This is a genomic window from Streptomyces sp. NPDC055962 (assembly GCF_042270185.1).
GTDB lineage: Bacteria > Actinomycetota > Actinomycetes > Streptomycetales > Streptomycetaceae > Streptomyces.
The window spans coordinates 1-55,897 of record NZ_JBHJYN010000007.1 but is presented as its reverse complement, the minus strand read 5'-3'; the positions used below and the strand labels follow the sequence as shown (position 1 = coordinate 55,897).

General features: G+C 71.7%; 54 protein-coding genes (1 of these 54 cut by a window edge). 30 read left to right on the top strand and 24 right to left on the bottom strand.

What is annotated here, in order from left to right; genetic code table 11:
* Positions 1-338 carry the 5' portion of a YbjQ family protein gene (locus tag ACFC51_RS20935; RefSeq protein WP_376368654.1) on the bottom strand. The gene continues 28 nt to the left of window position 1, outside the view, so 338 of the gene's 366 nt are visible here — the first part of the coding sequence; it begins with the start codon at positions 336-338; its stop codon lies off the left edge, out of view.
* Positions 339-488: 150 nt separating this feature from the next.
* On the opposite strand from ACFC51_RS20935, the gene ACFC51_RS20930 reads away from it, so the two are divergent.
* Entirely contained in the window at positions 489-1,952 is a 1,464-nt protein-coding gene (locus ACFC51_RS20930; RefSeq protein ID WP_376530139.1) for a DedA family protein, read from the top strand.
* A gap of 61 nt (positions 1,953-2,013) precedes the next feature.
* On the opposite strand, the gene ACFC51_RS20925 is transcribed toward ACFC51_RS20930, so the two are convergent.
* Positions 2,014-3,726, bottom strand: a complete 1,713-nt coding sequence (locus tag ACFC51_RS20925; RefSeq protein ID WP_376368652.1) for a threonine/serine exporter ThrE family protein — start codon at positions 3,724-3,726, stop codon at positions 2,014-2,016.
* 195 nt (positions 3,727-3,921) lie between these two features.
* On the bottom strand, positions 3,922-4,416 hold the full coding sequence (locus ACFC51_RS20920; RefSeq protein ID WP_018514302.1) for an inorganic diphosphatase: 495 nt from the start codon (positions 4,414-4,416) through the stop codon (positions 3,922-3,924).
* 86 nt (positions 4,417-4,502) lie between these two features.
* Here ACFC51_RS20920 and dacB point away from each other — a divergent pair, with 86 nt between their 5' ends.
* The 7 genes from dacB to ACFC51_RS20885 all read left to right on the top strand — a co-directional run bounded on the left by dacB (position 4,503) and on the right by ACFC51_RS20885 (position 12,639).
* Positions 4,503-5,987: a D-alanyl-D-alanine carboxypeptidase/D-alanyl-D-alanine-endopeptidase gene (gene dacB, locus ACFC51_RS20915; protein WP_376530137.1), complete on the top strand. Its 1,485-nt coding sequence runs from the start codon at positions 4,503-4,505 to the stop codon at positions 5,985-5,987.
* A gap of 48 nt (positions 5,988-6,035) precedes the next feature.
* The gene (locus ACFC51_RS20910; protein ID WP_376368650.1) at positions 6,036-7,181 is read left to right on the top strand and encodes a zinc-dependent metalloprotease; all 1,146 of its coding nucleotides are present in this window, start codon (positions 6,036-6,038) and stop codon (positions 7,179-7,181) included.
* Positions 7,182-7,369: 188 nt separating this feature from the next.
* Positions 7,370-8,443 carry a tRNA lysidine(34) synthetase TilS gene (tilS, locus tag ACFC51_RS20905; protein ID WP_376368649.1) on the top strand — a complete coding sequence of 358 codons (1,074 nt, stop codon included), beginning with the start codon at positions 7,370-7,372 and terminating at the stop codon, positions 8,441-8,443.
* Positions 8,444-8,541: 98 nt separating this feature from the next.
* The gene (hpt, locus tag ACFC51_RS20900) at positions 8,542-9,081 is read left to right on the top strand and encodes a hypoxanthine phosphoribosyltransferase (RefSeq protein ID WP_376530134.1); all 540 of its coding nucleotides are present in this window, start codon (positions 8,542-8,544) and stop codon (positions 9,079-9,081) included.
* 222 nt (positions 9,082-9,303) lie between these two features.
* Positions 9,304-11,355, top strand: coding sequence for an ATP-dependent zinc metalloprotease FtsH (ftsH, locus tag ACFC51_RS20895; RefSeq protein ID WP_376368648.1), 2,052 nt, complete (start codon positions 9,304-9,306; stop codon positions 11,353-11,355).
* A 185-nt stretch (positions 11,356-11,540) separates the two neighbouring features.
* On the top strand, positions 11,541-12,146 hold the full coding sequence (folE, locus tag ACFC51_RS20890; RefSeq protein ID WP_376368647.1) for a GTP cyclohydrolase I FolE: 606 nt from the start codon (positions 11,541-11,543) through the stop codon (positions 12,144-12,146).
* 142 nt (positions 12,147-12,288) lie between these two features.
* Positions 12,289-12,639 (top strand): VOC family protein, encoded by a 351-nt coding sequence (locus tag ACFC51_RS20885; protein WP_329230175.1) that lies wholly within the window; start codon positions 12,289-12,291, stop codon positions 12,637-12,639.
* A 16-nt stretch (positions 12,640-12,655) separates the two neighbouring features.
* Here the strand turns inward: ACFC51_RS20885 and ACFC51_RS20880 are convergent, their stop codons facing one another.
* From ACFC51_RS20880 to ACFC51_RS20855, 6 genes are all read right to left on the bottom strand, one after another.
* Positions 12,656-13,141 carry a DUF3180 domain-containing protein gene (locus ACFC51_RS20880; RefSeq protein ID WP_376368646.1) on the bottom strand — a complete coding sequence of 162 codons (486 nt, stop codon included), beginning with the start codon at positions 13,139-13,141 and terminating at the stop codon, positions 12,656-12,658.
* Positions 13,142-13,211: 70 nt separating this feature from the next.
* On the bottom strand, positions 13,212-13,823 hold the full coding sequence (folK, locus tag ACFC51_RS20875; protein WP_376368645.1) for a 2-amino-4-hydroxy-6-hydroxymethyldihydropteridine diphosphokinase: 612 nt from the start codon (positions 13,821-13,823) through the stop codon (positions 13,212-13,214).
* A complete protein-coding gene (gene folB / locus ACFC51_RS20870) occupies positions 13,820-14,179 on the bottom strand; it encodes a dihydroneopterin aldolase (RefSeq protein WP_376368644.1) in 360 nt (119 codons plus the stop codon). Before folB ends, folK begins: the two co-directional genes overlap by 4 nt.
* A gap of 190 nt (positions 14,180-14,369) precedes the next feature.
* Positions 14,370-14,852 carry a nuclear transport factor 2 family protein gene (locus ACFC51_RS20865; RefSeq protein ID WP_376368643.1) on the bottom strand — a complete coding sequence of 161 codons (483 nt, stop codon included), beginning with the start codon at positions 14,850-14,852 and terminating at the stop codon, positions 14,370-14,372.
* Positions 14,849-15,709 carry a dihydropteroate synthase gene (gene folP, locus ACFC51_RS20860; RefSeq protein ID WP_376530131.1) on the bottom strand — a complete coding sequence of 287 codons (861 nt, stop codon included), beginning with the start codon at positions 15,707-15,709 and terminating at the stop codon, positions 14,849-14,851. Before folP ends, ACFC51_RS20865 begins: the two co-directional genes overlap by 4 nt.
* 189 nt (positions 15,710-15,898) lie before the next feature.
* Positions 15,899-17,074 carry an ABC transporter ATP-binding protein gene (locus ACFC51_RS20855; protein ID WP_376530128.1) on the bottom strand — a complete coding sequence of 392 codons (1,176 nt, stop codon included), beginning with the start codon at positions 17,072-17,074 and terminating at the stop codon, positions 15,899-15,901.
* Positions 17,075-17,215: 141 nt separating this feature from the next.
* Between ACFC51_RS20855 and ACFC51_RS20850 the strand changes: the two genes are divergently transcribed.
* The 4 genes from ACFC51_RS20850 to ACFC51_RS20835 all read left to right on the top strand — a co-directional run bounded on the left by ACFC51_RS20850 (position 17,216) and on the right by ACFC51_RS20835 (position 20,791).
* Entirely contained in the window at positions 17,216-17,923 is a 708-nt protein-coding gene (locus tag ACFC51_RS20850) for an ABC transporter permease (protein WP_376368640.1), read from the top strand.
* Positions 17,924-17,926: 3 nt separating this feature from the next.
* Entirely contained in the window at positions 17,927-18,601 is a 675-nt protein-coding gene (locus ACFC51_RS20845; protein WP_376530125.1) for an ABC transporter permease, read from the top strand.
* A 68-nt stretch (positions 18,602-18,669) separates the two neighbouring features.
* Complete coding sequence (locus ACFC51_RS20840) at positions 18,670-19,647, top strand: glycine betaine ABC transporter substrate-binding protein (protein ID WP_376368638.1); 978 nt, start codon at positions 18,670-18,672, stop codon at positions 19,645-19,647.
* A 115-nt stretch (positions 19,648-19,762) separates the two neighbouring features.
* Positions 19,763-20,791 carry a hypothetical protein gene (locus ACFC51_RS20835; RefSeq protein WP_376368637.1) on the top strand — a complete coding sequence of 343 codons (1,029 nt, stop codon included), beginning with the start codon at positions 19,763-19,765 and terminating at the stop codon, positions 20,789-20,791.
* A 46-nt stretch (positions 20,792-20,837) separates the two neighbouring features.
* Here ACFC51_RS20835 and ACFC51_RS20830 read toward each other — a convergent pair whose 3' ends face one another.
* Both ACFC51_RS20830 and ACFC51_RS20825 read right to left on the bottom strand, forming a co-directional pair.
* Complete coding sequence (locus tag ACFC51_RS20830; protein ID WP_376530123.1) at positions 20,838-21,980, bottom strand: NADH-quinone oxidoreductase subunit D; 1,143 nt, start codon at positions 21,978-21,980, stop codon at positions 20,838-20,840.
* Positions 21,977-22,978: an SAM-dependent methyltransferase gene (locus tag ACFC51_RS20825; RefSeq protein ID WP_376530120.1), complete on the bottom strand. Its 1,002-nt coding sequence runs from the start codon at positions 22,976-22,978 to the stop codon at positions 21,977-21,979. Before ACFC51_RS20825 ends, ACFC51_RS20830 begins: the two co-directional genes overlap by 4 nt.
* A 96-nt stretch (positions 22,979-23,074) precedes the next feature.
* Here ACFC51_RS20825 and ACFC51_RS20820 point away from each other — a divergent pair, with 96 nt between their 5' ends.
* Both ACFC51_RS20820 and ACFC51_RS20815 read left to right on the top strand, forming a co-directional pair.
* Entirely contained in the window at positions 23,075-24,283 is a 1,209-nt protein-coding gene (locus ACFC51_RS20820) for a sensor histidine kinase (protein WP_376530118.1), read from the top strand.
* Positions 24,284-24,303: 20 nt separating this feature from the next.
* The gene (locus ACFC51_RS20815; RefSeq protein WP_376368633.1) at positions 24,304-24,978 is read left to right on the top strand and encodes a response regulator; all 675 of its coding nucleotides are present in this window, start codon (positions 24,304-24,306) and stop codon (positions 24,976-24,978) included.
* A gap of 42 nt (positions 24,979-25,020) precedes the next feature.
* Here ACFC51_RS20815 and ACFC51_RS20810 read toward each other — a convergent pair whose 3' ends face one another.
* Positions 25,021-26,133 (bottom strand): DUF5937 family protein, encoded by a 1,113-nt coding sequence (locus tag ACFC51_RS20810; RefSeq protein ID WP_376530404.1) that lies wholly within the window; start codon positions 26,131-26,133, stop codon positions 25,021-25,023.
* 98 nt (positions 26,134-26,231) lie between these two features.
* Here ACFC51_RS20810 and ACFC51_RS20805 point away from each other — a divergent pair, with 98 nt between their 5' ends.
* Entirely contained in the window at positions 26,232-26,390 is a 159-nt protein-coding gene (locus ACFC51_RS20805; RefSeq protein WP_376368632.1) for a hypothetical protein, read from the top strand.
* A gap of 160 nt (positions 26,391-26,550) precedes the next feature.
* Here ACFC51_RS20805 and ACFC51_RS20800 read toward each other — a convergent pair whose 3' ends face one another.
* Positions 26,551-27,696, bottom strand: coding sequence for a threonine aldolase family protein (locus tag ACFC51_RS20800; RefSeq protein WP_376530115.1), 1,146 nt, complete (start codon positions 27,694-27,696; stop codon positions 26,551-26,553).
* Positions 27,697-27,862: 166 nt separating this feature from the next.
* Here ACFC51_RS20800 and ACFC51_RS20795 point away from each other — a divergent pair, with 166 nt between their 5' ends.
* From ACFC51_RS20795 to ACFC51_RS20750, 10 genes are all read left to right on the top strand, one after another.
* The gene (locus tag ACFC51_RS20795) at positions 27,863-28,837 is read left to right on the top strand and encodes a Rossmann-like and DUF2520 domain-containing protein (RefSeq protein WP_376368630.1); all 975 of its coding nucleotides are present in this window, start codon (positions 27,863-27,865) and stop codon (positions 28,835-28,837) included.
* Positions 28,834-29,847: a pantoate--beta-alanine ligase gene (panC, locus tag ACFC51_RS20790; RefSeq protein ID WP_376530112.1), complete on the top strand. Its 1,014-nt coding sequence runs from the start codon at positions 28,834-28,836 to the stop codon at positions 29,845-29,847. The genes ACFC51_RS20795 and panC overlap by 4 nt, the downstream gene beginning before the upstream one ends.
* Positions 29,844-31,643, top strand: a complete 1,800-nt coding sequence (locus ACFC51_RS20785) for an L-aspartate oxidase (RefSeq protein WP_376368628.1) — start codon at positions 29,844-29,846, stop codon at positions 31,641-31,643. The genes panC and ACFC51_RS20785 overlap by 4 nt, the downstream gene beginning before the upstream one ends.
* Positions 31,640-32,686, top strand: coding sequence for a carboxylating nicotinate-nucleotide diphosphorylase (gene nadC, locus ACFC51_RS20780; protein WP_376530110.1), 1,047 nt, complete (start codon positions 31,640-31,642; stop codon positions 32,684-32,686). Before ACFC51_RS20785 ends, nadC begins: the two co-directional genes overlap by 4 nt.
* Positions 32,686-33,483: a type III pantothenate kinase gene (locus ACFC51_RS20775; protein ID WP_376368626.1), complete on the top strand. Its 798-nt coding sequence runs from the start codon at positions 32,686-32,688 to the stop codon at positions 33,481-33,483. Before nadC ends, ACFC51_RS20775 begins: the two co-directional genes overlap by 1 nt.
* A 140-nt stretch (positions 33,484-33,623) precedes the next feature.
* A complete protein-coding gene (locus ACFC51_RS20770; protein ID WP_376368730.1) occupies positions 33,624-34,220 on the top strand; it encodes a hypothetical protein in 597 nt (198 codons plus the stop codon).
* 66 nt (positions 34,221-34,286) lie between these two features.
* A complete protein-coding gene (locus ACFC51_RS20765; protein ID WP_329230137.1) occupies positions 34,287-34,466 on the top strand; it encodes a hypothetical protein in 180 nt (59 codons plus the stop codon).
* Positions 34,467-34,567: 101 nt separating this feature from the next.
* A complete protein-coding gene (locus tag ACFC51_RS20760; RefSeq protein WP_376368625.1) occupies positions 34,568-35,002 on the top strand; it encodes a BlaI/MecI/CopY family transcriptional regulator in 435 nt (144 codons plus the stop codon).
* Positions 35,003-35,011: 9 nt separating this feature from the next.
* Complete coding sequence (locus ACFC51_RS20755; RefSeq protein ID WP_376530108.1) at positions 35,012-35,629, top strand: amino-acid N-acetyltransferase; 618 nt, start codon at positions 35,012-35,014, stop codon at positions 35,627-35,629.
* Between the two features lie 145 nt (positions 35,630-35,774).
* Complete coding sequence (locus ACFC51_RS20750; RefSeq protein WP_073750230.1) at positions 35,775-36,110, top strand: Lsr2 family protein; 336 nt, start codon at positions 35,775-35,777, stop codon at positions 36,108-36,110.
* Here ACFC51_RS20750 and ACFC51_RS20745 read toward each other — a convergent pair.
* Positions 36,089-36,673 (bottom strand): SCO3374 family protein, encoded by a 585-nt coding sequence (locus ACFC51_RS20745; protein WP_376368624.1) that lies wholly within the window; start codon positions 36,671-36,673, stop codon positions 36,089-36,091. The two genes, ACFC51_RS20750 and ACFC51_RS20745, sit on opposite strands and share 22 nt — an antisense overlap.
* 442 nt (positions 36,674-37,115) lie before the next feature.
* Between ACFC51_RS20745 and ACFC51_RS20740 the strand changes: the two genes are divergently transcribed.
* Positions 37,116-39,641 carry an ATP-dependent Clp protease ATP-binding subunit gene (locus ACFC51_RS20740; protein WP_376368623.1) on the top strand — a complete coding sequence of 842 codons (2,526 nt, stop codon included), beginning with the start codon at positions 37,116-37,118 and terminating at the stop codon, positions 39,639-39,641.
* A gap of 296 nt (positions 39,642-39,937) precedes the next feature.
* On the opposite strand, the gene ACFC51_RS20735 is transcribed toward ACFC51_RS20740, so the two are convergent.
* Positions 39,938-41,191 carry an RNA polymerase sigma factor gene (locus ACFC51_RS20735; RefSeq protein ID WP_376530105.1) on the bottom strand — a complete coding sequence of 418 codons (1,254 nt, stop codon included), beginning with the start codon at positions 41,189-41,191 and terminating at the stop codon, positions 39,938-39,940.
* Positions 41,188-41,550: a YciI family protein gene (locus tag ACFC51_RS20730; RefSeq protein ID WP_376368728.1), complete on the bottom strand. Its 363-nt coding sequence runs from the start codon at positions 41,548-41,550 to the stop codon at positions 41,188-41,190. The genes ACFC51_RS20735 and ACFC51_RS20730 overlap by 4 nt, the downstream gene beginning before the upstream one ends.
* A 633-nt stretch (positions 41,551-42,183) precedes the next feature.
* Here ACFC51_RS20730 and ACFC51_RS20725 point away from each other — a divergent pair.
* Positions 42,184-42,906, top strand: a complete 723-nt coding sequence (locus ACFC51_RS20725; protein ID WP_376368621.1) for a M23 family metallopeptidase — start codon at positions 42,184-42,186, stop codon at positions 42,904-42,906.
* Between the two features lie 22 nt (positions 42,907-42,928).
* On the opposite strand, the gene ACFC51_RS20720 is transcribed toward ACFC51_RS20725, so the two are convergent.
* The gene (locus ACFC51_RS20720) at positions 42,929-43,516 is read right to left on the bottom strand and encodes a TetR/AcrR family transcriptional regulator (RefSeq protein ID WP_376530103.1); all 588 of its coding nucleotides are present in this window, start codon (positions 43,514-43,516) and stop codon (positions 42,929-42,931) included.
* Between the two features lie 151 nt (positions 43,517-43,667).
* Between ACFC51_RS20720 and ACFC51_RS20715 the strand changes: the two genes are divergently transcribed.
* A complete protein-coding gene (locus ACFC51_RS20715) occupies positions 43,668-45,263 on the top strand; it encodes an MDR family MFS transporter (protein WP_376368619.1) in 1,596 nt (531 codons plus the stop codon).
* Positions 45,264-45,397: 134 nt separating this feature from the next.
* Here ACFC51_RS20715 and cseC read toward each other — a convergent pair whose 3' ends face one another.
* The 5 genes from cseC to ACFC51_RS20690 all read right to left on the bottom strand — a co-directional run bounded on the left by cseC (position 45,398) and on the right by ACFC51_RS20690 (position 49,795).
* Complete coding sequence (cseC, locus tag ACFC51_RS20710) at positions 45,398-46,723, bottom strand: two-component system sensor histidine kinase CseC (RefSeq protein WP_376368618.1); 1,326 nt, start codon at positions 46,721-46,723, stop codon at positions 45,398-45,400.
* Entirely contained in the window at positions 46,720-47,430 is a 711-nt protein-coding gene (cseB, locus tag ACFC51_RS20705; protein WP_376368617.1) for a two-component system response regulator CseB, read from the bottom strand. Before cseB ends, cseC begins: the two co-directional genes overlap by 4 nt.
* 11 nt (positions 47,431-47,441) lie before the next feature.
* Positions 47,442-48,083, bottom strand: coding sequence for a hypothetical protein (locus tag ACFC51_RS20700; protein ID WP_376530101.1), 642 nt, complete (start codon positions 48,081-48,083; stop codon positions 47,442-47,444).
* Between the two features lie 41 nt (positions 48,084-48,124).
* Positions 48,125-48,709 (bottom strand): SigE family RNA polymerase sigma factor, encoded by a 585-nt coding sequence (locus ACFC51_RS20695; RefSeq protein WP_376368615.1) that lies wholly within the window; start codon positions 48,707-48,709, stop codon positions 48,125-48,127.
* 183 nt (positions 48,710-48,892) lie between these two features.
* On the bottom strand, positions 48,893-49,795 hold the full coding sequence (locus ACFC51_RS20690; protein ID WP_376530098.1) for an A/G-specific adenine glycosylase: 903 nt from the start codon (positions 49,793-49,795) through the stop codon (positions 48,893-48,895).
* Positions 49,796-50,056: 261 nt separating this feature from the next.
* Between ACFC51_RS20690 and ACFC51_RS20685 the strand changes: the two genes are divergently transcribed.
* Entirely contained in the window at positions 50,057-50,902 is an 846-nt protein-coding gene (locus tag ACFC51_RS20685; protein ID WP_376530401.1) for a hypothetical protein, read from the top strand.
* 300 nt (positions 50,903-51,202) lie between these two features.
* Here the strand turns inward: ACFC51_RS20685 and disA are convergent, their stop codons facing one another.
* Positions 51,203-52,327 (bottom strand): DNA integrity scanning diadenylate cyclase DisA, encoded by a 1,125-nt coding sequence (gene disA / locus ACFC51_RS20680; protein ID WP_376368613.1) that lies wholly within the window; start codon positions 52,325-52,327, stop codon positions 51,203-51,205.
* 80 nt (positions 52,328-52,407) lie between these two features.
* Positions 52,408-53,820 (bottom strand): DNA repair protein RadA, encoded by a 1,413-nt coding sequence (gene radA, locus ACFC51_RS20675; RefSeq protein ID WP_376368612.1) that lies wholly within the window; start codon positions 53,818-53,820, stop codon positions 52,408-52,410.
* A 135-nt stretch (positions 53,821-53,955) separates the two neighbouring features.
* On the opposite strand from radA, the gene ACFC51_RS20670 reads away from it, so the two are divergent.
* Positions 53,956-55,800: a hypothetical protein gene (locus ACFC51_RS20670; protein WP_376530095.1), complete on the top strand. Its 1,845-nt coding sequence runs from the start codon at positions 53,956-53,958 to the stop codon at positions 55,798-55,800.
* Positions 55,801-55,897: the final 97 nt, after the last annotated feature.

Sequence of the window (55,897 nt, the reverse complement as noted above, 5' to 3'; positions counted from 1 at the left end):
CCGTAGGCGCACACCTCGGTGCCCACGTCGGCGGCCTCGCTCACGTCGAACCGCATCATCAGCACCGCGTTCGCGCCCCGCGCCCGGGCCTGGTCGACGAGTCGTTCCATCGCCTGGTTGCGGGTCTCGACGAGCGTCTTGGTCAGCCCCTTCAGCTCACCGCCGACGATCGACTTCAGACCGGCGCCGATCTGACTGCCGAGATGGCGGGAGCGGACCGTGAGCCCGAACACCTCACCGATGACCTGCGTCACCTGGTGACCGGGTACGTCGTTCGTGGTGACGACCAGGACGTCCGCCTGGGCTGTCTGTCCACCGCCGAAGTCCTCAATGCCCATGATGTGGCACCTCCTGCGGACAGCTTTGCCCCGGTCCGGGCCGTGCGCATCCGCGCTTACGCCAGTGGAACCCTGGCGTCCTCCCCGGCGTTGATAGCTTGGGACGGCCACGCAGCCGCCGTACATCGACCCACCCTGGAGCCCGGACCCTTGAATACGCTTGCGCTCGGCCCGAGCTGGCTGGACCCGGATTACCTGCTCAACACCTTCGGGCTCCCCGGCCTCCTGCTCATCGTGTTCGCCGAGTCGGGGCTGCTGATCGGCTTCTTCCTCCCCGGTGACTCCCTGCTGTTCACCACGGGCCTCCTGGTCACGACCGGCGACCTGAAGTACCCCCTGTGGCTCGTCTGCCTCCTGGTCGCACTGGCGGCGGTCATCGGTGACCAGGTCGGTTATCTCTTCGGACGGAAGGTGGGCCCGTCCCTCTTCAAGCGCCCGGACTCCCGGCTCTTCAAGCAGGAGAACGTCGAGAAGGCGCACGACTTCTTCGAGAAGTACGGTCCGAAGTCGCTGGTGCTGGCGCGCTTCGTGCCCGTCGTCCGGACGTTCACGCCGATCATCGCCGGTGTGAGCCGGATGGATTACCGCTCGTTCATCACGTACAACATCATCGGCGGCGTGCTCTGGGGCGTCGGGGTGACGCTGCTCGGAGCGGCCCTCGGCAACGTCGCCTTCGTGCACGAGAACATCGAGATGATCCTCATCCTGATCGTGCTGGTCTCCGTGGTGCCGATCCTGATCGAGTTCCTGCGGGCGCGCGGCAAGTCGAAGAAGGAAGGCGCCACGCAGCAGGGCGACGGCCAGGGCCACTCCGACGGCGGCCCGGGCGGGACCGGGCACGGCGGAGCGGGCGACGGCGGCCAGGGGCCCGCAGCCCACCGGTACGCCGAAGACCAGGCCGCCCCGTACGCCGGCGGCGGTCAGTACGGCGGCCAGGCGGGACAGTACGGCCAGGCGGGCGGCCAGCACGGCCAGGCGGGTGGCCAGTACGACCAGGGCGGTCCGTACGGCAACGGCCAGTACGGCGCGCCCCAGGGAGGCCCGTACGGCAACGGCCAGGGCGGCCAGCAGTACGGCGGCCAGCAGTACGGCGCGCCCCAGGGCGGCGGCCAGTACGGCGGGGGCCAAGGTCAGTACGGCGGGGGCCAAGACCAGGGCCAAGGTCAGTACGGCGGGGGCCAAGGCCAGGGCCAGGGCCAGGGCCAGTACGGCGGCGGTCAGGGCGGCGGCCCGTACGGCGGAGCCCCGTACGGCGACGGTCAGTACGCCGCCGGTGGCCCGTACGACGGCGGCCAGTACGGCGGCGGCCCGTACGCCGCCGACACGAACGCGCAGTACGACAGCGGTCAGGGCGGTCAGCAGTACGGCGGTGGACAGCCCGCTCAGCAGTACGGCCGGCCCGGTCCGTACGGCCAGGACGCCCAGCAGTACGGCGGCCCGTACGGCGGCGGGCAGGGTGCCCCCTACGCCACCGGACACGACGGTGGGTACGGCGCGGCCCAGCAGCCCGGTCCGTACGCCGACGGCGGTGCCCGGGGCGACGGGTCCGCGGCGGGCCACGGGGAGGACGAGGACGGCGACCCGGGTCGCTACGGATGGCGGAACGGGCGCTGACGCCTCCCGCGCACGCACGACGACGGCGCCCGGTCCTCCGAGGACCGGGCGACGTCGTACGTCAGAAGCCCCTGGTCCGCTTGGCGGCCCGGCGGGCACCGCCCTCGACCGCCCCCGGCACCCGCATGAAGAGCCGGGAGATCTCGCTCCCGAGGTTGACCCCGATGGCGATGGCCAGCGCCGTGGCCACAGCCGTGGAGAGGGAGGTGAGCCCCGCCTCCACCTCGTTCTGCGCGACGCCCAGCAGACCGAAGTAGGTCGCCGAACCGGGCAGCAGCGGGCCGATCGCAGCCGTGATGTAGGGCAGCGACGAGCTGTAGTGGTAGCGCGAGAAGAGCTGGCCGAACAGCCCCACCAGACCGGCCGCGACCGCTGTGGCGGCCACCGGTGAGATACCGCCCTCGCGGGCCATCGCCCCGAAGATGATCCAGGCCACGCCCCCGTTGAGGGTCACGGCGAGCACCGTGGACCGTTCCTGCTGGAGCAGGATGGCGAACGCCAGCGTCAGGCTCATCGAGACCAGGATCTGGAGGACCGGCCGGTCGTTCGCCACGAACCGCGCCTCCGGGTTCAGCTCGGCACCGAGCTGGACCCCCAGGTAGAGCATCAGCAGCACACCCGCCACGATGCCGATGAAGAAGTACATGACCTCCAGGAGCCGGGCTCCCGCGGTGATGTAGTAGCCGGTCAGACCGTCCTGCACCCCGGCGACGAGAGCCCGTCCCGGCAGCAGCGCGAAGAGCCCACCGGTGATCACCGCGGAGGGCCGCACATCCGTCGAATGGGTGAGGGTCAGAGCGATGCCCATCGCCGCGGGGGGCATGGCCGCCACCGTGAACTGGTAGAACTCGGGCAGCCCGCGTCCGGCGCAGAGCCAGGCCAGCCGGTCGCCGAGCATCGCGCCCGCGGCGGCCACGAGGAAGACCAGTACGCCACCGCCGACCAGCACCGACGCGGAGCCGGCGAGCAGTCCTGCGGCGGCCGTCAGCACCCAGCCCGGGTAGGGGTGGCGGTTACGGCGGATCTCGGCGAGGCGCCGGTAGGCCTCCTCCAGCGAGACCTCGACGTGCTCCGCCGTGGTGATGTCGTCGATCAGCCGGAACACGGCGGCCAGCCGTGTGTAGTCGGTGCCCCGGCGGCGCACGGTCCGGCTCGCCGTCACGGGGTCGTCGACCAGGGACGGCTGGTAGGAGATGGACAGCAGGGTGAAGGTGACCGTCGGCTCGCTGCGGTCGAGCCCGTACGAACGCGACACCGCGAACATGGCGGCCTCGACGTCCTCGGCGCCCTCACCGCCCGCGAGCAGCAGCTCCCCGATACGCAGTGTCAGGTCGAGGACGCGCGGCACCGCGGGACCCGAGTCGTCGGTCTTCTGCACGCTCTCGGGCGCGGGACGCTCGAACACGGGCATCCGCAGCATCGTGCGCATCCGGTCCTGCCAAGGGGCCTCCTTGGTGAGCCGGACCATCGGGATGCCGTGCGCGGGGGTGAAGGCGGGCGGCTGGTGCTGCGCGGTGTACCCGGACGGCGGAACGAAGGCGGACGACAGCGTGTCGGAGCCCGGACCGCCGCCCGGCCCGGAAGCGGAACCCGGCCCGGAGCCGGACGACGCCGACGGATCGGGGTGCAGCCCGGGCGGAAGGGCGAATTCCGATGTCGGATGATCGTCCTCGGACGGAGCTGTCGGCTCCATACCGGCCGGCGGGACGAAGGCGCTGCGCGCCTCGTCGGACTGGGGCTTCTGGTCCTCGGGACCGCCCTGCTCCGCCACCACTCGACCTCGTTCCTCCTCGACCGCTCGTTCCGGGAGCGCTTCTGCCCAGTATGAGCACGCTCATGGGCCGTCACACGCAACGGGCGGCGCACCGGTGAAGGTGCGCCGCCCGTCGTCCGTACATCGCGCCGGGCCGCTCGGCCCGTGCGCCGCGATCCGCGGCTCCCGCCCTAAGCGGAAGCCGGAAGGATCACGTCAGTGCTTGCCGCCCTGCGCCTCGAGGCGCTTGTAGGAAGCCTCGATCTCGGCCTCGGCCTCGGTGCGGCCGACCCAGTCGGCGCCCTCGACGGACTTGCCGGGCTCCAGGTCCTTGTAGACCTCGAAGAAGTGCTGGATCTCCAGACGGTCGAACTCCGACACGTGGTGGATGTCGCGCAGGTGCTCCACCCGGGGGTCGGACGCCGGGACGCACAGCAGCTTGTCGTCGCCGCCGGCCTCGTCGGTCATCCGGAACATGCCGATGGCGCGGCACTTGATGAGGCAGCCCGGGAAGGTCGGCTCGTCCAGGATGACCAGCGCGTCCAGCGGGTCGCCGTCCTCGCCGAGGGTGTTCTCGACGAAGCCGTAGTCGGCCGGGTAGCTGGTCGAGGTGAAGAGTCGACGGTCCAGGCGGATCCGACCGGTCTCGTGGTCCACCTCGTACTTGTTCCGCGAACCCTTCGGGATCTCGATGGTGACGTCGAACTCCACGGGTGGCTCCTCCATGATCAACACATACGACTGGTGGTTAAGTGTCCCTCACGCAGACGAGTGCTCGCGAAAGGGGCTGGTCGACGGTGGCCGAGCCGGTGCAGAGACCGACGGACGAACCGCTGACCGGGTGGGGCAAGTGGAAAGCCCCGAAGTACTTGAAGCGCGGGAGCGGACCGGACGACATCCGGCTCGTCGCAGGCTCCGCGGTGCTCGGCCTGGTGGTCGCCGCCGGTGCCGTCCTGGCCGCCGGTCCCTGGGACTCCGGTCAGCGTAAGGCCGAGCGGGACCGGGTGGCCGTCCAGCAGAGCGCAGGTGGCGCACATCACGAAGGGACCGCGCCCGGCGGGCCGAAGCCCGCTCCGAGCGCGCCCGCCGTCCTGAAGGCCCTCGACGCCGGAGCCGGTCTCACGTCCCCCGTGGGCGCGAGCGGCCTGGAGAGCGTCCTCACGCCCCTGCTGGACGTACCGGCCCTCGGCTCCGTGCGCACCGCCGTGGTCGTCGACACCGCCACCGGCAAGCAGCTGTACGCACGGGGCGCCGCGACCCCCATGACCCCCGCGTCCACGGTGAAGATCGCGACCACCGTCGCCGCCCTCTCGGCGCTCGGCCCCACGCACCGCATCGCGACGACCGTCAGGCTGTCCCCGGACTCCCGCACGCTCACCCTCGTCGGCGGCGGGGACCCCACCCTGGACGAGAGGGCGCTGCGCTCCCTCGCCGCCGACACGGCACGCTCCCTGCGTGACGGCGGCGCAGGGCCGGTGCGGCTGACGTACGACACCTCGCGCTACTCGGGTCCGGCCCTCCACCCCATCGGCCCCAACGAGAACATCGCTCCCGTCAGTGCCCTGATGGTCGACGAGGGCCGCCTCGACGCGAGCTACAAGGGGCCGGCTCCCCGGACCACCGACCCGGCGGGCGACGCCGCGCGCACCTTCGCCGGCCTCCTCGGCCGGGCGGGGGTGGACACCCGGTCAGGTCCCTCGTCCGGGCGGGCCCCCTCGGGGTCACGCACGGTGGCGACGCACCTGTCGAAGCCGCTCTCCGCCCTGGTCGAGCGGGCCCTGACCAACAGCGACAACGACCTCTCCGAGGCCCTGGCCCGGCAGACCGCGCTGAAGGGGGGCGAGCCCGCCTCCTTCGCCGGGAGCCGCCGCGCCGTCACCGCCCGGCTGAAGACCCTCGGCCTGCCGCTGAACGGCGCCCGGCTCTCCGACGGCAGCGGCCTCGACCGCGCGGACAAGGTGACGGCGGGGCTCCTGGCCCGGCTGCTCGCGCTGGCCGCGGGACCGGACCACCCCGAGCTCCGCCCCGTCCTCACCGGGCTGCCGATCGCCGGATTCAGCGGCACCCTCGGCGACCGCTACTCCGCCACGTCGCCCGCCACCGGCCTGATCAGGGCCAAGACCGGCACCCTCACCGGGGTGAACAGCCTCGCCGGGACCGCCGTCGACGCGCGGGGGCGGCTGCTCGCCTTCGCCTTCCTGGCCTCGGGCACCACCGCACCGGAGGAAGCGGAGGCCTCACTGGACACCCTGGCCACCACCCTCACCCAAGGCACCCGTTGAGAGGCTGACACCCCACCACGGAGCGACCACCTCACGTACGGTTGACGCATGACGAGCATCGGTGGTGCCGAGATGGTCGACTGGAATCTCGCGGTCGCGACCGCGACCCGGTTCGTGCGGCCGGGTCCCGAGATCAGCCGCGAGGAGGCCCGTGCCGTCGTCGCGGAGCTCCGCCGGCATGCCAAGGCCTCCGAGGAGCACGTCCGTTCGTTCACCCGGATGATCCCGGAGGGCCACGAACCCGAGGACACCCCCGTCCTGGTCGTCGACCGGGCGGGCTGGATCCGGGCCAACGTCGCAGGCTTCCGTGAGCTGCTGCGTCCGCTCCTGGAGAAGATGCAGGACCGGCGGGGCAGCGGCCCGGGCAACGCGGTGCTCGGCGCGGTCGGCGGCAAGGTGACCGGCGTGGAGCTGGGCATGCTCCTGTCGTTCCTGGCGTCCCGTGTCCTGGGGCAGTACGAGACCTTCGCCCCCGCGACGCGGGAGTTCCCCGCGTCGTCGAAGGGGGGCGGCAGGCTGCTGCTGGTCGCGCCCAACATCGTCCACGTCGAACGCGAACTCGAGGTCGACCCGCACGACTTCAGGCTCTGGGTGGCGCTCCACGAGGAGACGCACCGCACCCAGTTCACCGGAGTCCCCTGGCTCCGCGACCACCTCCAGGGCGAAATCCAGTCGTTCCTCGACGAGACCGACGTCGATCCGATGACCGTGCTCGAACGCCTCCGCGAGGCCGCGCAGGCCTTCTCCGGGGGCAGTCGCCCCGAGGGGGAGCGCGGTGAGGAGGGCGACGACGGCGGGCGCAGCCTCGTCGAGATCGTCCAGACGCCCGCCCAGCGCGAGATCCTGGGACGTCTCACGGCCGTGATGTCCCTCCTCGAAGGCCACGCGGACTTCGTGATGGACGGGGTCGGCCCCGACGTGGTGGCCTCCGTCGCCGAGATCCGGGAGAAGTTCCAGCGGCGCAGGGCGCGTGGCGCGAGCCGGCTGGACCTGGCCCTGCGCAAGCTGCTGGGCCTCGACGCGAAGCTGCGGCAGTACCGCGACGGCGAGAAATTCGTCCGGGCCGTGGTCGACGAGGTCGGGATGGACGGGTTCAACCGGGTGTGGACCTCCCCCAACACCCTCCCCACCAAGGCCGAGATCGCCGCCCCGGCGGAGTGGGTGGCGCGGGTGCACCGTAAGGCAGATTCGTGATCTTGGCGGGTCCGGCGGCAGAACATTGCCTCTCTAATCACCCATCCGAGGGACCATAGAGGCATGGGAAGGCGTGCAATGCTCGGTGGACAGCTTGTCTCTGTCACCATCGACGCACTCTGAGTGACGGGACTCCGTCCCGCCCACCCCGAGGCGCCCCCCGAACCTCACCCCGAAGGGCACCGGACATGGGTCCCCATCCTGCGGTCGCGGCGATACGCCTGGCGGTCCGCCGCGTACTCCACGACGTCGTCACCGAACACCACCGTCACACCGAACAGGCCGGACGCGCCGAGTTCGCCGAAGCAGGGGCGGGCGGGCGGTGTTCGACGCTTCCCGAACGGCCGGACACCCCGCTGGTGCTCGTCGCGTGCTCCGGGGGTGCCGACTCCATGGCCCTCGCCTCCGCCCTCGCGTTCGAGTCGCGGAAGCTCCCCGTCCGCGCCGGCGGCATCACCGTCGACCACAATCTCCAGCCCGGCTCCGGGCTCCGTGCCGACGAGGTCGTCGCCCGTCTGGCCGAGATGCGGCTCGACCCGGTCGAGGCCGTCGCCGTGCACGTCGGCCGGGACGGCGGGCCCGAGGCCGCCGCCCGTGACGCCCGCTACGCCGCCCTGGACGCCGCCGCCGAGCGCCACGGCGCCGCCGCCGTCCTCCTCGGCCACACCCGTGACGACCAGGCCGAGACCGTCCTGCTGGGCCTCGCCCGGGGTTCGGGCATCCGCTCCCTGTCCGGGATGGCCGCGGCCTCCGGCCCCGCGGGCCGCTACCGCCGCCCCTTCCTCCAGCTCGACCGGCAGACCGCCCGCAAGGCGTGCCTGGTCCAGTCGATCCCCGTCTGGGACGACCCCCACAACGTCGACCCCGCCTACACGCGCTCCCGGCTCCGCCACGAGGGCCTGCCCGCGCTGGAGAAGGCGCTCGGCAAAGGGGTCGTGGAAGCCCTCGCGCGCACCGCGCAGCTGTCCCGCGACGACGCCGACGCCCTCGATACCTGGGCAGCCGAGGCCGCCCGCTCGGTCCGCGACGACGACGGACGGCTGGAGTGCTCCAAGCTCTCCGTCCTGCCACCCGCGGTGCGCCGCCGGGTGCTGCGCCGCGCCGTGATCGACGCCGGATCCCCCGCAGGTTCGCTCTTCGCCCGGCACATCGAGGAAGTCGACCGGCTCATCACCGGATGGCGGGGCCAGGGCGCCATCAACCTCCCCGGCCGCGTCGAGGTCCGGCGCCAGGGTGGCAGACTGGTGATTCGGCAGAGCTGAAGCGCAAGCGGCTGAAGTGCAGGCGAAACGCCGGTCCGGCCCGGGAAGCACTCCGGTACGGCAGGGCAGAGAAAGAGACGCGGGTGAACGAGAAGGACATGAGCACCGACCTTCAGTCGGTGCTCATCACCAAGGAAGAGATCGACGCGAAGCTCGTCGAGCTGGCAGCGAAGATCGACGCGGAGTACGCGGGCAAGGACCTGCTCATCGTCGGCGTGCTCAAGGGTGCGGTGATGGTCATGGCGGACCTGGCCCGCGCCCTGTCCACCCCCGTCACCATGGACTGGATGGCCGTCTCGTCGTACGGCGCCGGCACCCAGTCCTCGGGTGTCGTACGGATCCTCAAGGACCTCGACACCGACATCAAGGGCAAGCACGTCCTGATCGTCGAGGACATCATCGACTCCGGACTGACGCTGTCCTGGCTGCTGACCAACCTCGGTTCGCGTGAGCCCGCCAGCCTGGAGGTCTGCACGCTGCTCCGCAAGCCGGACGCCGCGAAGGTCGCGATCGACGTGAAGTGGGTCGGCTTCGACATCCCCAACGAGTTCGTCGTCGGCTACGGGCTGGACTACGCGGAGAAGTACCGCAACCTCCCCTTCGTCGGTACGCTCGCCCCCCACGTCTACGGAGGCTGAGACAACCGGCCCCCGGCCGAACCCGGTCGGAAGCGGCCGAACCCGGCCGGACTCCCGGGAACCCTCGTGGCGTTCGGGCCGTTGGAGCCTTCGAAGACGGGTTTGCCGGACCTCCCCTGCGGTCACGGGTGACAATGCTGGGGTACCGTCCGAAGAACAGTCTTTTCTCACAGCAGCATTTACCTACGGGCAGGAGGGACGGGGCGACTTCGCTCCGTATGGATGGACGTGAAGCGATACTTCCGTGGGCCGGTCATGTGGATCGTGCTGGCCGTCCTCGCCGTGGTCGTGTTGATGCAGGTCGTCGGCTCGTCCGGCGGCTACAAGACGGTGGACACCGGCAAGGTGATCCAGGCGATCAGCAAGAACCAGGTGGAGCAGGCCAAGCTGACCACCGGTGACGAACAGATCCTGAAGATCGAGCTGAAGGACAAGCAGAAGCTCGAGGGCGAGTCCGGCAGCAAGTTCCAGGCGAGTTACATCGGCAACCAGGGTGTCGAGCTCGCCGACACGCTGCAGAAGAAGTTCGAGAGCGGTGACATCGAGAAGGGTTACACCGTCTCGCCGTCGAAGCAGTCCCCGTTCGTCTCGATCCTTCTCTCGCTGCTGCCCTTCGTCCTGATCGTGGTCGTGTTCCTGTTTCTGATGAATCAGATGCAGGGCGGCGGCTCCAAGGTCATGCAGTTCGGCAAGTCCAAGGCCAAGCTCATCACCAAGGACACGCCGAAGACGACGTTCGCCGATGTGGCGGGGTCGGACGAGGCCGTCGAGGAACTGTACGAGATCAAGGAATTCCTCCAGGAGCCGGCGAAGTTCCAGGCCGTCGGCGCCAAGATCCCCAAGGGCGTCCTGCTGTACGGGCCGCCCGGTACGGGCAAGACCCTGCTCGCGCGCGCCGTCGCCGGCGAGGCGGGCGTCCCGTTCTACTCGATCTCCGGTTCCGACTTCGTCGAGATGTTCGTCGGTGTCGGTGCCTCCCGTGTCCGTGACCTCTTCGAGCAGGCCAAGGCGAACGCTCCGGCGATCGTCTTCGTCGACGAGATCGACGCCGTGGGCCGGCACCGTGGTGCCGGTATGGGCGGCGGCCACGACGAGCGCGAGCAGACGCTCAACCAGCTGCTCGTCGAGATGGACGGCTTCGACGTGAAGGGCGGCGTCATCCTGATCGCCGCCACGAACCGGCCGGACATCCTGGACCCCGCGCTGCTGCGTCCCGGGCGTTTCGACCGGCAGATCGCCGTCGACCGGCCGGACATGCAGGGCCGCCTCGAGATCCTCAAGGTGCACCAGAAGGGCAAGCCGGTCGCGGAGGACGTCGACCTCAACGCGGTCGCGCGCCGTACGCCCGGCTTCACCGGTGCCGACCTGTCGAACGTGCTGAACGAAGCCGCGCTCCTCACGGCGCGCAGCAACAAGAAGCTGATCGACAACCACATGCTCGACGAGGCCATCGACCGCGTCGTGGCGGGACCGCAGAAGCGGACCCGGATCATGTCCGAGAAGGAAAAGAAGATCACCGCGTACCACGAGGGCGGACACGCCCTGGTCGCGGCGGCCTCACCTCAGTCGGACCCGGTCCACAAGATCACGATCCTCTCCCGCGGCCGCGCCCTCGGTTACACGATGGTGCTCCCGGAAGAGGACAAGTACTCCACGACGCGCAATGAGATGCTCGACCAGCTCGCGTACATGCTGGGCGGGCGCGCGGCCGAGGAGCTGGTCTTCCACGACCCGACGACCGGCGCTGCGAACGACATCGAGAAGGCCACCGCAACGGCCCGCGCGATGGTCACGCAGTACGGCATGACCGAGCGGCTCGGCGCGATCAAGTTCGGTGGAGACAACACCGAGCCGTTCGTGGGCCGGGAGATGGGCCATCAGCGCGACTACTCGGAAGAGGTCGCGGCGCTCGTCGACGAAGAGGTCAAGAAGCTCATCGAGACCGCGCACAACGACGCGTGGGAAATTCTCGTGGAGAACCGCGACATCCTCGACGCCCTGGTCCTCGAGCTCCTCGAGAAGGAGACGCTCGGCAAGGAGCAGATCGCCGAGATCTTCGCCCCGATCGTGAAGCGCCCGGCTCGCCCGGCGTGGACCGGTTCCGCCCGGCGTACTCCGTCGACGCGTCCGCCCGTGCTCTCTCCCAAGGAGCTGGCCCTCACCAACGGCACCGCCAACGGTTCGGGTACTCCGGAGATCGCCCCGACGGACATCACGTCGAAGAACACCGGCACCTCCACGGAGGCGCTCCCCGAGGATCGCCCCGAGAGCTGACCTCCCGGCCCGACCCGGTGTGGCCCCTGTCACGGGGTCTCCACCAGGCCCGGAATGGAAGCCGCGCCCCCCAGGTTCTAGCCTGTGGGGGCGCGGCTTTTCCGTATGCCCGCGGGTGCCCGCTCTGTACGTGACGGCCTGGCGGGCCCGCCGCAGGGCGACTGCACAGAGGAACGAGGCACAGGATGACGGACCCGGTGACGCTGGACGGGCAGGGCTCGATCGGCGTGTTCGACGAGAAGCGGGCCGAGGCCGCCGTACGGGAGCTCCTCATCGCGGTCGGTGAGGACCCTGACCGTGAGGGGCTGCGCGAGACTCCGGGCCGTGTGGCGCGCGCGTACAAGGAGATATTCGCGGGCCTCCACCAGGAGCCGGAGGACGTCCTGACGACGACGTTCGACCTGGGCCACGACGAGATGGTGCTGGTCAAGGACATCGAGGTGTTCAGCACCTGTGAGCACCACCTGGTGCCGTTCCGCGGTGTCGCGCACGTCGGGTACATCCCCGCGACCTCGGGCAAGATCACGGGGCTCTCGAAGCTGGCCCGGCTGGTCGACGTCTACGCCCGCCGCCCCCAAGTCCAGGAGAGGCTCACGACGCAGATCGCCGAGTCCCTGATGGCGATCCTGGAGCCGCGCGGGGTCATCGTGGTCGTCGAGTGCGAGCACATGTGCATGTCAATGCGGGGGATCCGCAAGCCCGGGGCGAAGACGATCACGTCCGCGGTCCGTGGGCAACTGCGCGACCCGGCCACGCGGGCCGAGGCCATGAGCCTCATCATGGCGCGCTGAGCACGCCAGGGGCCCGGGCCCGCGCTGGACCCGCGCGGGCCCGGGCGGGCCGGCGCGGTAGCGATGAGTCCGTGAGACGGGGAGAGTCGACCTCGGTGGGAGAGGCCGGACGGCCGGATCCACGAGGAGAAGGAGCTTCCTGATGTCATTCACCCATGTGCTCGCCGTAGCGCCCGTGATGGCCATCGAACCGGCGGTGGAGTGGTACGAGCGGCTTCTCGGCCGCCCCGCCGACGTGCGGCCCATGGACGGGCTGGCCGACTGGCACATCTCCCCGTACGCCTGGCTCCAGGTGTTCCAGTCGCCCGAGCAGGCCGGGGGGTCGCTGGTGAACCTGGTGGTCGACGACCTGGACCGGACCCTCTCGGACCTCGCCGGGAGGGGGATCACGGCCGGGGAGACCCAGCCGGGCTCGCGTGGGGTGAGGTTCGCCGCCGTGCACGACCCCGACGGCAACCGGGTCACGCTGATCGAGAACCCGATCGCCGACTGAGGCGGTACCGGACGGGTCAGGCGGCCTGCGCCGTGTTCCTGTCGTCCTCGCCGTCCTCCGGGAGCCGGCACACGCGCTCCAGGAAGAAGGCGGCCGCGATGACGCCGATGCCCGCCAGGACCGCCGCGCCCGCGTAGATCGCCTGGTCGCGGCGGGGCGGGATGTCGAGGAAGCCGAGCAGGAAGACACCCGTGCCGCCGTACATCCCGGCGACGAGAGCGGCCACCAGGGCGCTCGCCTGGCCGAAGACCACGGCACGCGCCGCCATCATCGGCTCCACGCCCTTCGCCCCGGGACGCCGCTCCCGCTGGGCGCGCAGCCGTGCACGGATCGAGAGGGCCGTGGCCAGAAGGACGACGGCGATCACGGCGAGGACGACGGAGGCGGCGAGCGGCACGCTCGGCAGTGTCCCCAGGGAGTCCCAGAGGCGGGCTGCCCCCCAGGACAGCACGCCGGCTCCGGCGAAGAGTCCGGCAAGGAGCCCGAGCCGTAGTTGCTTCACCGAGAGTGCCGCCCTTCGTCGCCGTTGCCCGTGTCGTTCGCCCGTGACCTGTGGTCCTTGAGCCTAACGACTACTCGGGGAGGCGGAGTTCCAGGTCGGGCCGGGGAAGCACTCCGTCGCGGCCCACACCGGCCAGCAGGTCGGCGACGGAACCGGCGCCGGGCAGCTGGGCCTCCGGGTCCACGTCGTGCCAGGGGGCGAGCACGAAGGCGCGGTCCCTGGCGCGCGGGTGCGGAAGGGTCAGCAGCGGGTCGTCGGAGACCACGTCGGCGTACGACACGATGTCGACGTCGATGGTGCGCGGGCCCCAGCGCTCCTCGCGGACCCGGTCGAACGCCTCCTCGATGGCCTGGCCGCGCTCCAGCAGGGAGGACGGGGGCAGGGTCGTCTTCACGACGATCACCGCGTTGAAGTACGACGGCTGGGTGCCCGGGTCGACGCCCCAGGGCTCCGTCTCGTAGACCGGGGAGACCGCCTTGACCCGGAGGCCGGGGGTGTCCTCCAGGGCGTCGATGGCGCCCTGGAGCGTCTCCAGGCGGTTGCCGAGGTTCGAGCCGAGGGAGATCACGGCGCGTTTGGGGTTGGAGAGGGTGACGTCCGCGGCGTCGACCTGCTCGACCACTGCTGCGGGAACCGGCTGTACGGTCGGGTCGCTCTGCCCCTCGGTGGAAAATGCAGTCATGCTCGGCTCCGGGTGATGGTGATGGTCACGTCGTCGAAGGGGACGGTGATCGGGGCATCCGGCTTGTGGACGACGACCTCGACCTCCTGGACCCCGTCGTGCTTGAGGCACTGCTGCGCGATGCGTTCCGCGAGGGTCTCGATCAGGTCCACCGGCTCACCCTCGACGACATCGACGACCTCCTCCGCGACCACGCCGTAGTGAACGGTCTTCGACAGGTCGTCGTCGGCTGCCGCGGGGCGGGTGTCGAGGCCGAGCACCAGGTCCACGATGAAGGTCTGGCCCTCTTCCCGTTCCTTGGGGAAGACACCGTGGTGCCCACGGGCCTTGAGGCCGCGCAGCGCGACACGATCCACGCGAATCACTCCTGCTGTTCGTCGTCCGGTGGCACCCGGCCGCGTGCGGGCGGCGAGGTGCCGTCTTTCGAATCTACCCGCGAGCACCGACAGCTTCCGCCCGCGGGGGCGCGGACCGACCCGGCGGGGGGTTGGTAGCCGCGTATACCCCGTGATCGGGGGGCCCAATCCCCGTGACCGTGCGGTCCGCTCAGGCGGACGGTTCTTCGTCCTCTTCCTCACCGGTTTCGGCCAGTACGGGGGAACCGTGGTGGGACCAGAGCTTCCAGCCCTCCGGTGTGCGCCGGAACACATTGGTGGCGACGACGAGCTGGCCGACGAGCGGGCCGAGCGCGTTCCCGTCCTCGGCCGGGCCGCCGCTGAGGATGTTCTCGGTGCAGGTCACCAGGGCGGTGTCACCGGTCATCGCGACCCCGACGTCGGTCAGGAAGAACTGGATGTACTCGGTGTTGGCCATGATCAGCGCATAGCTCCGCAGGACCTCGCCGCGGCCGGTGAGGACCGGCCAGCCGGGGTGGACGCAGGAGACGGTGAGGTCCTCGCCGGGCAGCCACAGGCCGGAGAGCTCGTCGAGGTCGCCGCGTTCCATCGCCTCGTAGAAGGCGGTGTTCGCCTGCTCGACCGCCGCGATGTCGGCGGCGGCCTCCTCGTGCTCGTCCCGTGCGGCGCTCATGCGGCTCCCTCGACGGCGCGGGCGACGCGCACGGCGTCCGCCGTGGGCCGTACCGCGTGCACCCGGACCGCCCAGGCGCCCGCGGCGGCCGAGAGGGCGGAGACCGCGGCCGTCGCGGCGTCCCGTTCGCGGGCGGGCGGCGGGGTCGCGGCCCCGCCCGCCAGGACGTGGCCGAGGAACCGCTTGCGGGAGGCGGCGACGAGCAGCGGCCGGCCCAGCTCGCGCAGCCGGTCGAGGTGGGCGACGAGCGCGAGGTCCTGGGCGGCGTCCTTGGCGAAGCCGAGGCCCGGGTCGATCACCAGCTTCTCCGGGGCCACCCCGCCCTCGATCACGGCCTCCATGCGTTCCCGGAGCTCGGCGACGACCTCGCCGACGACGTCGGCGTAGACCGCGCGGCTGTTCATCGACTCGCTGAAGCCGCGCCAGTGCATGACGACGAACGGCACCCCCGCGTCGGCGACGACCGGGATCATGGCGGGGTCGGCGAGGCCGCCGCTCACGTCGTTGACCAGGGTGGCGCCCGCGGCGACGGACTGTGCGGCGACACCGGCCCGCATCGTGTCCACGGAGACGGTGACGCCCTCCGAGGCCAGGCCCCGCACGACGGGGATCACCCGGCGCAGCTCCTCGGCCTCGTCCACCCGGCTCGCGCCCGGGCGGGTCGACTCGCCGCCGACGTCGATCAGATCCGCCCCTTCGGCCACCAGTTCGAGGCCGTGCTTGATCGCCGCCGTGGTGTCGAACCAGTGACCCCCGTCGGAGAAGGAGTCGGGCGTCACATTGACGACGCCCATGACCGCACAGCGGTCCCACTCCGGCAGACCCCGTACCGTGTCCCGTCCTCGCAACGTACTCATGCGACCAGCCTAGGCCCGGGACGGGGCAGGCCGGGCCGCGCCGGTGCGGTGGCCACCGCACCGGCGCGGAGTCCGGGAGGCGGTCAGGCCCCGGAGGGGCCGCCGTGCCGGTACCACGGCCGGGGGATCCGCCGCCCCCTGATCCCCGGCGTCGCGTTCAGCCGGACGGACGGTGAGGGCCCGAGCCCCTCACGGGGAGCCGACGCCCGCCACGGTCTCCACGGCCACCTCGGCGCGCGGTACGTCCTGCGCGTCCGCGTCGATCGAGCGCCGCAACGCCTCGTGGAGCCGGGCCGGGGTGAGCACGCCGAGGAAGCGGCCGGTGCCCTCCTCGTCGGTGACGGCGATCCAGCCCGCGTCGTGCTGGAGCATCGTGGCGAAGGCCTGCTTGAGCGGTGCGCCGAGCGGGAGCCAGGCCTCCATGCGCCGCGCGTGTTCACGGACCGTGCCCTCGGTGGTGATGCCGCTGCCCGCCGGGATCCAGCCGTGCAGCTTGTCCTGGCCGTCGAGGACGACCGCCCAGCGCGCGCCGCCGGCCCTCAACCGCTCGGTGGCTCCCGCCAGCGGATCGTCGAGGTGGACGACCGGCGGCTGGTCCAGGTCGCTCTCCTCGATGGGGGTCACCGAGAGCCGCTTCAGGCCGCGGTCCGCCCCGACGAAGTCGGCGACGTACGGCGTGGCCGGAGCACCGAGCACCGTGGCGGGACTGTCGAACTGCTCGATGCGGCCCTGGCCGTACACGGCGATCCGGTCGCCGAGCCGTACGGCTTCCTCGATGTCGTGGGTGACGAAAAGGACGGTCTTGCGCACCTGCGCCTGCAGTTTGAGGAATTCGTTCTGCAGCCTTTCCCGTACGACCGGGTCCACCGCGCCGAAAGGCTCGTCCATCAGCAGGACAGGAGGATCGGCGGCCAGGGCGCGGGCCACGCCGACCCGTTGGCGCTGGCCGCCGGAGAGCTGCTCGGGATAGCGGCCGCCGTGGACGGAAGGATCGAGTCCGACGAGATCGAGCAGTTCGGCCGCCCGCTTCCTGCCCTTTTCCCGTCCCCAGCCGAGGAGATGGGGAACGGTCGCCGTGTTCTCCAGGACCGTTTTGTGGGGGAAGAGTCCGACCTGCTGGATCACATAGCCGATACGGCGCCGGAGCCGGACCGGGTCGATGGACGATATGTCGTCCCCGTCGAGGAATATCCGGCCGTCGGTCGGTTCGATGAGGCGGTTCACCATTTTCATGGTGGTCGTCTTGCCGCATCCCGAAGGCCCTACGAGCGTGACCAGTTCGCCCTCGGCGACCTCGAACGAAAGGTCGTCGACGGCAGTGGTGCCGTCCGCGTACCGCTTGGTGACGTGCTCGAAACGGATCATGATTCCCCATTGTGACGCGGGTTCTGTGAAGGCCATGTTGCCGGAATACGACAGCCTCGGCGATTGTCGGTGGTCGAGGATAGGGTCACCCAGGACCGGACCCGGGGCGGCATCGCGAGGGCGAACAGGAGGTGGGGGCGGGTGGCCGAGCAGAACTGCCTGGTGGCGAACGACTGGATCTGCGGAGAGTATCTGCGCTCCCGCAGTCATGAGTTGACCGAAGCGACCGTCCAGCACATCTGGATCACGGCGGTCTCCGTGCTGATAGGGCTGGCGGTCGCCTTTCCGCTCGCCCTGCTCGCGCGCCGCGGCCGGCATTTCGCGGGCCCGGTGCTGGGCCTGACCACCGTGCTCTACACCGTGCCGTCGCTCGCGATGTTCTCGCTGCTGCTGCCCCTCTTCGGGCTGTCGGCGGCACTCGTCGTGACCGGCCTCGTGCTGTACTCGCTGACCATCCTCGTACGGAACATCCTGGCCGGCCTGGAAGCGGTCCCGCAGGAGGCCACGGAGGCCGCCCGGGGCATGGGGTACGGACCCCTCCGGCTGCTCTGGGAGGTCGAACTGCCCCTGGCGCTGCCCGCGCTGATGGCCGGACTCCGTATCGCGACGGTGTCGACGGTCGCGCTGACCACGGTCGGCTCCCTCGTCGGCAAGGGCGGGCTCGGCAACCTCATCGAGGACGCCCTGCCCAGCTTCTTCAAGGCGCAGGTGCTCACCGCGTCCGTGCTCTGCGTGCTCCTCGCGGTGGCCGCGGACCTGCTGCTGCTCGGTGTGCAACGCCTGCTCACGCCCTGGACCCGGATACGGACGCCCGCCGGGGCGGGCATCGCGAAGACGGAGGCGGGCTGATCCATGGGAGTCGTCGAAGAGGCGTGGGTCTGGCTCACCACCGGCGCCAACTGGTCGGGGGACGCCGGGGCGGCGCACCGGCTGGCCGAGCACCTGTACGTCAGCGGGATCGCCCTGGCGGTGGCCTGCGTGATCGCCCTGCCCGTGGCGCTGTACCTCGGTCACGTGGGGAAGGGCGGCGGGCTCGCCGTCAACATCTCCAACGTGGGGCGCGCGGTCCCGGTGTTCGCCGTGCTGGCCCTCTTCATGATGACGCCCCTGCGCAACTCCGGCTATCTGCCCACGGTGATCGCGCTGGTGCTGTTCGCCGTGCCGCCGCTGCTGACCAACGCCTACGTCGGGATGACGGAGGTGGACCGGTCCGTGCGGGAGGCGGCGCGGGGCATGGGCATGTCCGGCGCGCAGCTCTTCGTCCGGGTCGAGCTCCCGCTCGCCTACCCGATGATCATGACCGGCCTCCGGTCCGCCGCCGTCCAGGTGATCGCCACCGCCTCGATCGCGGCCATGGTCGGTCTCGGCGGCCTGGGCCGGATCATCACCGCCGGATTCAACACCTACGACACCGCGCAGGTCTTCGCGGGCGCCGTGCTGGTCGCCCTGCTGGCCCTGGTGGTGGAGGGCGTCCTCGTGGCCCTGGACCGGCTGCTGTCACCGCTGCGCCGCCGCCGGACCGTATGAGCGGGCGGACCTCTCGGACTGTGGATCTTTCGGACTGTGCACACCATTTTTCGCGGACGGAGAACAACATGAGCAGGACCTCGCGCATAGCGGGTGCGGTCATCGGCGCGGTCGCGCTGGCAGGGTCGCTGGCCGCCTGCGGTGGCGACAGCCTGGAGAAGGAGGGCGGCTCGGACAAGGGTGCCGCTGCCGGCTCCGGGAAGGGCTCGCTCGTCGTGGGCGCCGCCGGATTCACCGAGTCCAAGGTGCTCGCCGAGCTGTACGCCCAGATCCTGGGGGACGCCGGGTACGACACCTCGGTCACCACGGTGAAGAACCGCGAACTGTACGAGCCCTCCCTCGAGAAGGGGGAGATCGACATCGTCCCGGAATACGCGGCGACGCTCGCGGAATTCCTCAACGCCAAGGTCAACGGCGCGGCGGCGGCGGAGAAGAAGCCCGTCGCCTCGGGCGATGTGGCGGCCACCGTCACCGCTCTGGAGAAGCTCGCCGGCCCGCTCGGGCTGAAGGTCCTCCCGGCGGGCGGAGCGGTCGACCAGAACGCCTTCGCGGTGTCGAAGGAATTCGCCGAGAAGAACGACCTCACCACGCTTTCCGATCTCGGCAGCTCGAAGATCAAGGTGAAGATCGCCGCGGGCGACGAGTGTGAGGTGCGGCCCTTCTGCGCGCCCGGACTGAAGAAGACGTACGGCATCGACGTCACGGGAATCGACCCCAAGGGTGTCGGGACCCCGCAGTCCAAGCAGGCCGTCAAGGACGGCAAGGACCAGCTCGTCCTCACGACCACCACGGACGCGGTGCTCGACACCTACGGGCTGGTGTTCCTGGAGGACGACAAGAAGCTCCAGAATGCGGACAACGTCCTTCCGGTTCTGAATGCCGAGGACGCGGGTGCCCCGGAGATCGCCGAGGCGCTCGGGAAGCTCACCGAAGCGCTCACCACCGAGGATCTCGCGGAACTGAACCGCAAGGTCGACGCGGAGCGTGCCAAGCCCGCGGACGCGGCCGGGGACTATCTCCGGTCGAAGGGGCTGATCAAGAAGTAAAAAGGCGTTCGGAAGGGGCACTTGAGAGGTTTCCCGGACCCGGCCAGGTAACCGGCGGGGAACAGATTGCCGGGCAGCCTCCCAAGTGTCCCGTGCGCACGGTAAATTTCGGGCCATGCCACGAGGACGCCACCGCCATTCGCCGCCCCTCCACAGAATCCTGCCTCCCGCCGTGGTGGCCGGAGCGCCGGTCCTCTGTGCCGCCGGAGCCTGGTTCCTGGCGGAACCTCTCGCCCTGCGCGCCCTGGTGGCCGTGACGGCGGCCGCCGCCGTCACCGGCGCCTGCATGATGCGGAGCTGGGACCGGGCCGCGGGCCTGCGCGTGGCGGAGCTGACCCGTGCCCGGGCCAGTGACGAGTGGAGGACCGAGGAGCGCATAGCCGAACTCGAGGCGGACCTCGAGGAATCACGGGAACTGCGCACCCGGCTGGAGACCAAGGTGCGCCGCAAGCGCGTGGAACTCGCCGGCCTGCGGGGCGAACACGCCTCGCTGCTGCGCCGCTACGCCAACGCCGAGACGGAACGGGCCGGTGCGCTGGAGGGCCGCAGGCAGCTCGCCATCGAGGCGTCCGCGCCGCGCGAACTCCTGCCCGCCCGGTCCACCCCGACCCCGGGCGCCTATCTGCGGGCCGCACAGGCCCTGAAGGACCTCCCGCGCAACGCCGCGCTCCAGGAGGCCCGCCGCACGGCCGAGCTGGCCAGGCGGCGTGACATCGCCGAGGGATCGGCGGAGCGGGACACCGAGAGCGACGGCTCCAGGGGGAAGCACGCGGCGGTCGGCGGAGCGGGTGACCCCCAGCACCGCCGTACGCAGGCAGCCCTCCCCGCGCCGAGGCTGTCCCCCGCTCCGGTACGCCCGCCCCGTGCGGTGCCCGCCGCCTCCGCGGTCGTCCCCTACGCCGCGGCGCGCCGCCACCTCGTGCCGCAGGGAAGCTTCGACTTCTTCGGCACGCAGAAGGCGGACGCCGCGATCGAGTCCGTGCAGAACGAGGACCTCGCGGACGTGGTGGGCGAGGAGGCGCTGGCGGCGCACCGTACGGGCACGGCCGAGAACCGCGCCGTCGGCAAGGTGATCGACCTGACGGCGCACGACGAGACCGAGCAGCTGGACGTCGTGGAGCTGCGGAGCGCGATCTCCTCGTAGCGTCGGGCCCGGCAGGCAGGACGTCCCGCGGGATGTCCCCGGCCGGTTACTTGTCGATGTCCCCGACGACGAAGAAGAGCGAGCCCAGGATCGCCACCATGTCGGCGACGAGCGTCCCCGGCAGCAGCTCGGTGAGCGCCTGGATGTTGTTGAACGACGCGGAGCGCAGCTTCAGCCGGTACGGGGTCTTCTCCCCCGTGGACACCAGGTAGTAGCCGTTGATGCCCAGCGGGTTCTCGGTCCACGCGTAGGTGTGGCCCTCCGGTGCCTTCAGCACCTTGGGCAGCCGCTGGTTGATCGGACCGGGCGGCAGGTCCGCCATGCGGTCCAGGCACGCGTCCGCGAGGTCCAGGGCGTTGTGGGTCTGCTCCAGGAGGCATTCGAAGCGGGCCAGGCAGTCGCCCTCGGTCCGGGTCACGACTTCGAGCGTGTCCGCGAGCTCCCCGTAGGCGAGGTACGGCTCGTCGCGCCGCAGGTCGAAGTCGACGCCGGAGGCGCGGGCGATCGGCCCGGACACCCCGTACGCGTGCACGGCCTCGGGGGAGAGCACGCCCACCCCGCGGGTGCGGCCCCGGAAGATCTCGTTGCCGAGGACCAGCCGGTCGTAGACGTCCATCCGCGACCGTACGGACGCCACGGCGTCCCTGGCCCGGCCGAGCCAGCCCGCGGGCAGGTCCTCCTTGAGGCCGCCGACCCGGTTGAACATGTAGTGCATCCGGCCGCCGGAGACCTCCTCCATCACGGTCTGGAGCTCCTCGCGCTCCCGGAAGGCGTGGAACACCGGGGTGATCCCGCCGAGTTCGAGGGGATAGGAGCCGAGGAACATCAGGTGGTTGAGGACCCGGTTCAGCTCCGCCAGCAGCGTCCTCGTCCAGACGGCGCGCTCCGGGACCTCCATGCCGAGCATCCGCTCGACGGCCATGACGACCCCGAGCTCGTTGGAGAAGGCCGAGAGCCAGTCGTGGCGGTTGGCGAGCATGATGATCTGCCGGTAGTCCCGCGCCTCGAAGAGCTTCTCCGCGCCCCGGTGCATGTAGCCGATGACGGGTTCGGCCTGCTGGATCCGCTCGCCGTCCAGGACCAGCCGGAGCCGGAGCACACCGTGGGTGGAGGGGTGCTGCGGACCGATGTTCAGCACCATGTCGGTGCTCTCCGCCGCGCCGCCGATGCCGATCGTCGTCTCCGTCATGCCGGACAGTATCCCTCCTCGCGGTCCGGGACCCGATGCCGCAGCCAGCCGAAGTCGCCCAGCCCGCCGCGCGCCGTGAGCTCCGCCGCCTCACCGGCCGACGCGAGGGCCCGGACGTAGCCGGCCGGGTCGGCCGAGGCCCTGGCCAGGGGCGGGCGTTCGCCGCTGATCCCCAGCTCCCGCAGCGCGGTCCGCTGGTCCAGGAGCCGGGCCCCGCCGCCCGCCGCGGCGGCGCACGCGTCGAGCGCCACGTGGGAGGTCAGGTCGCAGCTCCCGTCGGGCACCGGCGGCACCTCGCGGCCGTCCCGGAAGCCGGTCAGCGTCCCGAACGGAGGTCTCGCCGCCCGTACATGGGCGTAGTCCACCGCCACCGCGGTCCCGCCGGCCAGCGAGGAGACCGCACGGGCCCAGGCCTCGTCGCGGGGCCGGCCGATCTCCGCACGGTCCCCGGGCCGGGACAGCGGCCACCAGCGGCCGAGCCACCGGGCGTCCTCTCCTGTCACCGGATCTCCCAGTCGCTCGGCGCCGTCGTCCCTCCGCACGACGACGTAGCGGGGCACCCCGTCGGCGTCCGCCTCGGCGATGTCCGTCGGGACGTTGTCCAGCCACTCGTTGGCGAACAGCAGCCCGCGCACACCCTGCGGCGGTTCGGCGCACCACTCGACGGCCGGGTCCAGATCCGGGGGGCGCGGGGCGACCTCCACGGCGTACGCCCGCACCGTGAGGCCGGGAGCCAGGGACCCGTCCCGCAGCGCCGCGAGCACCCCGGTCAGCAGTTCGCCCCGGCCCGCTCCCACGTCCACCAGGCCGACGGAGTCCGTCCCCAGCTCCTGTGCCGTCGCGGCCAGCAGCCGGGCGACGGCGGTGGCGAAGAGAGGGGAGGCGTGCACCGAGGTGCGGAAGTGGCCCGCGGGCCCCTCCGGGCGCCGGTAGAAGCCCTCTTCCCCGTACAAAGCGGTCTCGGCGGCTTCCCGCCAGCGGCACCAGTCATCCGTCACGTAGGCAAGTCTCCACCTTGGGGAGTACGGTCCCAGGACCCGGATCGGCCCTTCGGTTGACCCGGGCACCGATCAGCTGTCCCTACGCTGGGTAACGTGCAGCGCTTCTACGATTTCATCCGCAGACACCCGACGGGCGTCGACACCCTCTGGGCTGTCCTCCTCCTCGGGTTCTCCGGCATGTCCATCGTGGCCGGGCAGGTCGGCGGCGGCCGGGAGCGCGTTGCCGCCGTGCCGATCGCCCTGGGGCTGTGCACCGTGGTCGCGCTGCGCCGCCGCGCGCCGGAGAAGATGCTGCTGCTGGCGATCCTGATGGGCCTGGCCCAACTGCTGTTCGGGGTGCGGCCGGACGTGGCCGACTTCGCCATGCTGGTGATCACCTACACCGTGGCCACGGTGGGGGACCGGTGGGCCTCCCGGCTCGCCCTCGGGTGCAGTCTGACCGCGGCCGGCCTGTCGCGGCTGCGCTGGCCCGGCGAAGCCCCCTACGGCGGCTGGGTGCAGACGGCCGGGTACGTCGTCATCATGACCGTGCCGTTCGTCCTGGCCTGGGTGCTCGGTGACTCGATACGCACCCGCCGGGCCTACTTCAGCCAGCTGGAGGAGCGGGCCGCCCGGCTGGAGCGGGAGCGCGAGGCGCAGTCGAAGGTCGCCGTCGCCGCCGAACGGGCCCGTATCGCCCGCGAGCTGCACGACGTCGTCGCACACAACGTCTCGGTGATGGTGGTCCAGGCCGACGGCGCCGCGTATGTCATGGACGCGTCCCCGGATCAGGCGCGGCAGGCGCTGGAGACCATCTCGGCCACCGGTCGCCAGGCGCTCGCCGAGATGCGGCGGCTGCTCGGAGTGCTCAGGACCGGCGATTCCCCGGAGAGCGGGGAGTACGTCCCCCAGCCCGACGTCGAGCAGATCGAGGAGCTCGTCGGCAAGGTCAGGGAGACCGGCCTCGCGGTGGACTTCAAGATCGAGGGCACCCCGCGCCCCCTTCCCAGCGGGGTCGAACTGACCGCGTACCGCATCGTCCAGGAGGCGCTGACCAACACCCGCAAGCACGGCGGCCCGGACGCCGGGGCGAGCGTACGGCTGGTCTACTTCGACGACGGTCTGGGCCTGCTGGTCGAGGACGACGGCCGAGGGTCCCCGCACGAGCTGTACGAGGACGGCGGGGCGGACGGCGCGGGCCAGGGCATGATCGGCATGCGGGAGCGGGTCGGCATGGTCGGCGGCACGCTGGACGCGGGGCCGCGCCAGGGCGGCGGCTTCCGGATCAGCGCCCTGCTTCCGCTCAAGCCGGCCAACCAGTGACAGAAGGACAGGACCCCCTCATGGCCATCCGCGTGATGCTCGTCGACGACCAGGCGCTCCTGCGCACCGGTTTCCGGATGGTGCTCGCCGCCCAGCCGGACATGGAGGTCGTGGCGGAGGCGGGCGACGGGGCCGAGGCGATCGAGGTCCTGGGGGCGACCGCCGTCGACGTGGTGCTGATGGACGTGCGCATGCCCCGGCTGGACGGCGTCGAGGCGACCCGGCGCATCTGCGCGCGGACCGATCCGCCCAAGGTGCTGATCCTCACCACGTTCGACCTCGACGAGTACGCGTTCTCCGGCCTGAAGGCGGGGGCCAGCGGCTTCATGCTCAAGGACGTGCCGCCCGGCGAGCTGCTCTCCGCCATCCGGTCCGTGCACAGCGGCGACGCCGTCGTGGCCCCGTCCACGACCCGCAGGCTGCTCGACCGGTTCTCGCCGATGCTGCCGAGCGGCAGGAAGGATCCGCACCACAAGCACGTCGAGAAGCTGACCGAACGCGAGCGCGAGGTGATGCTGCTCGTCGCCCAGGGCCTGTCGAACGGCGAGATCGCGGGGCGGCTGGTGCTGTCCGAGGCGACGGTCAAGACCCATGTCGGGCGCATCCTCACCAAGCTGGGCCTGCGCGACCGCGTCCAGGTCGTCGTCCTCGCCTACGAGACGGGGCTGGTCAGGGCCGGTGGCGGAGCGGGCTGAGCCGCCCCCCGTTCCTCGTCGCGCGGTCGGAGGGCGCTCCGGTCACCGCAGGACCCCCTCCAGGAAGTCGCTGCCCAGCCGGGCCACGACCGTCAGGTCCAGGGAGTGCAGGACGTAACGGCCGCGCCTGCGGGTGGTGACCAGGCCGGCCTTCTTGAGCAGCGCCAGGTGGCGGGAGACCTCGGGAGGCGTGATGCCGTGCGAGTCGGCGAGCTCGCCTGTGGTGTACGGGGAGCGGGCCAGGTTGCGGCAGATGCGCATCCGCATGGGGTGGGCCAGTGCCTCCATCCGGAGCTGGAGCAGCTCGACGGAGGCGGGGGAGGGCAGTTCGGGGCGGTGCACCGGGTAGTGGATCACCGGACGCCAGCCCGGGGCGTGCAGCACCATCAGGTGCGGCCAGCCGAAGCTGGTCGGGATGAGGGTGAGACCGGTGCCCGCGGCCGAGCCGGTCGCCTCGGTCCGGCCCGTGGTCAGCTTGTCGACGCTGATCCTGCCGGTCTCCTCGTCGAGCGACAGCGCGGCGGAGACCGCGTCCAGTGCCGCGCCGACACCCTTGCGCCGCAGTATCTCGGTCTTGTGGCGGACGTCGGCGCCCAGCTGGACCTGGGCCCGCTGCCAGGTGTCGGAGAAGAAGGCCTGGTCGCAGTCCTCGAAGAGGCGCCGGACCCAGCCGCGTACGGAGCCCGGGTCGGTCAGGAGCTGCCGGGTGAAGGCCAGTTGTTTCGGCCCCCTGGCCGCCGCCATGTCGAGGGCACGCGTCCGCATCGTCGCGTCGGTGAGCAGTGAGGGCGCCCCCGTTCCGTAGAGGTTCGCGTAGCTGAACTCCAGTGCGGCCGACACGAACCGCTCGTCGTCGAGCCGGTCCAGGATCTCCAGGTCCTCGGCGAGGGTGGCACCGGTCCTGCCGTCCCCGCCGCGGATCCCGGCGAACGGCATGAAGATGTCGGAGAAGGTGTTCCGCCACAGGAAATCCGCCTCGTGCAGCCGGTCGGCCAGGTCCGGCTCCAGCGCCGCGGCCGTCGCGGTCGCCCAGCCGTGCAGCCCGGGGTGGTGTCCGGGCTCGGAGAGCGCGTGCAGGGCGAGCCCCAGCTCGGCGAGGGGGGACGTCTCGAAGACGATGCGCTCGGGGGGCAGGCCCGCGATGTCGATGTGCACGCTCACCCCTCCATGGTGCGGGGTACGGGCTGCGGTACCGCCCGGCCGCGGCCGTCGATGCGCGGGCGGGCCGGAGGGGGCGGGGTCACGCTGGATCCATGGACACCGTTCAGCAGCACATGCTCGACCGTTACCGTGCCGCGCGGCACGGTGAGGAGCCGCCCCCGCTGCCCGGCACCCACGACCGGGAGACCCTGCGGGGGATCCGCCGGCGGATCCGCGCCTGGACGGCCGCCCACCGGCCGCCCCTCGCCTGATCCGCCGAGCGGCCCGAGCGGCCCGAGCGGCCCGAGCCGTGCGACGGGACCCGGCTGCTCGCGGCGTGCGACCAGCCCTGCCCCCGGCTGCCTGAGTCACACGACGGGCCCGCCCCCTCCGGCTACGCGAGCCGCGCGACGAACTCTGCCGACACCCCGGCTAGGCGAGCCGCGCGACGAACTCCGCCACGGCCTCCGTCACGTCCCCGGCCGTCCACTCGAGTCCCGGCGCCGCCACCGTGACCTCGGTGTACGAGAGTCCGGGCGGGCCCGCCGGGGCCGCGGACCAGCGGCGGAAGAGGGTCGTGCCCGTCTCCTCGGCCTGGCGCACCGACGCCTCGTCCAGCACCTGGGAGGCGTACGGCAGCCAGACCTGGAACTGGTGGGTGTGCGGCGGATCGGGGTGCACCCGGAACCACGGCACCGCGGAGTCGGTGAAGCCCTCCGCGAGGGCCTCGGCGACCACCTTCGCGTGCGCCACGTACGACGGCAGCCTCGGCAGCTCGCGCTCCAGGCCCAGCAGGGCGGAGAGGGCCGCCGGATACTGGTGGAAGACCTGCCCGCCGTACCGGTGGCGCCACGTCCGCGCCTCCTCGACCAGGGACTCGGTGCCCGCCAGCACCGCCCCGGAGAGGCCGTCCAGGGACTTGTAGAACGACACGTAGACACTGTCGGACAGGGCTGCGATCTCCGGCAGCCCGCGTCCGAGGTGCGATGTGCACTCCCACAGCCGCGCGCCGTCCAGATGCACCACCGCGTCCCGCTCGCGGGCGGCGGCCACGGAGGCCTCCAGCTCCTCCCAGGAGGGCAGGACGAAGCCGGCGTCGCGCAGTGGCAGCTCCACCATCAGCGTGCCGAACGGTTCGGGGAAGTCCCGGATCTCGTCCGCCGTCGCCTGCCGGGGCGCATGCGTGGGGTGCACCGTGCGCAGTCCGCTCACCGAGGTCAGTGCCCCGCGCTCGTGCACCTCGGGGTGGGAGAGCGGGTGCAGTGCCACGGTCGCGTCGCCCGTGCGCCCGGCCCAGCACCGCAGGGCGACCTGCTGGGCCATCGTCCCGGTGGGGAAGAAGGCGGCGGCCTCCGTGCCGAGCAGCTCCGCGGTGCGCCGCTCGACCTCGGCGACGACTCCGTCGCCGTACACGTCCGTCCACCTGCCCAGGTCGTGGACGGTGCCGGCGTCGGCCGCCAGCGCGGTCAGCCGCTCGGCCAGGGTGTGGTCCGCGGACGCCCGTGCCAGGACCCTTCCGGACCGCTGCCACGCGGTCAGCCTGCGGTGCCGCTGCTTCTGCTCATCGGTGACTCCCATGGGACGATCATCACCCGGGCCGCTGACACCGCCCACCCCGGGTTCCCCTGGTGCCGGAAGTTATCCACAGGGTGTGGACAGCCTGGGGGTGAGGCGAAACGCTGGCGTAGCATGCAGAGGAATCGTCCGGTACCCCCCGCGGACTGGAACGGAAGGCCATCGCCGCGTGAACGCATCAGTTTCGAAGGAAACCCTCGACGCGAGGGACCGCCCAGCCCGCCTCACCGTCGGTGTCGTCGGCGCCGGACGGGTCGGCCCCGCCCTCGCCGCCTCGCTGCAGCTCGCCGGGCACCGCCCGGTCGCGGTGTCGGGAGTCTCCGACGCATCCGTGCGCCGGGCCGCCGCACTGCTCCCCGACGTCCCCCTGGTGACCCCCGCCGAGGTCCTCGCGCGCGCCGAGCTCGTGCTGCTGACGGTCCCCGACGACGCGCTGCCCGGCCTGGTCGAGGGCCTGGCAGAAACCGGCGCCGTGCGACCGGGCCAGCTCCTCGTCCACACCTCCGGCCGCTACGGGACGAAGGTGCTCGATCCCGCGCTGCGGGCCGGCGCCCTCCCCCTCGCTCTGCACCCGGCGATGACCTTCACCGGCAGCTCGGTCGACGTCCAGAGGCTGGCGGGCTGTTCCTTCGGGGTCACCGCCCCAGAGGAGCTGAGACTCGCCGCGGAGGCGCTCGTCATCGAGATGGGCGGCGAGCCCGAGTGGATCGCCGAGGAGTCCCGCCCGCTCTACCACGCGGCGCTCGCCCTCGGCGCGAACCACCTGGTCACGCTGGTCGCCCAGTCCATGGAGCTGCTCCGCACAGCGGGTGTCGGCGCCCCCGACCGGATGCTCGGACCCCTGCTCGGGGCCGCGCTCGACAACGCCCTGCGCTCCGGTGACGCGGCACTGACCGGTCCCGTCGCCCGGGGCGACGCGGGTACGGTGTCCGCGCACATCCGGGAGCTGCGCGCGCACGCTCCGCAGACGGTCGCCGGGTATCTCGCCATGGCCCGCGCCACGGCCGACCGGGCGCTGGACCACGGCCTGCTCAAGCCGGAGTCCGCGGAGGCCCTCCTGGGCGTCCTGTCGGGCCCCGACGCCGTGAACGGCACCAACGGAACACACGGTCCGGGAGAGTCCGGACCGGGGGAGAAGCGATGACCACCGCACCCGCCACCCTGCTGCGCTCCGCCGCGGAGCTCGACGCCCTCGGCCGGGCCGCCGGGGCACGCCGCGCCGTCGTCATGACGATGGGCGCCCTCCACGACGGCCACGCCACCCTGATTCGCGCGGCACGGGCCGCCGCCGGGCCCGGGGGCCAGGTCGTGGTCACCGTCTTCGTCAACCCGCTCCAGTTCGGTGAGGCAGCCGACCTCGACCGCTACCCCCGCACCCTGGAGGCCGACCTGGCGGTCGCCTCCGGGGCCGGTGCGGACGCGGTCTTCGCCCCGTCGGTCGAGGAGGTCTACCCCGGCGGCGACCCCCAGGTCAGGATCACCGCGGGCCCCATGGGGGAGCGGCTGGAGGGCTCCTCCCGCCCCGGGCACTTCGACGGCATGCTCACCGTCGTCGCCAAGCTCCTCCACCTCACCCGGCCGGACGCCGCGTTCTTCGGACAGAAGGACGCCCAGCAGCTGGCCCTGGTCCGCCGCATGGTGCGCGACCTCAACTTCGGCATCGACATCGTCGCGGTGCCGACCGTCCGCGACCCGGACGGTCTCGCGCTCTCCAGCCGCAACCGCTTCCTCTCCGCCGAGGAGCGCCGCACCGCCCTCGCCCTGCCCAGGGCCCTGTTCGCCGCCCGCGACCGGCTGGTCGCCCAGCAGACGCTCCACGCGCGCGCCCGGACCGTCCCGGAGCGCGAAGGCCGGGCCGCCGGGCTCAACCGGCTCGGGGAGGCCCGCGCGGCCGCCGACACCGAGGCCGTCGCGCTGGCCCGGCCGACCGTCGCGCCCTCCGCGGTGCTGGCCGCCGCCCGGGCCGTCCTGGACGAGGCCGCCGGGGAGGATGTGCCGCTCACCCTGGACTACGTGGCGCTCGTGGACCCGGCGGACTTCACCGACGTCCCCGACGACCGCGTCAGCGGCGAGGCGGTCCTCGCCGTCGCGGCACGGGTGGGTGCCACCCGCCTGATCGACAACATCCCGCTGACCCTCGGAGCCCTCACATGACCGGAATACGGCTGACCGCCCCCGCCCCCGGCTGGGCCATCGACGCGGACGTCGTCGTGGTCGGCTCCGGCGTGGCCGGTCTCACCACTGCGCTGCGGTGCGCCGCGGCCGGCCTCGCGACCGTGGTCGTGACGAAGGCGCGCCTCGACGACGGCTCCACCCGCTGGGCGCAGGGCGGCATCGCCGCGGCGCTCGGCGAGGGCGACACCCCCGAACAGCACCTCGACGACACCCTGGTCGCCGGGGTCGGGCTGTGCGACGAGGCAGCGGTGCGCACCCTGGTCACGGAGGGGCCCGGCGCGGTGCGCCGTCTGATCGGCACCGGCGCCCACTTCGACACCACCGAGACCGGCGCCATCGCCCTGACCCGGGAGGGCGGCCACCACCGCCGCCGCATCGCGCACGCCGGGGGCGACGCGACGGGTGCCGAGATCTCCCGCGCCCTGGTCGGCGCGGTCCGCTCGGCGGCCCTGCACACCATCGAGAACGCCCTGGTCCTCGACCTGCTCACCGACGCCGAGGGCCGGACCGAGGGCGTCACCCTGCACGTCATGGGCGAGGGCCAGCACGACGGCGTCGGCGCCGTCCACGCCCCGGCCGTGGTGCTCGCCACCGGCGGCATGGGCCAGGTCTTCTCCGCCACCACCAACCCGCCGGTCTCCACGGGCGACGGAGTCGCCCTCGCGCTGCGGGCGGGCGCGGAGGTGTCCGACCTCGAATTCGTCCAGTTCCACCCGACCGTCCTGTTTCTCGGGGCCGACGCCGAGGGACAGCAGCCGCTGGTCTCCGAAGCGGTCCGGGGCGAGGGCGCGTACCTCGTCGACGCGCAGGGCACCCGCTTCATGCTGGGGCAGCACGAACTGGCCGAGCTGGCTCCCCGCGACATCGTCGCCAAGGCCATCACCCGCCAGATGCAGCTCCAGGGCACCGAGCACATGTACCTCGACGCCCGGCACTTCGGCGCCGCGATGTGGGAGCAGCGCTTCCCGACGATCCTCGCGGCCTGCCGGAGCCACGGCATCGACCCCGTCACGCAGCCGATCCCGGTGGCCCCCGCCGCGCACTACGCCTCGGGCGGCGTGCGTACGGACCTCCGCGGCCGCACGACGGTGCCCGGCCTGTACGCCTGCGGTGAGGTCGCCTGCACGGGGGTGCACGGTGCGAACCGCCTGGCGTCCAACTCCCTCCTGGAGGGTCTGGTCTTCGCCGAGCGCATCGCGGCGGACATCACCGGCGCCGACGGCCCCACGGGCGGCCCCCGGACCGGTTCCGGCGCCGCTCCCCGACGTACAGGGGCGGCGGAGCCCGCCGGAGCCCGCACCGTCCCGCTGCTGACCGCCGAGTCCCGGACCGCGATCCAGCGGACCATGACCAGGGGCGCCGGGGTCATCCGCTCCGCCGACAGCCTCGCGGCCGCGGCCGACGAGCTGGAGGCGCTCCGGAGGGACGCGACCGCCGTCGAGGAGGACGGCCCCAAGGACGCCGTACCCGGGGTCGAGGCATGGGAGGCCACCAACCTCCTCCTCGTGTCGAGGGTCCTGGTCGCCGCCGCCCGCGAGCGTGAGGAGACCCGGGGCTGCCACTGGCGCGAGGACCGGCCCGACCGCGAGGACGCCGCCTGGCGCCGCCACCTCGTCGTACGCGTCACCGCGGACGGGCAGCCCGTGGTCCGTACGACGGACAGTGCCGCGTTCCCGCCCGTACGCCCGGAGGACCCCGCGGACCCCACCGGCACAGCACCGCCCACCAGCCTTCGCACCGACCCCGCCGACGCCCCCGAGGAGCCGCAGCCGTGAGCACGCCCGAAGAGAATCCGCGCCCCACACCCGTGGACGTCCCGCTGATCCACATCGGCGCACCCGCCGAGTCCGGGGGCTGCGGCGACGGCTGCGGCTGCGGTGACGGCTACGACCCCGACGGCCTCGAGTGCGGCCTCGACCCCGCGCTGGCCCAGCTCCTGGCCGAGGCCGGACTGGACCCGGTCCAGGTCGAGGACATCGCCCATGTCGCGATCGAGGAGGACCTCGACGGGGGCGAGGACGTCACCACCGTGGCGACCGTCCCGGAGGACTCCGTCGCCACCGGGGACTTCACCGCGCGCGAGGCGGGCGTCGTCGCCGGTCTGCGTGTCGCGGAGGCGGTCCTGTCCATCGTCTGCACCGACGAGTTCGAGGTCGAGCGGCACGTCGAGGACGGCGACCGTGTCGCCGCCGGACAGAAGCTCCTCACCGTCACCACCCGCACGCGCGACCTGCTCACCGGCGAGCGCAGCGCTCTCAACCTGCTGTGCAGGCTCTCCGGGATCGCGACCGCGACCCGCGCCTGGGCCGACGTGCTCGAAGGAACGAAGGCCTCGGTCCGCGACACCCGCAAGACCACTCCGGGGCTGCGCGCGCTGGAGAAGTACGCGGTGCGCTGCGGCGGCGGGGTCAACCACCGGATGTCGCTCGTCGACGCCGCGCTGGTCAAGGACAACCACGTGATCGCGGCAGGCGGAGTGGCGGAGGCGTTCCGGCGGGTCAGGAAGGCCTTCCCGGAGCTGGCGATCGAGGTCGAGGTCGACACCCTGGAGCAGGTCCGCGAGGTGCTCGACGCCGGCGCCGACCTGATCCTCCTGGACAACTTCACCCCGGCGGCGACGGCCGAGGCGGTCGCCCTCGTCGGCGGCCGCGCGGTGCTGGAGTCCTCGGGCCGGCTCACCCTCGACTCCGCCCGTGCCTACGCCGAGGCCGGCGTCGACTACCTGGCCGTCGGCGCGCTCACGCACTCCTCGCCGATCCTCGACATCGGCCTGGACTTCCGCGACGCGGCGGCGCCGACCGACGGGGCCGGCGCCTGATGCTGCTCACCATCGACGTCGGCAACTCGCACACCGTCCTCGGCCTCTTCGACGGCGAGGAGATCGTGGAGCACTGGCGGATCTCCACCGACTCCCGCCGCACCGCCGACGAGCTCGCCGTGCTGCTCCAGGGCCTGATGGGCATGCACCCGCTGCTCGGCGTCGAGCTCGGCGACGGCATCGAGGGCATCGCGATCTGCTCGACGGTCCCGGCCGTCCTGCACGAGCTCCGCGAGGTGACCCGCCGCTACTACGGCGACGTCCCGGCGGTCCTGGTGGAGCCGGGCGTCAAGACGGGTGTGCCGGTCCTGATGGACAACCCGAAGGAGGTCGGCGCGGACCGCATCGTCAACGCGGTCGCCGCCGTCGAGCTCTACGGTGGCCCCGCGATCGTCGTCGACCTGGGCACGGCCACCACGTTCGACGCGGTGTCGGCGCGCGGCGAGTACGCGGGCGGTGTGATCGCGCCCGGTATCGAGATCTCGGTGGAGGCACTCGGCGCGAAGGGGGCGCAGCTCCGCAAGATCGAGCTCGCGAGGCCCCGGAGCGTGATCGGCAAGAACACGGTCGAGGCCATGCAGTCCGGCATCGTGTACGGCTTCGCGGGCCAGATCGACGGCGTGGTCGAGCGGATGAAGAAGGAACTGGCGGCCGACCCCGACGACGTGACCGTCATCGCGACCGGCGGCCTTGCTCCGATGGTGTTGAAGGACTCCTCCGTCATCGACGAGCACGAACCCTGGCTGACGCTCATCGGGCTCCGCCTCGTGTACGAGCGCAACATCGCCCGGATGTAGGACGCCCCCGCGGCCACCTGCGGGAACGGCTCGGCGGCGCGGCGTCCCACGCCGCGCCGCCGAGCGGTTAGTTAAGAGGATTTTGTCCCTTTAGCACGTAATGTCACACCATGCCCACGCCCTACGGATCACGCGGCGGCATGGCGTTCAGCGCGGACGAGCTACGGGTGCTCCGACGCGCTCTCGCCAACGCCCTCCACCCCACGCCCCTGCCGGAAGAGGATGTCCAGGACTGCCTGCGGCTCGCGGGCGCGGTGGACGAGGTGGTGAGCGAGGCGGGCCGGCTGCGCGCCTTCCTCCTCGCCGACCTCGCCCGCTACCGCGACGCCCTCCCCGGCTCGCTCAGCGGCTATCTGGAACTCCTCCAGGACGCCCTCGCGGCCGGGTACGACCCCCGGCCCGACGACCTCGCGGCCCTGCGCGCCCTGCGGGGCGGGCCCGTCGCGGCGGCCCTCCTGGAGCGCTGCCAGGTGCTTGCCGAGCGCTCGGTGCGGGCGCGCCTCGCCGGCCGCGCGGTGCCCGTCGCCGCGCCCGCGCCGCGCAGCCGGCTGCTCGCCCTTCCCGGCGGTCTCGCGGCGGCCAAGGAGCCCGAGCGGCCCGCGGCCCCGTCGCGCCCCGCGCCGCCGTCGCGCCCCGCTGCACCGGGCGAGCGTCCGATGCCCAAACCGTCCGAGGTCTTCCCTCCGCGCCGCCGCCCCGCGCCGGCGCCCCCGCAGGAGGAGCGGGCCGTGTCCTGAGAGGGGCGGCGCGCCTGCGGGGTGCCCGGGAGTGGGCGGAATGCCGGGCTCGCTACCCTGGACGGCATGGACTACGTATCCGCGCTCGTTCCCCCCGTGGTGATGGCCGTCTTCTTCATCGGCCTCGTCAGGACGATCATCAAGAGCCAGGGCGGCCCGAACAAGGCCAAGGAGGACGCCGCCGTGGACGCGGCGCTCGCCCGCGCCGAGGCCGCCAAGCAGGCCCCGAGGCCCGGGAGCGCCTGACCCGCACCTCAGGACGAAGGGCGCACGGCTCCACGGAGCCGTGCGCCCTTTCGTCGTTCTGGAATTACCCCATTCCGGACATCTAGCACTAAGGTGATGCTGTGCCTCGCCAATTGGGAGAGCTGGAAGACACCGTGATGACGCGGGTCTGGCAATGGAACCGCCCGGTCACGGTGCGGGAAGTTCTGGAGGACCTTCAACAGGAACGGTCCATCGCGTACACGACCGTCATGACGGTAATGGACAATCTCCATCAGAAGGGCTGGGTCCGTCGGGAAGTGGACGGCCGGGCATATCGATATACAGCGGTCTCCACCCGCGCCGCATACGCGGCCGCACTGATGAACGAAGCCTGGTCGCAGAGCGACAACCCGGCGGCCGCACTGGTCGCCTTCTTCGGCATGATGTCCGTGGAGCAGCGCGAAGCCCTCAGGGACGCCATCCGTGTCGTGGCGCCCACCTTCCCCGAACCGTCCGGGAGTCGGCCCGATGACGGGGCCGTAGCCGATGAAGCGTCGCCTCAGGGCGAGCGATAGCGTCTGGGGATGTCCTCAGAGCAGTCGAAAGCCGAGCACGGCAGCGCGTCGCAAACCCGGACTCATACCGGCCCGGAAACCCGATCTCGCGCAGATGTTCATACCGGCCCGTCGGTAAATAAGCCGGCGATCACCGTCCGTCGTGCCAGGACGAGTGATGTGGCGTCCGTCCGCGGGCTCCTTGACGGCTACGTCTCCCAAGGCATCCTGCTCGACAAAGCGACGGTGACGCTTTACGAGGACATCCAGGAGTTCTGGGTCGCCGAACGCGACGAGGACGGCCGTGTCATCGGCTGCGGGGCACTCCACGTGATGTGGGAGGACCTCGCCGAAGTCCGCACGCTCGCCGTCGACCTCTCCGTCAAGGGGACGGGAGTCGGGCACCAGGTCCTGGACAAGCTCCTGCAGACCGCCCGCTGGCTGGGTGTCCGCCGGGTTTTCTGCCTCACCTTCGAAGTCGACTTCTTCGCGGCGCACGGCTTCACCGAGATCGGAGAGACTCCGGTCGACGGAGATGTCTTCAGCGAGCTGCTGCGTTCCTATGACGAGGGTGTGGCGGAGTTCCTGGGTCTCGAACGAGTGAAGCCGAACACCTTGGGCAACAGCCGGATGCTTCTGCACCTGTGAACGGCGGAACGCGCCGGAACCCTATGTCCGAATCGCGCATGTTTCCCGTGTTCTTGCGCTCCTGAACCTCTCCCAGGGGTTTGTGTTTTCCGGGGAAAAGCGGTTTCCTTTCCGCGTACTCCATTTTTCGATGAAAGGAAATCCGGTGGCACAGAAGGTTCAGGTCCTTCTTGTTGACGACCTCGACGGCGGCGAGGCGGACGAGACCGTCACGTTCGCCCTGGATGGCAAGACGTACGAGATCGACCTCACGACGACCAACGCGGACAAGCTCCGTGGTCTTCTCGAGCCGTACACCAAGAGCGGACGTCGCACCGGTGGCCGCGCCGCGACCGGCCGCGGCAAGGGCCGCGCCGTTACCGGTGGCAACAAGGACACGGCCGAGATCCGTCGTTGGGCGCGCGAGAACGGCCACAACGTGAATGACCGCGGCCGCGTTCCCGCCGAGATCCGTGAGGCTTACGAGAAGGCCAACGGCTGACCTGTCGGCCGATGGGTCCACAGGTTTTTCCGGGCATGCACGAGCCTGGCCCGGTGGCATTCCGTTGCCGCCGCGTCCACGAGTCGTACGAGATCGGGAGCATCCCCACCCCTGCTCCCGAGGCCGCCGAGGGCCGGGAGCGAGAGTTCCACCTCCTGGCGCGATCCGGGGGGCCGCAGCCAGAAAGCGGCCCCCGGCGAGCCTGTCGTCCCGCCCGGCGGTGCGGGGGCCGGGATGTTCCCGCCGACGCCGAGGGCGGACAGGTCGAGAGCGATCCCGCCCCACTCCAGCCAGTCGAGCAGGCCGGGCAGCTCGTCCGCGGAGCCCGCGGCCACCAGCAGTCGCATCCGCCGCCCCGCCACCGCCACCGGGCCGGTGCGCCCGATCCGGCGCAGGGCCGCGTGACCAGCCGCGGCCGGCAGCTCCAGCACGTCGAAGCGCAGCCCCGTCAGCAGCCGCACCGGCGAGGTGCCCGTCGTGGCCCAGTCCAGTTCGCGGGCGTACCACCGCGCCCACGCTTCGGTTCGCGGCGACGAGCGCGGAGGCGGGACGAGGGTGGCCATGTCCGTTGAACCGTCCGGCCCGCCCCGGAGTTACGCCCCGTCCATGATCGATCGCCCATTGTGTCCGCGGCGGGGGCGTACGGGAGCACTCGACGGCACGAAGTTGTTCGCCCGTAGCGGAGGAAACGGGGGTGCGCCGCATGGACTGTCGGTGGGTGCGGGTAAGACATCCCTAGTGGGAAGGGGCGACACGCGGGCAAAAACGTCTCACGTTCGCCATCGGCGTACTGGCGAAAGGGCTATCTGCCTGGCCTGCGGGAACATCGTCTCGCACCATCGGGTTGGAGCAGTTGTCGGCGTTCGGGGCGGGCGATCCCCCCCGGGAAGCAGGGCCGGGTGTCGGCAGTTGAAATGAGCGGTCCCCGCTTGCGGGACTAAGCTGCGGAAGGACAGGGAGGGGACCGACCCCTTACTGCCTGACCGCTCTGAGGAGCGATTAACGATGTTCGAGAGGTTCACCGACCGCGCGCGGCGGGTTGTCGTCCTGGCTCAGGAAGAAGCCCGGATGCTCAACCACAACTACATCGGCACCGAGCACATCCTCCTGGGCCTGATCCACGAGGGTGAGGGTGTCGCCGCTAAGGCCCTGGAGAGCCTCGGGATTTCGCTCGAGGCGGTCCGCCAGCAGGTGGAGGAGATCATCGGTCAGGGGCAGCAGGCCCCGTCCGGGCACATCCCCTTCACTCCCCGGGCGAAGAAGGTCCTGGAGCTCTCGCTCCGGGAGGCCCTTCAGCTCGGCCACAACTACATCGGCACCGAGCACATCCTGCTCGGCCTGATCCGCGAGGGCGAGGGCGTCGCAGCCCAGGTCCTCGTGAAGCTGGGCGCCGACCTGAACCGGGTGCGGCAGCAGGTCATCCAGCTGCTCTCCGGGTACTCGGGAGGCAAGGAGGCGGCCACCGCCGGCGGCCCCGCGGAGGGCACGCCCTCCACGTCCCTGGTGCTCGACCAGTTCGGCCGGAACCTCACCCAGGCCGCTCGTGAGTCCAAGCTCGACCCGGTCATCGGGCGCGAGAAGGAGATCGAGCGGGTCATGCAGGTGCTGTCCCGCCGTACGAAGAACAACCCGGTCCTCATCGGCGAGCCCGGCGTCGGCAAGACGGCGGTCGTCGAGGGCCTGGCGCAGGCCATCGTCAAGGGCGAGGTGCCCGAGACCCTCAAGGACAAGCACCTCTACACCCTGGACCTCGGCGCCCTGGTGGCGGGTTCCCGCTACCGCGGTGACTTCGAGGAGCGCCTGAAGAAGGTCCTCAAGGAGATCCGCACCCGCGGCGACATCATCCTGTTCATCGACGAGCTCCACACCCTGGTGGGTGCCGGCGCCGCCGAGGGCGCGATCGACGCGGCGAGCATCCTCAAGCCCATGCTGGCGCGAGGCGAGCTCCAGACCATCGGCGCCACGACGCTCGACGAGTACCGCAAGCACCTGGAGAAGGACGCCGCGCTCGAGCGCCGCTTCCAGCCCATCCAGGTCGCGGAGCCGTCGCTGCCGCACACCATCGAGATCCTCAAGGGCCTGCGCGACCGCTACGAGGCCCACCACAGGGTCTCCATCACGGACGAGGCGCTGGTCCAGGCCGCCACCCTGGCCGACCGGTACATCTCGGACCGCTTCCTGCCGGACAAGGCGATCGACCTGATCGACGAGGCCGGTTCCCGGATGCGCATCCGCCGGATGACCGCGCCGCCGGACCTCCGCGAGTTCGACGAGAAGATCGCCGGTGTCCGCCGTGACAAGGAGTCGGCGATCGACTCCCAGGACTTCGAGAAGGCAGCGTCGCTCCGCGACAAGGAGAAGCAGCTGCTGGCGGCGAAGGCCAAGCGGGAGAAGGAGTGGAAGGCCGGCGACATGGACGTCGTCGCCGAGGTCGACGGCGAGCTCATCGCCGAGGTCCTGGCCACCGCCACCGGCATCCCGGTCTTCAAGCTGACCGAGGAGGAGTCCTCGCGTCTGCTGCGCATGGAGGACGAGCTGCACAAGCGCGTCATCGGGCAGAAGGACGCCATCAAGGCCCTCTCGCAGGCGATCCGCCGTACGCGAGCCGGTCTGAAGGACCCGAAGCGCCCCGGTGGCTCGTTCATCTTCGCCGGCCCGTCCGGTGTCGGTAAGACCGAGCTCTCCAAGACGCTCGCCGAATTCCTCTTCGGCGACGAGGACGCGCTGATCTCCCTCGACATGTCGGAGTTCAGCGAGAAGCACACGGTTTCCCGCCTCTTCGGTTCGCCCCCCGGCTACGTGGGCTACGAAGAGGGCGGCCAGCTCACCGAGAAGGTGCGCCGCAAGCCGTTCTCCGTCGTCCTCTTCGACGAGGTCGAGAAGGCCCACCCCGATATCTTCAATTCCCTGCTCCAGATTCTGGAAGACGGTCGCCTGACCGACTCCCAGGGCCGGGTCGTGGACTTCAAGAACACGGTCATCATCATGACGACCAACCTCGGGACCCGGGACATCTCGAAGGGCTTCAACCTGGGCTTCGCCGCCCAGGGCGACGTCAAGACGAACTACGAGCGGATGAAGGTCAAGGTCAACGAAGAGCTCAAGCAGCACTTCCGGCCCGAGTTCCTCAACCGTGTCGACGACACGGTCGTCTTCCACCAGCTGACCGAGGAAGACATCATCCAGATCGTCGACCTCATGGTCGCCAAGGTGGACGAGCGCCTCAAGGACCGCGACATGGGCATCGAGCTCAGTGCCGAGGCCAAGTCGCTCCTGGCGAAGAAGGGCTACGACCCCGTGATGGGCGCCCGGCCGCTGCGCCGGACGATCCAGCGCGAGATCGAGGACATCCTCTCCGAGAAGATCCTCTTCGGTGAGCTGCGTCCCGGTCACATCGTGGTCGTGGGCACCGAGGGCGAAGGGGACGAGAAGAAGTTCTCGTTCCGCGGCGAGGAGAAGTCGGCCCTGCCCGACGTCCCGCCGATCGAGCAGGCAGCGGGCGGCGGCCCGAACCTGACGAAGGACGCGTGAGGCGCGCTTAGCGCCTGAACGCCGAAGGGGCTGCCCCGGACCGGTAACGGTCCGGGGCAGCCCCTTTCCGTCGTCCACCGGGGGAGCCGGTGTGCGTCGGACGGCCGTCCAGGTGGGGTCCACCGCGTCCCCGAGGTCGTCCGGCGAGCCCCGGAGATCGGGAGATCCGGAGATCCGGAGATCCGGAGATCCGGAGATTCGATCCGGAGCCCCGGAGCCCCGGCGAGGCGGACACGAGGGTGGGACCGGCGTCCGTCGCCCGGGAGGAGGTGTCGGGGGTGAGGCGGGTGAGCTGGTCAGTCCTGTCCGGGGGTGAGACGCGCCGCGCGGGAGCTGAGGTGGCGTCGCTCCGGAGTGCTGCTGGTGCGTCGGGCCGCCTCGCGGTAGGCGTGGGCCGCCGCGTCGTGGTCGCCGAGTTGTTCCAGGAGGTGGGCGCGGACCGCGAGCAGGCGGTGGTGGTGTGCTGTGCGCCGGTCGGCGTCCAGGGTGGTCAGCAGGTCGAGCCCGGCGGCGGGGCCGTGCACCATCGCCACGGCGACCGCGCGGTTGAGGGTGACCACCGGGTTCGGCGCGAGGTGTTCCAGCAGGCTGTACAGGGCGAGGATCTGCGGCCAGTCGGTGGCGTCGGCGTGCCCGGCCTCGTCGTGGACGGCGGCGATCGCCGCCTGCAGCTGGTACGGGCCGACCTGTCCCCTGGGCAGGGTGCTGCTGATCAGGGCGACGCCCTCCGTGAGGAGCCGGCGGTCCCAGAGGGAGCGGTCCTGCTCGGCCAGAGGAACCAGGGTGCCGTCGGGTCCGGTGCGGGCGGCGCGGCGTGCGTCGGTGAGCAGCATCAGGGCCAGCAGCCCGGCCGTCTCGGCGTGGTCGGGCGTCAGGTGGCGCAGGAGCCGGGTGAGCCTGATCGCCTCGGTCGACAGGGCCGGTGCGGTCAGGTCGGGGCCGGCGGTGGCGGTGTAGCCCTCGTTGAAGACGAGGTACAGCACATGGAGGACCGCCTCAAGGCCTTCGGCCAGGTCGGCCGCCTGCGGCAGGCGCAGCGGCGTCGCGGAGTTCCTGATGGTCTGCTTGGCGCGGCTGATGCGCTGGGCCATGGTCGCCTCGGGCACCAGGAAGGCTGCGGCGATCTGTGCGGTGGTCAGGCCCCCGACCGCGCGCAGGGTCAGGGCGATCCGGCTGGGCTCCGACAGCGCCGGATGGCAGCACAGGAGCAGCAGCGCCAGGGAGTCGTCCCGGTCGGCGTCCGACTCGGCGTCCGCGGCGCGGCTCAGCAACTCGGCCTGGGGGGTGGCGAGGGCGATGCGGTCCTCACGCCGGCGGCGCGCCCGCTCACTGCGCACCTGGTCGGCCAGCCGCCGGGAGGCGACGGTGACGAGCCACCCCCGGGGGTGGTCCGGCAGTCCCTCGGCGGGCCATTGCAGGGCGGCCGCGAGCAGGGCCTCCTGGACGGCGTCCTCGCAGGTGTCGAAGGCGCCGTAGCGGCGGACGAGCGTGCCGAGGACCTGCGGCGCCAGTTCGCGCAGCAGGTCCTCGACGTCGGGTTCCCCGCTCACAGGTCCGTGGCGGCGTCGTGCAGGACCGGCCAGAGCTCGACCGGATCGGTGTCCGCGAAGGGCATGTCGGCGGCGATCTCCTGTGCACGCTCCAGGGACTCGCAGTCCAGCATGTAGAAGCTGGCGAGGTACTCCTTGGTCTCCAGGTACGGGCCGTCGGTGACCGCCGGGGCGCCGTCCTTGCGGCGCACCAGCTGTGCGTTGGCCGCGTCCGCCAGACCGTAGGCGCCGAGCAGTTCACCGCTGGCGCGGTACTTCTTGTTGAACGCGTCCTGCCGGGCGATCGCCTCGGGCCAGGCGTCGGCCGGGAAGGAGTCCCACTTGGCCTGGTTGCCGTAGATCATCGCGACGTACTTCATCAGGTGTCCCCTTGTCCTGCGCACCCCTTCGGCGCGCTTCCACCGTTCAGTCGGAGCCGCGTACGCCTTCTCGACATCCGTCACGAAGAACTTTCCTCGGCCTCCCCTCCGGGCCGCACCACCGGGATGGCCGGCCCGTGCGGCCCTCCGGGACACCTCGGCCGGGCCGTCGGCGGCTCCCCCGGCCTGCCGAGCGGATGGCCGCCCGTGCGGGCGTCCGCAGGGCCGCCGGGCCGAAGGTCCCGAAACGGACAGGCTTCGTGCCCACCGGCGGTGACAAGGCGCACAGGCCCTTTCGAGCCTACTAGGGGCGTTAGGAGCGGCGGGGGAGACCGGTGGAAGGACCTTCGGCCCGCTTCGGATGAGGCTTTTGGTGTTTAGGGCGTTATGTCCGTGATGCAGGGCTGTGTACAGGAAGGATGCGTTTGGGGATGGGACTGAACCCGCATCGCACCCGTGGTCCGCACGATCGTCCGGCGGTGTCCGGGCGGCCGCCTGTGGATAATTCCTGACCGTTCAACTACGGCTTTTGGTCGTAGATGGGGTGTTTGAGTGTTCCGGGGGGTGCGGGTTACCAAGGTGGAGCAAGCCCGGTCGAGCACCGGGTCCAGTCACCCCGGAGGTACTCACCGCATGTCGAAGCGCGTTACGTTCCAGCACTCCCGCCGCCCGTCCGTGTCCCGCGTCAGTGGCGCCGTCGTGGCCGCCGGCCTGGGTGCGTCGATGGTGTTCGGCGCGGGCGCGGCGTTCGCGTCCGGCACGACGGGCACCGCGGACACCGCGGCCCTCGCCGGCGCGGCGACCGCCAGTTCCGTCTCCCAGCAGGCGACGGCGCAGAGCAAGGCCGCCGCCCAGGCGAAGGCCGACAAGGCCGAGAAGGCCGATGCGAAGAAGAAGGCGGCCGCGAAGAAGAAGGCCGCCGCCAAGAAGAAGGCCGCCTCGTGGGAGGCCCCGGTCAGCCACTACGAGCTGAGCGCCACCTACGGCACCGGCGGTGACCGCTGGGCCCACAAGCACTCGGGCCAGGACTTCGCGGTGCCGATCGGCACCAAGGTCGAGGCCGCGCACACCGGCCGGGTCGTCAAGGCCGGCCCGAACGGCGGCGGCGACGGTCCCGCGTACGGCAACGCCATCGTGATCAAGCACGCCAACGGCAAGTACTCGCAGTACGCGCACCTGTCGAAGATCGAGGTCAAGGTCGGCGACCGCGTGAAGACGGGCGACAAGATCGCCCTGTCCGGCAACACCGGTAACTCCAGCGGTCCCCACCTGCACTTCGAGATCCGGACCTCGCCGAACTACGGTTCCGCGCTGGACCCGGTCTCGTACCTCAAGACCGTGCACGTCAAGGTCTGACGCGCGCACCCTCCCGCAGCCGCTAGGCGGCTGCGGTCCCCGGGTCATGGGCCCGGGTCACCAGCTCGATGGCGACCTCGAGAGCAGCCTTGCGCTTCTCCTCGGGGTCGCCTTCGGCGTCTCTGAGGGCCATCATCCCGGCGTGCATCGTGAAGAGGGCGCTGAAGCAGCGCACCTGGTCGGTGAGCGGGGCGTCGGGATCCTTGATCAGGTCGACCAGGGCGATGACCCGGTGCTTGATGGTGTGGCCGATGCTCAGCTCCCGCACCGTCGCCTGGTTCTCCTGCATGAAGACGAAGAGCGGTTCGGCGGCCTTGAGCGCCTCGCTGTAGCGCACGAGGATCTCGACCTTCGTCTCCAGGGTGCGCGGCTGCCCCTCGCCCCACTCCAGGAGGGCTTCGACGGGCCGGTTCAGGTCCTCGAAGATGCTGACGAGGATGTCTTCCTTGGTCTTGAAGTGGTAGTACAGCGCCGCCTTGGTGACCTGCAGGTGCTCGGCGATCTCGCGGAGCGAGGTCTTCTCGTACCCCTGCTCGGCGAAGAGATCCAGGGCGACGTCCTGAATGCGCTGGCGGGTGTTTCCCCGGCGCGGCTGCGGCGTGCTGCCCATGCGACTCTCCCAAGAACTTACTTGACGCCCGGCTAGTTACGGGTCTACTTTCCTCAGTGTAGTCAACTAGCCGGGCGGCAAGTAAGTGTCTGTTCGGTGGCGGACCAGGCACTCGGCCGAACAGATGTCCAGGGGATCAGGGGAGCGCGACATGACGGAACTGAAGAAGGCGGCGGCCCGGCCGGCCGAACCACCGGCACGCAGTGTCAGGGTGGTCGTGCTCGCCCTGATGATCACGATGCTGCTGGCCATGCTCGACAACCTGATCGTCGGCACCGCGATGCCGACGATCGTCGGCGATCTGGGCGGCATGGAACATCTGTCCTGGGTGGTCACCGCCTACACCCTGGCCACTGCGGCCTCCACCCCCATCTGGGGCAAGCTCGGCGACCTGTACGGGCGCAAGGGCATCTTCCTCACGTCCATCGTGATCTTCCTGGTCGGCTCGGTGCTGAGCGGCATGGCCCAGGACATGGGCCAGCTGATCGGCTTCCGCGCGATCCAGGGACTCGGCGCGGGCGGCCTGATGGTCGGCGTCATGGCCATCCTCGGCGACCTGGTGCCGCCGCGGGAGCGCGGCAAGTACCAGGGCATGATGGCGGGCGTCATGGCGATCGCCATGATCGGCGGGCCGCTGGTCGGAGGAGTCATCACCGACCACCTCGGCTGGCGCTGGAGCTTCTACATCAACCTCCCGCTCGGCGCGATCGCCCTCGCCATGGTCACGGCGGTGCTCCACCTGCCCCGCAAGGAGCGGTCGACGGCCAGGATCGACTACCTGGGCGCCGCGCTCCTCACCGTGGGCATCACCGCGATCGTCCTGGTCACCACCTGGGGCGGTACGGAGTACGCCTGGGGCTCGGCCGTGATCATGGAGCTGATCGCACTCGGCGTCGCCTCGCTCGTCGGCTTCCTCTTCGTGGAGACGAAGGCCGCCGAACCGATCATGCCGCTGCACATCTTCCGTAGCCGCAACTTCAGCCTCATGTCCGTGATCGGCTTCATGGCCGGCTTCGTGATGTTCGGAGCGGTGCTCTTCCTCCCGCTGTACCAGCAGACGGTCCAGGGGGCGAACGCCACCAACTCCGGGCTGCTGCTCCTGCCGATGCTGCTGTCGATGATGATCGTCTCGCTGGTCGCCGGCCGGATCACCACGAGCACCGGCAAGTACAAGGTCTTCCCGATCCTGGGCAGCATCCTGATGGTGGCGGGCCTGTTCCTCCTCTCCACCATGGACACCGGCACCACGCGCTTCACCTCCGGCGTCTACATGGCGGTGCTCGGCGCGGGCATGGGATTCCTGATGCAGATCACGATGCTCGTCGCGCAGAACAGCGTCGAGCTCAAGGACATGGGCGTCGCCTCGTCCGCGACCACCCTCTTCCGCACGCTCGGCAGCTCCTTCGGAGTCGCGATCATGGGCGCGCTGTTCACCGGGCGGGTGCAGGACGAGATGGCGGCCCGCGGAGGCGGCGGGGCGACCGCCAAGTCGGCGCAGCTGGACGATGCGAGCCTGCGGCAGCTGCCCGCGGCGATGCGCGACGCCTACGAGTACGCCGTGGCCTCGGGGACGCACATCGCCTTCCTGGTGGGCGGCTCGGTCGCGGTGGTGGCCCTGCTGGCGGCGCTGTTCGTCAAGGAGGTCCCGCTGCGCGGCACGGCGAAGCCGGAGGCCGCCGCGGACGGCCCCGACGCGAGCACGTCCGCCGTCGCCCCCGGGGCGGCCAAGGAGTCGCAGGCCGTCTGAGCGGGCTCCCGGACGCGGGTGGGCCCCGGGGACAGGACGTCTCCCGGACGTGGGTGGGCCCCGGAGACAGGACGTCTCCGGGACGCGAGTGGGCCCCGGGGACAGGACGTCTCCGGGGCCCACCCTTTTTTTACTCAGTCCGTCCCCGCCTGCCGCAGGACCGGGAAGCTCCCGGTGTTCGTGGGCGCGTGCTCGGGCAGCCACAGCACCGCGACCGCCCCGCCCGTGCCGTCGGCGCCCCCGGCGGGCCCCGCGTTGCGGAAGGTCAGCCGGGCGCCCAGCACCCGCGCCTGCCCCGCGGCGATCGTCAGCCCCAGGCCGTGGCCGCGCCCCGACCTGTCGCTGCTCCCGGTACGGAACCGGCTCGGCCCCTCCCGCAGCAGCGCGTCGGGGAAACCGGGCCCGTGATCGCGGACCCGTACGACCCTGCCCTCGACGGTGACCTCGACCGGGCCCGCCCCGTGCTTGGCGGCGTTCCCCAGCAGATTGCCCAGGATGCGTTCGAGCCGCCGCGGGTCGGTGGAGACCCAGGACTCGTGCACCACCCGCACCGTGATCTCCGGGTCCAGCAGCCGGACCCGGCGCCCGACGAATTCGCCGAGGGGCAGCTCCTGCAGCTCCGCCCGCTCCGACGCGCTGTCCAGCCGGGCCACCTCCAGGACGTCCTCGACCAGTGTCCGCATCGCCTGCGCCCGGTCCCGTACGAGCTCGGTGGGGCGCCCCGGGGGCAGCAGCTCGGCCGCGGTCAGCAGTCCGGTCACCGGGGTGCGCAGCTCATGGGCGATGTCCGCGGTGACCCGGCGCTCCGCCTCGATCCGCTCGTTCAGCGCGTCCGTGAGGGCGTCCACGGCCCGGGCCAGCTCGTCGGTCTCGTCCCGTACGACCCCGCCGACGGCCTCCCGCACCCGTACCTCGGTGTTGCCCTGGGCCACCTTGCCGGCGGCGGCCGCCGCCTTGCGCAGTCTCCGGGACAGCTGGCCGCCGATCAGCACCCCCAGCGCGCAGCCGCCGAAGACGACCGAGACCGACCCGATGACCAGGGCACGGTCGAGGTCACCCATGATCGTGGCGCTGCGGTCGGCGAAGCGGGTGTGCAGGGACAGGACGTCGCCGTTGGCCAGGGGCACGGCCGCCCAGACGTCGGGCACCCCGTCGTCCGACTCGTCGACATGGGTGGCCCGCCGGTTGTCCCGTATCTGGTCCCGCAGGCTCTTCGGCAGCGACGGGTCGTTGATCTTGGAGCCGAACTTCGGCGAGGGTTTCTGGGTGTTCGTCGCCTCGTAGAGCCGCTGGGCGAAGAGCAGCCGTTCCAGCTGCACCTCGCGCGCGTTCTCCAGCATCGAGACGCGGGCGGCGTTGTGGACGACGAGGCTCAGCGCCAGCGCGATGAGCGCGCCGACGGCGGCGATCGCGATGCTGATCTTCCAGCGGACCCCGGTCCGCAGCGCCAGCCGCCTCATGCGCGGAGCTTGTAGCCGAAGCCGCGGACCGTCTCGATCCGGTCCTGTCCGATCTTGGTGCGCAGCCGCTGGACGTGGACGTCGACGACCCGGGTGTCCCCGCCCCAGCCGTAGTCCCAGACCCGCTCCAGGAGCCTGTCGCGGGAGAGCACCGTGCCGGGCGCCGCGGAGAATTCCAGCAGCAGCCGCATCTCCGTCGGTGTCAGGCCCACGTGCGAGCCCTTCCGGCGTACCTCCATGCCCTCGGTGTCGATCTCCACGTCGCCGAAGACCAGCACCCCGCCCGCCTCGTCCGGTGCCCCACCGTCCCCGGGGGGCGTGCCGCCCGTGCCCGCGGCGTGGCCGAAGCGCCGCAGGACGGCGCGGATCCGGGCGACGAGGACCGCTCCGTCGAACGGCTTCGTGACGTAGTCGTCGGCCCCGGCCTCCAGGCCGAGCACCACGTCGATCGAATCGGCCCGCGCCGACAGCATGATCACGGGCACGGTCGACTCGTCGCGGATGCGCCGGCAGAGACTGACGCCGTCCAGCCCGGGCACCATCACGTCCAGCAGCGCGATGTCCGGGCGGTCCGCCCGGAAGGCCTCCAGGCCCAGCAGGCCGTCGGGGACCGCCGTGACCGTGAAACCGACCCGCTCCAGTGCGAGCTGGGTGGCCTCACGGATGACGTCGTCGTCCTCGACGAAGAGGACATGGGTATCGGCCATGCGCGCGGCTCTCAGTTCTGCGTCGTCTGCGGTGCGGGGAGGTCGCCCTCCCCGCTGCCGACGGCCCGGTTGAAGTCGTTGTGCACCCGGTCGGTCTCGGTGAAACGGCCGGCGGTCCAGCGGTACGTGACGACGTCCTCGCCGGAGGGGTACGCGACCGAGTCCTTCGACCCGTACACCTGCGTCGTCACCACCAGGTCACCCCGGTCGATGGTGCCGTAGACCGCGGGCACCTCGGCGGCGAAGACGTTCTCGTACGAGCCGTCGCCGCGCTGCCGGTAGGCGTAGGTACCGACACCTACCGAATCGCCGCAGGTCATCACGTTGACCACGACGTCGGCCGCCGGGCCGTCGGTGAGCGTGCCGTACGAGGTGTCGACCGGGTACTCGTCGCCGGTGCAGGGCTTCAGGTCGTTCTTGAGCTGGCGGCTCACCTTCGGGTCGCTCTTCACGAGCATCACGGCGTCGACCCGCGGGGAGGGCTTGGCCGTCCCGGTGGGCGAGGCGCTCGACGGTGCGGCACGGGCGACCTGCTGGGTGGCGGCGGGGCCTTCGTCGCGGGTGCCCGTGCCCCCGGTGGAGCACCCTGCGCAGAACAGGCCGAAGGCGGCGAGCCCGGCCACCGCCGCGCTCCCCGCCACCGGACCGGCCACGGATCTCCCGCGGCCGGCGGTCGTGCTCCTCCTGCTGCCGGTCAGGCCGCGCACCGCTCCCGCTCCCGCTCGTCATGACGCCTGTCCGGCTGTGCCGGCACCCGCGCCGGTGCCACCTCGGCCTCACGGCTCCGTGCCGCGCGGTCCTCCAGCTCCTGGCGCAGACGTGCCAGGGCGCGGTGCAGCGTGCTCTTCACCGTACCGGCGGACATGCCGAGTGCCGCCGCGGTCTCCTCCGTGCTCATCTGCTCCCAGTGTCGCAGCACGACGACGCTGCGCTGCTTCGGAGCCAGCACTCCGAGGACGTCCATGAGCAGGGCGCGGTCCGCGCGCTGCTCGGTGCCGTCGTCGACGCTCGCGTCGGGGAGCTGCTCGGTGGGGACCTCGTCGAGCTTGCGGGCGCGCCACCACTCCGTGCGCGTGTTGATCATGACGCGGCGGAGATAGGCGTCGGCGAGGGACTTGTCGGCGATGCCGTCCCAGCGGCTCAGGGTCCGGACCAGGGCGGTCTGCAGCAGGTCCTGCGCGTCCACCGGATCGGGCACGAGCCGGCGGGCACTGCGCAGCAGCGCGTCCTGCCGGGTCCGTACGTACTCCTCGAAGCCGAGCACCTCGCCCTGCGCCATGACAACCGCCTCCGAACCCCGTGAATCCCCGTGCACCACCGTCGGCGGGATGGTCCCGTTCGCCGACGTCGGTGACGTTACGGAGGCGTTGTCACGAGGATGTGCGGAGCAGCCGTACGCGGACGCACGGCTGTCCATCGGTTGTGTAACAGCCGCTGGACAGCCCGGTCCGCCGGTGGGCCGTCAGGTCAGGGGCAGCCGGTACCGGCCGTTCGCCAACGGCTCGACCAGGCCGTCGGAGACGAGCCCGTCCAGGGCGCGCGCCCGCTGCACCGGCTCTTCCCACACCGAGTCCAGCGCGGACTGCGGCACCGGTGTGACCGCGTCGCGCAGCACCGCCAGCAGCCGTCCCCGCACCTGCCGGTCCGTGCCGGCGTAGGTCTGGCCGCGGCGGGGCGGACCCTGGTGGGCGGGCTTCCCGGCCAGCCGCCACGCGCACTGGCCGGCGATCGGGCAGCGCGTGCAGTCCTCGTTCTTCGCGGTGCACACGAGTGCGCCGAGCTCCATCGTGGCCGCCGCCCAGCGGGCGGCGCGCTCGTCCTCCTCGGGGAGCAGGGCGCGGGCGAGCTTCCGCTCGGCGGCGGTGGTCGCGTTCGGCGGGTACTGGATGCCGGTGGCGGCCCGGGCGAAGACCCGGCGGACGTTCGTGTCCAGCACGGCATGGCGCTGCCCGTACGCGAACGAGGCCACGGCCGCGGCCGTGTACTCCCCGATGCCGGGCAGTGCGAGCAACTGGCCGTGCTCGCTCGGCACGTCGCCCCCGTGGCGTTCCGTTATCGCCTGCGCGGCCCCGTGCAGCCGGAGAGCGCGCCGCGGGTAGCCGAGCCGGCCCCAGGCGCGGACCGCTTCGCCCGGCGCGTCGGCGGCCAGGTCGGCGGGGCGCGGCCAGCGGGCCATCCACTGTTCGTAGACCGGGAGGACTCGGTTCACCGGGGTCTGCTGCAGCATGAACTCGCTCACCATCACACCCCAGGCACCCGCTTCGGGGCGGCGCCAGGGCAGATCGCGGGCGTGCTGCTCGAACCACCCGATGACGGGGGCATGGAGGGAGGCGGGGGGCGTCTGTGTCGCAGTCGTGGCAGTCATCGCACCTACGATCCTGGCACGGAAGAGGGGGCGTCGGGCACGGTTGCGGGGGTGTCGGCCCGGCCGAGGGCTCTGGGGGTGATAACGCCACCCGTTCTGTCCCTTCGTACGGGGCGGACGATGTGTGATCCGGTGCAAAGCGGCTGGAAGCACCCATGAACGGCCGCTCCGTGATGATGATCCGGAAAACTTGTCGATCAGAGCGGCGGTTGGGGGCCGGAGTTGGCCTTGATCTCTCGTAGAGTTCGGGCCGTGGGATCTATGCGCAATCCGGTCGGGCCGCTTCCCTCCAGCATCTACTGGCGCAGGAGAGCAGTGGCGGTGCTGGTGATCGCGCTGCTCGCGGCCGTGATCGCGTGGGCCGTCACCTCAGGGGGCGGCAGCGGCGGCGGGAAGGACGACGGCAAGCCCGGCGAGTCCGCTCCCCCTCCGTCCATCACCCCCGGACCGTCGAGCTCCGGCCCGGTCGTCGGTCAACCCCCCGGCGGGCGCGACGAGTCGGACGACGCCGGCGCCGACGGCGGCTCCGGAGGGAGCGGCGGGGGCACCGGAACGGGCGGCGCGGCGGGATCGGCCGGCGCTGCCGGATCGTCCGGGTCATCCGGATCGGGCTCCGCGGGAGCGGGTGGCTCCGCGGCGGCGGGTACGGGAGCGGGCGGCGGTGACGGCGGAACGCCCGGCGAGCAGGTGCCGGCCGGTTCCTCGCTCCCCAACTGCACTCCTGCCGTACTCCAGTTGAGCCTGAAGACGGATCTCCGGTTCGGACCCGACGACGAGCCGACGTTCCGGCTGAGCGCCAGGAACACCTCGGCGGCCGACTGCAAGGCCGACTTCGGCCCGAAGAGCGCCGTACTCACGATCACCGAGGCCGGTGAGGACGACGAGCAGCTGTGGTCCTCGAAGGACTGCCCGAAGAACGGCGCCCTCTTCCTGAAGGTCCCTGCGGGAGCGACGATCGTCCACACCGTGGAGTGGGACCGCAAGGGGAGCGCGCCCCGGTGCGCGACACCGCCCACCGGCACCGCCGCCCCGGGGACGTATCTGCTGGAGGCGAAGGTCCCGGGCGAGACCGTCCAGCGGGCCTCGTTCGTCCTCGCCAAGGACTGACCTGCCGGAGCCGCCCCGCAGGGGTGCCTCGGACACGGGTCTGCCCGGAAGAGCCTTCCGGGGCAGACCCGTGCGGTCCGGAAGGGCACCGCGGCGGTGCTCCGGGCGTACGGGCGCGTACAGGCGTACGGCTCCGGACGTCCGCCCGGGACGTACGGCTCCGGTCGGCGCCTGCGCTCCGGGCGTACGGCTCCGGTCGGCGCCTGCGCTCCGGGCGTACGGCTCCGGTCGGCGCCTGCGCTCCGGGCGTACGGCTCCGGTCTGTGCCTGCGCTCCGGGCGTACGGCTCCGGCGGCCGCTCTAGACGTACCGTTCGAGGATCGACGACTCCGCCAGGCGCGAGAGCCCCTCGCGCACGCTCCGGGCCCGCGCCTCGCCGACCCCGTCCACGGCCTGGAGGTCGTCCACGCTCGCGGCGAGCAGCTTCTGCAGGCCGCCGAAGTGCTCCACCAGCCGCTCGATGATCGCCCCGGGCAGCCGCGGCACCTTCGCCAGCAGCCGGAAGCCCCGGGGGGAGACCGCGGAGTCCAGCGTCTCGGGTGAGCCGCTGTATCCCAGCGCCCGTGCCACCACGGGAAGTTCGAGCAGCTCGGTGTGGGTGAGCGTGTCCAGCTCGGCCAGCGCCTCCGCCACCGTGCGGGACCGCTTCGCGGTCGGCTCGGGCACGTAGTCGCGTACGACCAGCTCCCGCTCCGGCTCGACACCGGCGATCAGCTCGTCCAGCTGGAGCGACAGGAGCCTGCCGTCGGTGCCCAGCTCCACCACGTACTCGGCGATCTCGGTCGCGATCCGGCGCACCATCTCCAGCCGCTGGGAGACCGCCGTCACGTCCCGGACCGTCACCAGGTCCTCGATCTCCAGCGCGGAGAGGGTGCCGGCGACCTCGTCCAGCCTGAGCTTGTACCGCTCCAGGGTGGCGAGCGCCTGGTTGGCGCGGGACAGGATCGCGGAGGACTCCTCCAGGACCCTCCGCTCCCCGTCCACGTACAGCGCGATCAGCCGCATCGACTGGGAGACCGACACCACCGGGAAGCCGCAGGCCTTGGACACCCGGTCCGCGGTGCGGTGGCGGGTGCCCGTCTCCTCGGTGGGGATGGAGGCGTCCGGGACCAGCTGGACGCCGGCCCGGAGGATCTTGGTCATGTCCTTGTCGAGGATCATCGCGCCGTCCAGCTTGCACAGTTCGCGCAGGCGCGTCGCGGTGAACTCCACGTCGAGGACGAAACCGCCGGTACACATGGATTCGACGGTCCTGTCCATGCCGAGGACGATCAGGCCGCCGGTGTTGCCACGGAGGATGCGCTCCAGGCCGTCACGGAGCGCCGTCCCGGGCGCGACCGCGCTCAACGAGGCGCGCATCAGCGCCTCGTTCCCCGTGCCTTGGCCGGACTTTCCGGGCGATGCTGCCCGGTCGTTGGCTGCCACTGCACTCCTCCGGTCACAGGTTTGCGGTGCCCTTGCGTCCCTCATACCGTTCGTACGGGCGGGCGAGACCAGGGCAAAGTCTACCGGCGTGCGCCGTCCTCCTGTGGTCCGTCCGGCCGAGACCGGCGGGGGAGGACTCTCAGGGCGTCGCCCATGTCGGCCACTTCCGTGACCTTCATACCGGCCGGGACCTGTCCCGGGTCCCTCGGGACCAGGGCGTGCTTGAACCCGAGACGGTACGCCTCCGCGAGCCTGCGCTGGACCCCCGTGACCCTTCTGACCTCGCCCGCGAGGCCCACTTCACCGATCGCGACCAGGTTCTTCGGCAGCGGTGTGTCGCTGGCCGCACTGGCCAGGGCCAGGGCGATCGCGAGGTCCGCGGCCGGCTCGGTGAGCTTCACGCCGCCCACCGTCGCGCTGTAGATGTCCCGCTTGCCGAGCGCGCTGATCCGGCCGCGCTGTTCGAGAACGGCCAGCATCATCGAGACCCGGGAGGTCTCCAGGCCCGAGGTGGTGCGCCGGGGGGAGGGGATCTGGGAGTCGACCGTCAGCGCCTGGACCTCGGCGACCAGCGGGCGCTTGCCCTCCAGGGTGACCGTCAGGCAGGTGCCGGGTACGGGCTCGTCACGGCGGGTGAGGAAGAGCCCGGAGGGGTCGGCCAGGCCCGTGATGCCCTCGTCGTGCAGCTCGAAGCAGCCGACCTCGTCCGTGGCGCCGTAGCGGTTCTTGACGCCCCGTACGAGCCGGAGGCGGGCGTGCCGGTCGCCCTCGAAGGACAGCACCACGTCGACGAGGTGCTCCAGGAGCCGCGGTCCGGCGATCGCGCCGTCCTTGGTCACGTGGCCCACGAGGAGGGTCGACATGCCGCGCTCCTTCGAGGCGCGGATGAGTGCCCCCGCGACCTCGCGGACCTGCGCCATGCCGCCGGGCGCGCCGTCGATCTCCGGGGAGGCGACGGTCTGCACGGAGTCGAGGACGAGGAGGGACGGCTTGACCGCGTCCAGATGTCCGAGGACGGCGGAGAGGTCGGTCTCGGCGGCCAGGTACAGGTGGTCGTTGATCGCCTTGATGCGGTCGGCCCGCATCCGCACCTGGCTGGCGGACTCCTCGGCCGTGACGTACAGGGTGCGGTGGTCGTCGCTCGCGGCCTTGGCCGCCACGTCCAGCAGGAGGGTCGACTTGCCGACGCCGGGCTCTCCCGCCAGCAGCACCACGGCGCCGGGCACGAGCCCGCCGCCGAGCACACGGTCCAGCTCGCCGACCCCGGTCGAGCGCGCGGTCGCCTGCCGGCTGTCGACCTGGCCGATCGGCAGGGCTGCCGTGGAGACGCGGCCCGCCGCCGTCGTACGGACCGCGGGGGCGCCGCCGAACTCCTCGACCGTCCCCCAGGCCTGGCACTCCGGGCAGCGGCCGAGCCATTTGGCGGTCGTCCAGCCGCATTCGGTGCAGCGGTAGGACGGCCTGTCCTTCGCGGATTTCGTACGGGCAGCCATGGCGTCACCGTATAGGTGGGGTCCGACAGCACCGGCCGCGGGCACGGAGGTCGAACGTGCGGCCGATGCGGTATTTCCGTAGGAATACGGGATTCCTGTCCCCTTTGGAAGGAGACCGTCACTCGTAAGGATTAAATGCAGGAAAGTGCCGTCAGGGTTCCACCCGTATCTGCCTACGGTCGCCAGGTGACGAGCAGCAGGCTGGGGCCCCCCACGCACACCACCGGCGCACACCGGACGCACCGTCGCGAGGCCCGGCCTCCGGCGCAGCGTTCGTCCGCACGGTACGAGCCGTATCTCGACGGCCTGTTCACCTACTGCCTCTCCGTGCTCTGCGACCACGAGGCGGCCACCGAGGCGCTCGGCTCGGTCCTGGCGATCGCCGAACGGCATGACGGCCGGTGCCCCCAGGCCGAGGAGGAACGTAAATCCTGGCTGTACGCCCTGGCCAGGTGGGCCTGCCTGCGAGCGCTCACGGAGCAGCGGAGCGGCCGCCAGGCGCACCGCCGCCCGTCCGTCCGGCGGGGCGCCGCCCCGGGCGGGGAGGCCCCGGCGGCCGGCGGCCGGGGGGCGCACGGCACCCCGGAGGAAGCCGCGGGGTCCGCCGGCTCGCCGGAGTCCCCGGCGGCCGAGGCGCGCCGGCGCGAGCTCGCGCAGCTGGCCTGGCCCGAGGCCGCCGGCACCACCCCCGAGCAGCGGGAGGCGCTGGAGCTCGCCGTGCGCCACGGGCTCACGCCGCGTGCCGTCGCCGCCGTCCTCGGCCTCGACCCCGGCAGCGCCCGGGAGCTCCTGGCGGGTGCCGCCTGCGAGGTGGAGCGGACCCGTGCCGCCCTGGCCGTCGTGGAGAAGGGGGACTGCCCCACCGTCGCCCGGCTCACCGGCGCTCCCCGGGTGCTGCTCTCGGCGGCTCTGCGCCGCGAGCTCGTCCGGCACGTCGACGACTGTCCCCGCTGCCGCCGCGCCGCCGAGCGGGCCGGGGCCTCCGGGCCGTGGCCCGGCGCGACCGTCGCCCCGGCCGCCGTCCTGCCGGTCGTCGAAGCCCCCCGCCCCTCCGTGCGCGTCGCCCTGACGCAGGCCAGGCGGTCCCGGTCCGGTGCCCCGCGCTTCGGCCGGACCGGCTTCCCCCTGGATCCCAAGGACCGTGCCGCACGCCGGGACAGACTGCGCTCCCGGGTGGTGACGACGACGGTCGTGGCGACGGTCGTCGCCGCCCCGGTGATCGCACTGTGGGCCGCGTACCGGGGCGCGCCGCTGACCGGCGAGGGCCGGGACACCGCGGTCACCGCCTCGGACCTGGACGGCGAGCCCGGCGCCGACGGCGACCCGTACGGCCACTACGAGAACGCGGGCAACGCACGCCCCGACGACGACGGCGGTTTCACGGACGGTGTCCGGGGCCCGGACGTGTCGGCCGAGGTCGTCAGTGTCGGGCCCGGACCCGACGGGGACGCGCTCTCGGTCGCGGTCCGTCCGGGCCGGTCGGCCGGCCGTACGACGATCGTCCTGACCGCGACCGGTGACGAAGCCGTCGCCTGGTCGGCCCGGGTAGCCGCCCCGTGGCTGCGCCTCAGCCGTGCGTCCGGGACGCTCGCCCCCGGCAGGAGCACCACCCTCCACGTGTCCGTGATTTCCTCGGCCGAGCCGCGGGGGCCGTGGAGCGCCCGCGTCGTGCTCTCCCCGTCGGGGTCGGCGGTCGCGATCACGGGCTCCGGTGCCGCGGCTCCCGGCCCCGGGCACCCGAAGCCGTCACCGGATCCGTCGTCCGGCGCCCCGAGCCCCACGCCGTCCTCCCCGGCCCCGTCGACGGACCCCACCCCGGAGCCCACGGAATCCACCGGCCCGCCGGACCCGACACCCACACCGACCGATCAGCCGACGGAGACACCGGGCTCTCCCGGACCCACGCCCTCGCCGACCGGGGAGCCCACCGGGCCCGCTCCGTCGACGGACCCGGGCGAGCCGTCCGGACCGGCGGGCTGACAGGGAACGGCGGCCCGCTGCCCGCGGAGGAACTGCGGCCCGGAGCGCGACGGCGGCCCGGTGCTCGCGGCGGGACGCCTGTCCGCCGCGAGCACCG

Bases quoted from the DNA above. Each gene is read 5' to 3' on its own strand.
- ACFC51_RS20910 (WP_376368650.1), top strand. From the start codon at position 6,036: ATGACGAGCATCGGTGGTGCCGAGATGGTCGACTGGAATCTCGCGGTC.
- tilS (WP_376368649.1), top strand. From the start codon at position 7,370: ATGGGTCCCCATCCTGCGGTCGCGGCGATACGCCTGGCGGTCCGCCGC.
- hpt (WP_376530134.1), top strand. From the start codon at position 8,542: ATGAGCACCGACCTTCAGTCGGTGCTCATCACCAAGGAAGAGATCGAC.
- ftsH (WP_376368648.1), top strand. From the start codon at position 9,304: ATGGACGTGAAGCGATACTTCCGTGGGCCGGTCATGTGGATCGTGCTG.
- folE (WP_376368647.1), top strand. From the start codon at position 11,541: ATGACGGACCCGGTGACGCTGGACGGGCAGGGCTCGATCGGCGTGTTC.
- ACFC51_RS20885 (WP_329230175.1), top strand. From the start codon at position 12,289: ATGTCATTCACCCATGTGCTCGCCGTAGCGCCCGTGATGGCCATCGAA.
- folK (WP_376368645.1), bottom strand. From the start codon at position 13,823: ATGACTGCATTTTCCACCGAGGGGCAGAGCGACCCGACCGTACAGCCG.
- ACFC51_RS20865 (WP_376368643.1), bottom strand. From the start codon at position 14,852: ATGAGCGCCGCACGGGACGAGCACGAGGAGGCCGCCGCCGACATCGCG.
- folP (WP_376530131.1), bottom strand. From the start codon at position 15,709: ATGAGTACGTTGCGAGGACGGGACACGGTACGGGGTCTGCCGGAGTGG.
- ACFC51_RS20855 (WP_376530128.1), bottom strand. From the start codon at position 17,074: ATGATCCGTTTCGAGCACGTCACCAAGCGGTACGCGGACGGCACCACT.
- ACFC51_RS20845 (WP_376530125.1), top strand. From the start codon at position 17,927: ATGGGAGTCGTCGAAGAGGCGTGGGTCTGGCTCACCACCGGCGCCAAC.
- ACFC51_RS20840 (WP_376368638.1), top strand. From the start codon at position 18,670: ATGAGCAGGACCTCGCGCATAGCGGGTGCGGTCATCGGCGCGGTCGCG.
- ACFC51_RS20835 (WP_376368637.1), top strand. From the start codon at position 19,763: ATGCCACGAGGACGCCACCGCCATTCGCCGCCCCTCCACAGAATCCTG.
- ACFC51_RS20830 (WP_376530123.1), bottom strand. From the start codon at position 21,980: ATGACGGAGACGACGATCGGCATCGGCGGCGCGGCGGAGAGCACCGAC.
- ACFC51_RS20815 (WP_376368633.1), top strand. From the start codon at position 24,304: ATGGCCATCCGCGTGATGCTCGTCGACGACCAGGCGCTCCTGCGCACC.
- ACFC51_RS20805 (WP_376368632.1), top strand. From the start codon at position 26,232: ATGGACACCGTTCAGCAGCACATGCTCGACCGTTACCGTGCCGCGCGG.
- ACFC51_RS20800 (WP_376530115.1), bottom strand. From the start codon at position 27,696: ATGGGAGTCACCGATGAGCAGAAGCAGCGGCACCGCAGGCTGACCGCG.
- panC (WP_376530112.1), top strand. From the start codon at position 28,834: ATGACCACCGCACCCGCCACCCTGCTGCGCTCCGCCGCGGAGCTCGAC.
- ACFC51_RS20785 (WP_376368628.1), top strand. From the start codon at position 29,844: ATGACCGGAATACGGCTGACCGCCCCCGCCCCCGGCTGGGCCATCGAC.
- ACFC51_RS20775 (WP_376368626.1), top strand. From the start codon at position 32,686: ATGCTGCTCACCATCGACGTCGGCAACTCGCACACCGTCCTCGGCCTC.
- ACFC51_RS20770 (WP_376368730.1), top strand. From the start codon at position 33,624: ATGGCGTTCAGCGCGGACGAGCTACGGGTGCTCCGACGCGCTCTCGCC.
- ACFC51_RS20765 (WP_329230137.1), top strand. From the start codon at position 34,287: ATGGACTACGTATCCGCGCTCGTTCCCCCCGTGGTGATGGCCGTCTTC.
- ACFC51_RS20755 (WP_376530108.1), top strand. From the start codon at position 35,012: ATGTCCTCAGAGCAGTCGAAAGCCGAGCACGGCAGCGCGTCGCAAACC.
- ACFC51_RS20745 (WP_376368624.1), bottom strand. From the start codon at position 36,673: ATGGCCACCCTCGTCCCGCCTCCGCGCTCGTCGCCGCGAACCGAAGCG.
- ACFC51_RS20740 (WP_376368623.1), top strand. From the start codon at position 37,116: ATGTTCGAGAGGTTCACCGACCGCGCGCGGCGGGTTGTCGTCCTGGCT.
- ACFC51_RS20730 (WP_376368728.1), bottom strand. From the start codon at position 41,550: ATGAAGTACGTCGCGATGATCTACGGCAACCAGGCCAAGTGGGACTCC.
- ACFC51_RS20725 (WP_376368621.1), top strand. From the start codon at position 42,184: ATGTCGAAGCGCGTTACGTTCCAGCACTCCCGCCGCCCGTCCGTGTCC.
- ACFC51_RS20720 (WP_376530103.1), bottom strand. From the start codon at position 43,516: ATGGGCAGCACGCCGCAGCCGCGCCGGGGAAACACCCGCCAGCGCATT.
- ACFC51_RS20715 (WP_376368619.1), top strand. From the start codon at position 43,668: ATGACGGAACTGAAGAAGGCGGCGGCCCGGCCGGCCGAACCACCGGCA.
- cseC (WP_376368618.1), bottom strand. From the start codon at position 46,723: ATGAGGCGGCTGGCGCTGCGGACCGGGGTCCGCTGGAAGATCAGCATC.
- cseB (WP_376368617.1), bottom strand. From the start codon at position 47,430: ATGGCCGATACCCATGTCCTCTTCGTCGAGGACGACGACGTCATCCGT.
- ACFC51_RS20695 (WP_376368615.1), bottom strand. From the start codon at position 48,709: ATGGCGCAGGGCGAGGTGCTCGGCTTCGAGGAGTACGTACGGACCCGG.
- ACFC51_RS20690 (WP_376530098.1), bottom strand. From the start codon at position 49,795: ATGACTGCCACGACTGCGACACAGACGCCCCCCGCCTCCCTCCATGCC.
- ACFC51_RS20685 (WP_376530401.1), top strand. From the start codon at position 50,057: ATGCGCAATCCGGTCGGGCCGCTTCCCTCCAGCATCTACTGGCGCAGG.
- radA (WP_376368612.1), bottom strand. From the start codon at position 53,820: ATGGCTGCCCGTACGAAATCCGCGAAGGACAGGCCGTCCTACCGCTGC.
- ACFC51_RS20670 (WP_376530095.1), top strand. From the start codon at position 53,956: ATGCAGGAAAGTGCCGTCAGGGTTCCACCCGTATCTGCCTACGGTCGC.